Annotated in this window: 55 protein-coding genes, 1 tRNA gene, 2 pseudogenes and 1 riboswitch (1 of these 59 running past the window's edge); of the genes and pseudogenes, 26 read left to right on the top strand and 32 right to left on the bottom strand. The window is 62.6% G+C overall.

The window, feature by feature from the left end; all coding sequences use genetic code 11:
• Window positions 1-474, top strand: partial view of a hypothetical protein gene (locus tag F6X59_RS13030; RefSeq protein ID WP_152956583.1) — the 3' portion only. It extends 30 nt beyond the left edge of the window; 474 of the gene's 504 nt are visible here — the last part of the coding sequence; the start codon falls outside the window, past its left edge; it ends in the stop codon at window positions 472-474.
• 127 nt (window positions 475-601) lie between these two features.
• Window positions 602-991: a hypothetical protein gene (locus F6X59_RS13025; protein ID WP_152956582.1), complete on the top strand. Its 390-nt coding sequence runs from the start codon at window positions 602-604 to the stop codon at window positions 989-991.
• Window positions 992-1,050: 59 nt separating this feature from the next.
• Here the strand turns inward: F6X59_RS13025 and F6X59_RS28955 are convergent.
• A pseudogene (locus F6X59_RS28955) lies at window positions 1,051-1,473 on the bottom strand (methyl-accepting chemotaxis protein); the annotation flags it as partial.
• 171 nt (window positions 1,474-1,644) lie between these two features.
• Window positions 1,645-2,277 (bottom strand): annotated as a pseudogene (locus tag F6X59_RS28950) (PAS domain-containing protein); the annotation flags it as partial.
• Between the two features lie 269 nt (window positions 2,278-2,546).
• Here F6X59_RS28950 and F6X59_RS13015 point away from each other — a divergent pair.
• Window positions 2,547-3,761, top strand: coding sequence for a glycosyltransferase family 1 protein (locus F6X59_RS13015; protein ID WP_152956580.1), 1,215 nt, complete (start codon window positions 2,547-2,549; stop codon window positions 3,759-3,761).
• Here the strand turns inward: F6X59_RS13015 and F6X59_RS13010 are convergent.
• The 3 genes from F6X59_RS13010 to F6X59_RS13000 form a co-directional block, all read right to left on the bottom strand.
• Window positions 3,730-4,833, bottom strand: coding sequence for an NADH:flavin oxidoreductase (locus F6X59_RS13010; RefSeq protein WP_152956579.1), 1,104 nt, complete (start codon window positions 4,831-4,833; stop codon window positions 3,730-3,732). The genes F6X59_RS13015 and F6X59_RS13010 overlap by 32 nt on opposite strands.
• Window positions 4,834-4,958: 125 nt before the next feature.
• On the bottom strand, window positions 4,959-5,441 hold the full coding sequence (locus F6X59_RS13005; protein WP_152956578.1) for a glutathione peroxidase: 483 nt from the start codon (window positions 5,439-5,441) through the stop codon (window positions 4,959-4,961).
• A gap of 146 nt (window positions 5,442-5,587) precedes the next feature.
• Window positions 5,588-6,073 carry a peptidylprolyl isomerase gene (locus tag F6X59_RS13000; protein WP_054887500.1) on the bottom strand — a complete coding sequence of 162 codons (486 nt, stop codon included), beginning with the start codon at window positions 6,071-6,073 and terminating at the stop codon, window positions 5,588-5,590.
• On the opposite strand from F6X59_RS13000, the gene F6X59_RS12995 reads away from it, so the two are divergent.
• The gene (locus F6X59_RS12995) at window positions 6,072-6,374 is read left to right on the top strand and encodes a DUF3565 domain-containing protein (RefSeq protein ID WP_152956577.1); all 303 of its coding nucleotides are present in this window, start codon (window positions 6,072-6,074) and stop codon (window positions 6,372-6,374) included. The two genes, F6X59_RS13000 and F6X59_RS12995, sit on opposite strands and share 2 nt — an antisense overlap.
• 31 nt (window positions 6,375-6,405) lie before the next feature.
• On the top strand, window positions 6,406-8,493 hold the full coding sequence (gene pta / locus F6X59_RS12990; RefSeq protein WP_152956576.1) for a phosphate acetyltransferase: 2,088 nt from the start codon (window positions 6,406-6,408) through the stop codon (window positions 8,491-8,493).
• A 59-nt stretch (window positions 8,494-8,552) separates the two neighbouring features.
• On the opposite strand, the gene F6X59_RS12985 is transcribed toward pta, so the two are convergent.
• The 9 genes from F6X59_RS12985 to F6X59_RS12950 form a co-directional block, all read right to left on the bottom strand.
• Complete coding sequence (locus tag F6X59_RS12985) at window positions 8,553-9,278, bottom strand: OmpA family protein (RefSeq protein ID WP_085673827.1); 726 nt, start codon at window positions 9,276-9,278, stop codon at window positions 8,553-8,555.
• A gap of 109 nt (window positions 9,279-9,387) precedes the next feature.
• Window positions 9,388-10,032: an MBL fold metallo-hydrolase gene (locus tag F6X59_RS12980; RefSeq protein ID WP_152956575.1), complete on the bottom strand. Its 645-nt coding sequence runs from the start codon at window positions 10,030-10,032 to the stop codon at window positions 9,388-9,390.
• A gap of 44 nt (window positions 10,033-10,076) precedes the next feature.
• Window positions 10,077-10,247, bottom strand: a complete 171-nt coding sequence (locus tag F6X59_RS28400) for a hypothetical protein (protein ID WP_178120081.1) — start codon at window positions 10,245-10,247, stop codon at window positions 10,077-10,079.
• A gap of 960 nt (window positions 10,248-11,207) precedes the next feature.
• Window positions 11,208-11,900: a sensor histidine kinase KdpD gene (locus tag F6X59_RS12975; RefSeq protein ID WP_152956574.1), complete on the bottom strand. Its 693-nt coding sequence runs from the start codon at window positions 11,898-11,900 to the stop codon at window positions 11,208-11,210.
• Window positions 11,897-13,504, bottom strand: a complete 1,608-nt coding sequence (locus F6X59_RS12970; RefSeq protein WP_152956573.1) for a tetratricopeptide repeat-containing response regulator — start codon at window positions 13,502-13,504, stop codon at window positions 11,897-11,899. Before F6X59_RS12970 ends, F6X59_RS12975 begins: the two co-directional genes overlap by 4 nt.
• A 175-nt stretch (window positions 13,505-13,679) precedes the next feature.
• Complete coding sequence (locus tag F6X59_RS12965) at window positions 13,680-16,397, bottom strand: LuxR C-terminal-related transcriptional regulator (protein WP_152956572.1); 2,718 nt, start codon at window positions 16,395-16,397, stop codon at window positions 13,680-13,682.
• Window positions 16,398-16,649: 252 nt separating this feature from the next.
• Window positions 16,650-18,014, bottom strand: a complete 1,365-nt coding sequence (locus tag F6X59_RS12960) for a DUF1329 domain-containing protein (RefSeq protein WP_152956571.1) — start codon at window positions 18,012-18,014, stop codon at window positions 16,650-16,652.
• Window positions 18,015-18,039: 25 nt separating this feature from the next.
• The gene (locus F6X59_RS12955; protein ID WP_152956570.1) at window positions 18,040-19,959 is read right to left on the bottom strand and encodes a DUF1302 domain-containing protein; all 1,920 of its coding nucleotides are present in this window, start codon (window positions 19,957-19,959) and stop codon (window positions 18,040-18,042) included.
• Window positions 19,960-20,288: 329 nt separating this feature from the next.
• A complete protein-coding gene (locus tag F6X59_RS12950; RefSeq protein ID WP_152956569.1) occupies window positions 20,289-21,971 on the bottom strand; it encodes a fatty acid--CoA ligase in 1,683 nt (560 codons plus the stop codon).
• Between the two features lie 163 nt (window positions 21,972-22,134).
• On the opposite strand from F6X59_RS12950, the gene F6X59_RS12945 reads away from it, so the two are divergent.
• The 3 genes from F6X59_RS12945 (at window position 22,135) to F6X59_RS12935 (ending at window position 24,995) form a co-directional block, all read left to right on the top strand.
• A complete protein-coding gene (locus F6X59_RS12945; RefSeq protein ID WP_152956568.1) occupies window positions 22,135-23,100 on the top strand; it encodes a 2-hydroxyacid dehydrogenase in 966 nt (321 codons plus the stop codon).
• A 63-nt stretch (window positions 23,101-23,163) separates the two neighbouring features.
• A complete protein-coding gene (locus tag F6X59_RS12940; RefSeq protein ID WP_152956567.1) occupies window positions 23,164-24,162 on the top strand; it encodes a class I SAM-dependent methyltransferase in 999 nt (332 codons plus the stop codon).
• Window positions 24,163-24,201: 39 nt separating this feature from the next.
• Window positions 24,202-24,390, top strand: a riboswitch (yybP-ykoY riboswitch).
• Window positions 24,391-24,413: 23 nt separating this feature from the next.
• Window positions 24,414-24,995: a TMEM165/GDT1 family protein gene (locus F6X59_RS12935; protein ID WP_178120082.1), complete on the top strand. Its 582-nt coding sequence runs from the start codon at window positions 24,414-24,416 to the stop codon at window positions 24,993-24,995.
• A gap of 38 nt (window positions 24,996-25,033) precedes the next feature.
• Here the strand turns inward: F6X59_RS12935 and F6X59_RS12930 are convergent, their stop codons facing one another.
• From F6X59_RS12930 to F6X59_RS12915, 4 genes are all read right to left on the bottom strand, one after another.
• Window positions 25,034-25,849 carry a M48 family metallopeptidase gene (locus tag F6X59_RS12930; protein WP_152956565.1) on the bottom strand — a complete coding sequence of 272 codons (816 nt, stop codon included), beginning with the start codon at window positions 25,847-25,849 and terminating at the stop codon, window positions 25,034-25,036.
• 79 nt (window positions 25,850-25,928) lie between these two features.
• Entirely contained in the window at window positions 25,929-26,549 is a 621-nt protein-coding gene (locus F6X59_RS12925; protein WP_152956564.1) for an SOS response-associated peptidase, read from the bottom strand.
• A 15-nt stretch (window positions 26,550-26,564) separates the two neighbouring features.
• Complete coding sequence (locus F6X59_RS12920; protein ID WP_152956563.1) at window positions 26,565-26,825, bottom strand: putative signal transducing protein; 261 nt, start codon at window positions 26,823-26,825, stop codon at window positions 26,565-26,567.
• Complete coding sequence (locus F6X59_RS12915; RefSeq protein WP_027918329.1) at window positions 26,825-27,007, bottom strand: CPXCG motif-containing cysteine-rich protein; 183 nt, start codon at window positions 27,005-27,007, stop codon at window positions 26,825-26,827. The genes F6X59_RS12920 and F6X59_RS12915 overlap by 1 nt, the downstream gene beginning before the upstream one ends.
• A 123-nt stretch (window positions 27,008-27,130) precedes the next feature.
• Here F6X59_RS12915 and F6X59_RS12910 point away from each other — a divergent pair, with 123 nt between their 5' ends.
• The gene (locus F6X59_RS12910; protein WP_152956562.1) at window positions 27,131-28,300 is read left to right on the top strand and encodes a 1-acyl-sn-glycerol-3-phosphate acyltransferase; all 1,170 of its coding nucleotides are present in this window, start codon (window positions 27,131-27,133) and stop codon (window positions 28,298-28,300) included.
• Window positions 28,301-28,333: 33 nt separating this feature from the next.
• Here the strand turns inward: F6X59_RS12910 and F6X59_RS12905 are convergent, their stop codons facing one another.
• On the bottom strand, window positions 28,334-28,594 hold the full coding sequence (locus tag F6X59_RS12905) for a hypothetical protein (RefSeq protein ID WP_152956561.1): 261 nt from the start codon (window positions 28,592-28,594) through the stop codon (window positions 28,334-28,336).
• Window positions 28,595-28,753: 159 nt separating this feature from the next.
• On the opposite strand from F6X59_RS12905, the gene F6X59_RS12900 reads away from it, so the two are divergent.
• Entirely contained in the window at window positions 28,754-28,960 is a 207-nt protein-coding gene (locus F6X59_RS12900; RefSeq protein ID WP_152956560.1) for a hypothetical protein, read from the top strand.
• A gap of 70 nt (window positions 28,961-29,030) precedes the next feature.
• Here the strand turns inward: F6X59_RS12900 and F6X59_RS12895 are convergent, their stop codons facing one another.
• On the bottom strand, window positions 29,031-29,615 hold the full coding sequence (locus F6X59_RS12895; protein WP_054887481.1) for a YajG family lipoprotein: 585 nt from the start codon (window positions 29,613-29,615) through the stop codon (window positions 29,031-29,033).
• Window positions 29,616-29,760: 145 nt separating this feature from the next.
• On the opposite strand from F6X59_RS12895, the gene F6X59_RS12890 reads away from it, so the two are divergent.
• A complete protein-coding gene (locus F6X59_RS12890) occupies window positions 29,761-29,994 on the top strand; it encodes a hypothetical protein (protein WP_152956559.1) in 234 nt (77 codons plus the stop codon).
• Between the two features lie 605 nt (window positions 29,995-30,599).
• Window positions 30,600-32,105 (top strand): malate dehydrogenase (quinone), encoded by a 1,506-nt coding sequence (gene mqo, locus F6X59_RS12885; protein ID WP_152956558.1) that lies wholly within the window; start codon window positions 30,600-30,602, stop codon window positions 32,103-32,105.
• A 55-nt stretch (window positions 32,106-32,160) separates the two neighbouring features.
• Here the strand turns inward: mqo and F6X59_RS12880 are convergent, their stop codons facing one another.
• From F6X59_RS12880 to F6X59_RS12865, 4 genes are all read right to left on the bottom strand, one after another.
• Window positions 32,161-32,451: a PA4642 family protein gene (locus F6X59_RS12880; RefSeq protein WP_027918322.1), complete on the bottom strand. Its 291-nt coding sequence runs from the start codon at window positions 32,449-32,451 to the stop codon at window positions 32,161-32,163.
• 67 nt (window positions 32,452-32,518) lie between these two features.
• Window positions 32,519-32,989 (bottom strand): hypothetical protein, encoded by a 471-nt coding sequence (locus tag F6X59_RS12875; RefSeq protein ID WP_152956557.1) that lies wholly within the window; start codon window positions 32,987-32,989, stop codon window positions 32,519-32,521.
• A 52-nt stretch (window positions 32,990-33,041) separates the two neighbouring features.
• Window positions 33,042-33,515, bottom strand: a complete 474-nt coding sequence (locus F6X59_RS12870; RefSeq protein ID WP_152956556.1) for a WbuC family cupin fold metalloprotein — start codon at window positions 33,513-33,515, stop codon at window positions 33,042-33,044.
• 2 nt (window positions 33,516-33,517) lie between these two features.
• On the bottom strand, window positions 33,518-34,075 hold the full coding sequence (locus F6X59_RS12865) for a hypoxanthine-guanine phosphoribosyltransferase (protein WP_152956555.1): 558 nt from the start codon (window positions 34,073-34,075) through the stop codon (window positions 33,518-33,520).
• Window positions 34,076-34,235: 160 nt separating this feature from the next.
• Here F6X59_RS12865 and upp point away from each other — a divergent pair, with 160 nt between their 5' ends.
• Together upp and F6X59_RS12855 are read left to right on the top strand one after the other, a co-directional pair.
• A complete protein-coding gene (gene upp, locus F6X59_RS12860) occupies window positions 34,236-34,874 on the top strand; it encodes a uracil phosphoribosyltransferase (protein WP_152956554.1) in 639 nt (212 codons plus the stop codon).
• 2 nt (window positions 34,875-34,876) lie between these two features.
• Window positions 34,877-36,142 (top strand): uracil-xanthine permease family protein, encoded by a 1,266-nt coding sequence (locus F6X59_RS12855; protein ID WP_152956553.1) that lies wholly within the window; start codon window positions 34,877-34,879, stop codon window positions 36,140-36,142.
• Between the two features lie 45 nt (window positions 36,143-36,187).
• On the opposite strand, the gene hemH is transcribed toward F6X59_RS12855, so the two are convergent.
• On the bottom strand, window positions 36,188-37,201 hold the full coding sequence (hemH, locus tag F6X59_RS12850; protein WP_152956552.1) for a ferrochelatase: 1,014 nt from the start codon (window positions 37,199-37,201) through the stop codon (window positions 36,188-36,190).
• Between the two features lie 13 nt (window positions 37,202-37,214).
• On the bottom strand, window positions 37,215-38,120 hold the full coding sequence (locus F6X59_RS12845) for a TIGR01777 family oxidoreductase (RefSeq protein ID WP_152956551.1): 906 nt from the start codon (window positions 38,118-38,120) through the stop codon (window positions 37,215-37,217).
• 187 nt (window positions 38,121-38,307) lie between these two features.
• Here F6X59_RS12845 and F6X59_RS12840 point away from each other — a divergent pair, with 187 nt between their 5' ends.
• The 5 genes from F6X59_RS12840 (at window position 38,308) to F6X59_RS12820 (ending at window position 43,388) form a co-directional block, all read left to right on the top strand.
• Entirely contained in the window at window positions 38,308-39,294 is a 987-nt protein-coding gene (locus F6X59_RS12840) for an NAD(P)/FAD-dependent oxidoreductase (protein ID WP_110638420.1), read from the top strand.
• Between the two features lie 108 nt (window positions 39,295-39,402).
• A complete protein-coding gene (locus tag F6X59_RS12835; protein WP_152956550.1) occupies window positions 39,403-40,371 on the top strand; it encodes a DUF523 and DUF1722 domain-containing protein in 969 nt (322 codons plus the stop codon).
• Window positions 40,361-41,260 carry a MerR family transcriptional regulator gene (locus F6X59_RS12830; RefSeq protein WP_152956549.1) on the top strand — a complete coding sequence of 300 codons (900 nt, stop codon included), beginning with the start codon at window positions 40,361-40,363 and terminating at the stop codon, window positions 41,258-41,260. The genes F6X59_RS12835 and F6X59_RS12830 overlap by 11 nt, the downstream gene beginning before the upstream one ends.
• Window positions 41,251-42,693 (top strand): deoxyribodipyrimidine photo-lyase, encoded by a 1,443-nt coding sequence (phrB, locus tag F6X59_RS12825; protein WP_152956548.1) that lies wholly within the window; start codon window positions 41,251-41,253, stop codon window positions 42,691-42,693. The genes F6X59_RS12830 and phrB overlap by 10 nt, the downstream gene beginning before the upstream one ends.
• Entirely contained in the window at window positions 42,690-43,388 is a 699-nt protein-coding gene (locus tag F6X59_RS12820; RefSeq protein WP_152956547.1) for an SDR family oxidoreductase, read from the top strand. The genes phrB and F6X59_RS12820 overlap by 4 nt, the downstream gene beginning before the upstream one ends.
• A gap of 64 nt (window positions 43,389-43,452) precedes the next feature.
• On the opposite strand, the gene F6X59_RS12815 is transcribed toward F6X59_RS12820, so the two are convergent.
• The 6 genes from F6X59_RS12815 to hemA form a co-directional block, all read right to left on the bottom strand.
• Window positions 43,453-43,971, bottom strand: a complete 519-nt coding sequence (locus tag F6X59_RS12815) for an acyloxyacyl hydrolase (RefSeq protein WP_152956546.1) — start codon at window positions 43,969-43,971, stop codon at window positions 43,453-43,455.
• A 106-nt stretch (window positions 43,972-44,077) separates the two neighbouring features.
• Window positions 44,078-44,875, bottom strand: coding sequence for a glutamate racemase (gene murI, locus F6X59_RS12810; RefSeq protein ID WP_152956545.1), 798 nt, complete (start codon window positions 44,873-44,875; stop codon window positions 44,078-44,080).
• Window positions 44,868-45,623, bottom strand: a complete 756-nt coding sequence (locus F6X59_RS12805; protein ID WP_152956544.1) for a molybdopterin-synthase adenylyltransferase MoeB — start codon at window positions 45,621-45,623, stop codon at window positions 44,868-44,870. Before F6X59_RS12805 ends, murI begins: the two co-directional genes overlap by 8 nt.
• A complete protein-coding gene (gene prmC / locus F6X59_RS12800; protein WP_152956543.1) occupies window positions 45,617-46,447 on the bottom strand; it encodes a peptide chain release factor N(5)-glutamine methyltransferase in 831 nt (276 codons plus the stop codon). The genes F6X59_RS12805 and prmC overlap by 7 nt, the downstream gene beginning before the upstream one ends.
• A complete protein-coding gene (gene prfA, locus F6X59_RS12795; RefSeq protein ID WP_027918306.1) occupies window positions 46,447-47,529 on the bottom strand; it encodes a peptide chain release factor 1 in 1,083 nt (360 codons plus the stop codon). The genes prmC and prfA overlap by 1 nt, the downstream gene beginning before the upstream one ends.
• Complete coding sequence (gene hemA, locus F6X59_RS12790) at window positions 47,526-48,803, bottom strand: glutamyl-tRNA reductase (RefSeq protein WP_152956542.1); 1,278 nt, start codon at window positions 48,801-48,803, stop codon at window positions 47,526-47,528. The genes prfA and hemA overlap by 4 nt, the downstream gene beginning before the upstream one ends.
• A 442-nt stretch (window positions 48,804-49,245) precedes the next feature.
• Between hemA and F6X59_RS12785 the strand changes: the two genes are divergently transcribed.
• From F6X59_RS12785 to F6X59_RS12760, 7 genes are all read left to right on the top strand, one after another.
• Window positions 49,246-49,734: a type VI secretion system tube protein Hcp gene (locus F6X59_RS12785; protein ID WP_152956541.1), complete on the top strand. Its 489-nt coding sequence runs from the start codon at window positions 49,246-49,248 to the stop codon at window positions 49,732-49,734.
• A gap of 11 nt (window positions 49,735-49,745) precedes the next feature.
• Window positions 49,746-50,720 (top strand): hypothetical protein, encoded by a 975-nt coding sequence (locus F6X59_RS12780; RefSeq protein ID WP_152956540.1) that lies wholly within the window; start codon window positions 49,746-49,748, stop codon window positions 50,718-50,720.
• The gene (locus F6X59_RS28505) at window positions 50,717-51,097 is read left to right on the top strand and encodes a hypothetical protein (protein ID WP_218572250.1); all 381 of its coding nucleotides are present in this window, start codon (window positions 50,717-50,719) and stop codon (window positions 51,095-51,097) included. The genes F6X59_RS12780 and F6X59_RS28505 overlap by 4 nt, the downstream gene beginning before the upstream one ends.
• A 694-nt stretch (window positions 51,098-51,791) precedes the next feature.
• Window positions 51,792-53,504, top strand: coding sequence for a tetratricopeptide repeat protein (locus F6X59_RS12775; protein ID WP_152956539.1), 1,713 nt, complete (start codon window positions 51,792-51,794; stop codon window positions 53,502-53,504).
• Between the two features lie 4 nt (window positions 53,505-53,508).
• On the top strand, window positions 53,509-54,126 hold the full coding sequence (lolB, locus tag F6X59_RS12770) for a lipoprotein insertase outer membrane protein LolB (RefSeq protein ID WP_152956538.1): 618 nt from the start codon (window positions 53,509-53,511) through the stop codon (window positions 54,124-54,126).
• A gap of 4 nt (window positions 54,127-54,130) precedes the next feature.
• Window positions 54,131-54,991, top strand: coding sequence for a 4-(cytidine 5'-diphospho)-2-C-methyl-D-erythritol kinase (ispE, locus tag F6X59_RS12765; protein WP_152956537.1), 861 nt, complete (start codon window positions 54,131-54,133; stop codon window positions 54,989-54,991).
• Window positions 54,992-55,011: 20 nt separating this feature from the next.
• Window positions 55,012-55,086, top strand: a tRNA-Gln gene (locus tag F6X59_RS12760).
• Window positions 55,087-55,088 lie beyond the last annotated feature (2 nt).

Below are 55,088 nucleotides of genomic sequence, written 5' to 3'. Positions count from 1 at the left end.
CTGCCGGGCGAGACTGCCGGTGAGGGCGAACCTGTAGAAACTGAGGTTAACGACCCAGAAACAGCCCCCGAGCCGGAAACTGAAGAGCCCGAAGTTCCGGTAGGCCCGATTGATCCACAGGGCCCGCTGGCGCGTCTTTTTCAAGAAGGCAAGGGAGGGCGCGATCTCAATGACGAAGAGTTCGCGGCTTTTGAACAAGTAAAGTTACAAGTTCACGCTACGTTCATAACCACCCTGGCAGAACAGGGTCTTGACGATTATCAAAACATGTCCTGTTACGTTTATGACGCCAATGGCGACAAGTCATCGCTCAGGACCTACCTGATCTGGGCCCTGATAGCGGGAAAACTGGAGAAGTCGGATATCGACAGATATGAGTTCGACGGAACCCTCTTCACTGACGATGAAAGTAATCTCTGGGCTGCCGTGGAAGAAACCTTCCAGCGCATGATGAAAATGGACCCCATCGTCTGAAAACCACAGCTTGCCCTGGCAGGCCTGCTCGCTAATTCATTCGATACATGCAGCTTGCGCAGGGCCTGCTCGGTTACCAATACACTTATGGCCGCAGCTTCGTGGCCTTTATCAGCGGAGATCGAAGATGGAATTCACAGACATCAAATCGAAAGATTTCATTGAACTGGCAGGCATCCCCAAGCATCTTCACAGCACGACCATCGCCGAGCAACGGGTAAAGTGGCGGCTACGCGAGGCTTTGGAAGCCATCGACATCCATGAGCAGATCGAGCGGTTGCACTACACAACCTGGAACGCGGACAACGGAACGGTCAACTACAGCCAACCCCTGGTCGAGTTGCTGGTCGATGCGGTGCTGCACAGTGAGGCGCCCACCATCGGACCGGCCGGAGGCATCTTCAGTGCTCGTGGTGTGAACGGTGAAGAACATCATGTCGCGGTAGACCTGGCGGCGGTTCACGAAGCCGCCTCAATCGTCTATCGGCACATCAAGGAAACCGAACAGGCCGATTGACCAACCACGGCGGAAAGGTCCGGCCTGCGCCCCTTTCCGCCACGCCTGTCAGGTTGCCGTCAGTGGCTCAACTGGCTGGAAAACTGCCCCACTGCATCCACCACCTTCTTCGCCCCTTCCTGAATCTCGACGATCACCCCACCGGTATCCGCCGCCAGCGCCAGCCCTTGTTCGGCCTGGCGCTTGCTGGTGTCGATGATATCCACAGCCGCCTGGGCCAACTGTTCGTTCTGCTGCACCACCTTGGCAATCTCCTCGGTCGCGCTGCTGGTACGCGAGGCCAACTGCCGCACTTCGTCGGCGACCACGGCAAAACCACGGCCCTGCTCGCCGGCACGGGCGGCTTCGATGGCGGCGTTGAGCGCCAGCAGGTTGGTCTGCCCGGCAATGTCGCTGATGGTCTTGATGATTGCGCCGATCACCTTGGACTGCTTGTCCAAAGCCTGGATACCCTCGGCAGCATCCTGCATGGAGCCTTCCAGCCCACGCATCACATCCACGGTCTGGGTCACCACATCGGTGGCTTTGCGGGCGCTGCTGTCGGTCTCCAGGGAAGTGTTGTAGGCAATGTCGGCAGCCTGCGCCACCGCCAACTCCTGATTGACCTGGTCGGTGATCACGGTGGCGAACTTGACCACCTTGTACAGCACGTCATGGGCATCGAAGATCGGGTTGTAGGAAGCCTCCAGCCAGATCGTGCGCCCATGGGCGTCGACCCGCTTGAAACGGTCGGCGACGTACTCGCCACGGCGCAGTTTGTCCCAAAATGCCTGGTAGCCTGCCGAGTTGGCCTCCTCCGGCCCGCAGAACATGCGGTGATGTTTGCCACGCACCTGCTCCAGGCTGTAGCCCACCGTCTGCAGGAAGCGGTCGTTGGCGGTCAATACTTCGCCGTCGAGGTTGAACTCGATCACGGCGGTAGAGCGCATCAGCGCCTTGATCAGGCTTTCGTGTTCACGCGAGGCTTCGATGGTGCGGGTCAGGTCGCTGGAATGCATGGAGAAATGCCTGATCCGCCCGTCAACAGTCTTCACCGGCTGCAGGATAGAACGCAGCCAGGCTTCCTCGCCGTTGCCGCGCAGCAGGCGGAACGCGCCGTTGAGGTGCTCGCCACGGGTGATGGCGTTTTTCATGCGCTGGTAGAAGTCGAGCTTCTTCACATGCGCTGGCACGATGTCTTCGATGTTGCGGCCAATCAATTGCTCGGCACGGTAGAGCATCTCGCTCTCGAAGTTGCCGTTGACCTGCTCGATGCGCCCCTGGGGGTCGAGCTGCAACACCAGCATCTCGCTGTCGAGGCTGCTCTTGACCTGCTCGACGGCCATCAGTTCTTCGCGCAGTTGCTGGATTTCTTTCTTGAGCTTGCTGTTGAACATCACCGCACTCCCGGAGCGCATCAAACCTATTCGGATGCATCTTCATCGGCTGCGCCACGTACTGCTTGAGCACCCTGCAAAGAAATATTCACACAGGAGAAACTGCCGGGAATCGGGCGTCACCTGCACGTCACAAGGCTGTCATGTGAGCGCAACGCAGCAGGTGGACACTTTTTGTCATGAATACACCTGCCCTACGCATTTGCCTTGTCAGCGAAACCTTCCCACCCGAAATAAACGGTGTGGCCAATACCCTTGGCCGCCTCAGCGAAGGTTTGCGACAGCGTGGCCACCAGGTGGAAATCGTTCGCCCACGGCAAGCTAACGAGGCATCGGCGGAGGATGACCAGGGACTGCTGCTCTGCCGTGGCTGGGCACTGCCCGGCTACCCCGGCCTGCAGTGGGGCGAGGTGTCGATGCACAAGCTGCTGCGCCGCTGGCGCCGGCAGCGCCCGGACGTGCTGTATATTGCTACCGAAGGGCCGTTAGGCCTCAGTGCCCTGCGCGCCGCGCGGCGCCTGGGGGTTGCTGTGGTCAGCGGCTTTCACACCAATTTCCCCCAGTACTCCGGGCAATACGGCCTCGGCCTGCTGGCGCGCCTGCTCACCCACTACCTGCGCTGGTTCCATCGGCGCACCGCCGCCACCCTGGTACCCAGTGTCAGCCAACGTCTGGAGCTGGAACGCCGCGGGTTCGAGCGCCTGGCCTTGATGGCCCGAGGCGTTGATGCCGGCCTGTTCAACCCAGCCCGGCGCAGCCAGTCGTTACGTGAAAGCTGGGGGCTCGGCACGGACGACATCGGCGTGCTGCACGTCGGGCGCCTGGCCGCAGAAAAGAACCTGACGCTGTTGCAGCCCTGCCTGCAAGCCTTGCAGAGCGCTTATCCACAGCGGCGCCTGCGCCTGGTGGTGGTGGGTGATGGCCCGCAGCGCGGCGCCCTTCAGCAGCAGATGCCGGATGCGGTGTTCTGCGGCGCCCAACGCGGCGAAGCATTGGCCGAACACTACGCCAGCGGCGACCTGTTCCTGTTCCCGAGCCTGACCGAAACCTTCGGCAACGTGGTGCTCGAAGCCATGGCCTCGGGGCTGGCAGTGGTCGCCTACGACGAAGCCGCCGCCGCCCAGCACATCCGCCATGGCCACAGCGGTGCGCTGGCCATGCCCGGCGACCCGTGCGCATTCATCGATGCCGCCTGCTGGCTGCTGGAAGAAAGCGAAACCCTGCGCCGGGTCCGCCTGAACGCCCGCCAGCACGCCAGCCGCCAAGGCTGGCCGGCGATCGTCGAGCAGTTCGAATCGCACCTGTTCAACGCCTGCCACACGGCACCTGCCGGCAGCCAACCGGCAGGCTCGGCGCTGGCGATCAAGCCAGGGTCGTCAACGCCTCGCGGCTGAACGGCAGCACATCCGCTTCACGCCCTTCACGCACCTTCTGCGCCCATTCGGCGTCCACCAGCAGTGCACGGCCAACCGCCACCAGGTCGAACTCTTCGTCGCCCAGACGGCGCAGCAAGCCTTCCAGGCTGGCCGGCTTGGCCACCTTGTCGGTGGCGACCATGAACTGCAGGAACTCGCCATCGAGCCCCACGCTGCCGACGGTGATGGTCGGTTTGCCGGTGAGCGTGCGGGTCCAGCCGGCCAGGTTCAGCTCGGAACCTTCGAACTCTGGCTCCCAGAAGCGCCGGGTCGAACAGTGGAAGATATCCACACCTGCCGCCGACAGCGGTTCGAGGAATGCCGCCAGCGCTTCCGGCGTTTGCACCAGGCGTGCGCTGTAGTCCTGCTGTTTCCACTGCGAGAAACGGAAGATGATCGGGAAGTCCGGCCCCACGGCAGCGCGCACGGCCTGGATCAGCTCGATGGCGAAGCGCGAACGGCCGGCCAGGTCACCGCCATATTCGTCGCTGCGACGGTTGCTGGCATCCCAGAAGAACTGGTCGATCAGGTAGCCGTGGGCGCCATGGATCTCTACGCCGTCCATGCCGATGGCCTTGGCGTCGCGGGCCGCCTGGGCGAAGGCAGCGATCACGTCGCGGATATCGTCTTGGGTCATGCCATGCACCAGCACCTGGCCGTCCTTGACCTTCTCGCTCGGCCCGTACCCCGGCACGCTGGCGTCCGGTTCGGTACCCAGCCGGCGCACCGTGCCCACATGCCACAGCTGCGGCACGATACGGCCACCTTCGGCATGCACCGCATCGACCACCTGCTTCCAACCGGCCAAGGCATCTTCACCATGGAAGCGCGGCACATTGGGGTAACCGTTGGCGGCCTTGTGCCCGACCGTGGTGCCCTCGGTGATGATCAGCCCCACGCCCGCTGCGGCACGGCGGCGGTAGTACTCGACCACGCCCGCGTGCGGCACGCCACCGGGGCAGAAGGTACGGGTCATGGGCGCCATGACGACGCGGGTCGGCAGCTCGAGCGCGCCGAGGGTGAAGGGTTGGAACAGGGGGTTGCTGGACATGGGGCGCTTCCGTCTGAGGGAGGAAATGCGCCTGAGGTTAGAGGGGGCGGAAGACTGGGCCCAGCATTATTGATCCTGGTGATTCTGGCCTATCGCTGGGGGTGCTTCGCACCCCCTACAGAAGCTCAATTCAGGGCTTTTTCAATGGCCTGCACCACCGTTGGATCATCCGGTGCGGTACGCGGGGCAAAACGCGCCAGCACCCGGCCATCCTTGCCCACCAGGAACTTCTCGAAGTTCCAGCTGATGTCACCCGGGAACTCGGCGCCCTCGCCCGCCAGCAGGCGATACAGCGAGTGACGCTGCGGCCCGTTTACCTCGAGCTTGGCACCCAGCGGGAAGCTCACGCCGTAATTCAGGCTGCAGAACTCCTGGATTTCCTTTTCGCTGCCCGGCTCCTGGCCGGCAAACTGGTTGCAGGGCAGGCCCAGCACATTGAAACCCTTGCCCTTGAACTGCTGCTGGAGTTTTTCCAGCGAAGCGTATTGCGGCGTCAGGCCACACTTGGAGGCGACATTGACCACCAGCACCACCTGGCCCTTGAACGGAGCCAGGGGCAGGTCCTCGCCGTTCAGCGCCTTCAACGTCAGGTCGTGAAATGCACTCATGATGAATCCCCTCTCAGGTTCCCGGTTGCCGCTGGGGGCGAATTGCGCCCACTAAAAAGGCGCTCTTCCAAGCCGCGCACCTCCCGCTGGGGAGGCATGCCGGCTTGTCCGAGCGCCTGGCGACTTTCTGAGCTTAGCGCAGAAAATCAGTGGTGATGGCCACCTTCACCGTGGATGTGACGGTGAGCGATTTCTTCTTCGCTGGCGTCACGCACGTCAACAACCTTGACCTTGAAGTTCAGGCGCTGGCCAGCCAGTGGGTGGTTGCCGTCGACAGTGATGTCGTCGCCGTCGATGTCACGGATGGTGACGATCTGCATCTGGCCGTCCGGCGCCGAAGCGTGGAACTGCATGCCGACTTCCAGTTGGTCGACGCCTTCGAACAGGCTGCGGTTCAGGGTGCTGACCAGCTCGGCCAGGTATTCGCCGTAGGCGTCTTCCGGCTCGATGGCAACGTCCAGCTCGTCACCGGCTTGCTTGCCTTCCAGGGCCTTTTCCAGGCCTGGGATGATGTTGGCGGCACCGTGCAGGTAAACCAGCGGCGCACCACCGGCGGAGCTGTCGATGGTCTCCCCGGCGTCGTTGGTCAGGGTATAGTCGATGGAGACAGCCTTGTTGGCGGCGATCAGCATGGGGCAAGACCTTTTGCAAAAGTATGTAGAGCGGACAAGTGTAACCAAGGCATCGCCCGATTGCGACCGCAGCGCAGACGAGGGGCGACCCATCAGTCGGATCATCGGCTTCCACCCGGACGAAGAAGGCCACTGGGTGGTCGAACTGTCCTGCGGCCATACCCAGCACCTGCGCCATCAGCCACCGTGGCAGGCCCGTCCGTGGGTGCTCGACGCCGCACTGCGCGCCGAGCGCATCGGCCAGCCATTCGCTTGCGGTTGGTGCGCACAAGGGGCCGATAGCGCTACCCTTGGCCGTTGATTCCTTGCACCGCTTATTTCGAGAAGCACGCATGCAGACATTTTTCATTGCGCCGACCGACTTTGGTGTCGGCCTGACTTCCATCAGCCTGGGCCTGGTCCGCACGCTTGAGCGCGCCGGGCTCAAGGTCGGCTTCTTCAAGCCCATCGCCCAGCCTCACCCCGGCGACACGGGCCCGGAGCGCTCAACCGAACTAATCGCCCGCACCCACGGCATCAAGCCACCAGTGCCACTGAGCCTGGCCCATGTCGAGCGCATGCTCGGCGATGGCCAGCTGGACGAGTTGCTCGAAGAAATCATCCGCCTGTACCAGCAAGCCTGCATCGGCAATGACGTGGTGGTGGTCGAGGGCATGGTGCCGACCCGCCACGCCAGTTACGCCGCACGGGTCAATCTGCACCTGGCCAAGAGCCTGGATGCCGAAGTGATCCTGGTTTCCGCCCCGGAAAACGAAGTGCTCAGCGAGCTGTCCGGGCGGGTCGAACTGCAGGCCCAGCTGTTCGGCGGCCCGCGCGACCCGAAAGTGCTGGGGGTAATCCTCAACAAGGTGCGCACCGACGAGGGCATGGCCGACTTCGCCACCCGCCTGCGCGAGCACTCGCCGCTGTTGCGTGGCAACGACTTCCGCCTGCTCGGCTGCATCCCCTACCAGCCCGAGTTGAACGCCCCGCGCACCCGCGACGTGGCCGAACTGCTTGGTGCCCAGGTGCTCAACGCCGGCGACTACGAACAACGGCGGATGAACAAGATCATCATTTGCGCCCGCACCGTGGCCAATACGGTACCGCTGCTGACGCCGGGTACCCTGGTGGTGACCCCAGGTGATCGCGACGACATCATCCTGGCCGTGAGCCTTGCCGCGATCAACGGCGTGCCCCTGGCCGGCCTGCTGCTGACCAGCGACAGCAAGCCCGATGCACGCATCCTTGGCCTGTGCCGTGGCGCCCTGCAGGCCGGCCTGCCGATTCTCTCAGTGAGCACCGGCTCCTACGACACCGCCAACCTGCTCCACTCGCTGAACCGCGAAATCCCGGTGGACGACCGTGACCGGGCCGAATTCATCACCGACTTCGTCGCCAGCCACCTGGACGCCGCCTGGCTCCACCAGCGCTGCGGCACGCCACGGGAAATGCGCCTGTCGCCAGCGGTGTTCCGCTACCAGCTGATCCAGCGGGCGCAACAGGCCAACAAGCGCATCGTCCTGCCAGAAGGGGCCGAGCCGCTGCTGGTGCAGGCCGCGGCAATCTGCCAGGCGCGCGGCATCGCCCGTTGCGTGCTGCTGGCCAAGCCTGAGGAAGTCGAAGCCGTGGCGCGCGCCCAAGGCATCACCCTGCCACCGGACCTGGAGATACTCGACCCCGAGCTGATTCGCGAGCGCTATGTCGAGCCGATGGTCAACCTGCGCAAGAGCAAGAACCTCAATGCGCCCATGGCCGAGCAACAGCTGGAAGACCCGGTGGTGATCGGCACCATGATGCTGGCCCTGGATGAGGTCGACGGCCTGGTCTCGGGCCTGGTGCACTCCACCGCCAACACCATTCGCCCTGCCCTGCAGCTGATCAAGACCGCACCCGGCGCCAGCCTGGTGTCGTCGGTGTTCTTCATGCTGTTCCCGGAACAGGTGCTGGTGTACGGCGACTGTGTGATGAACCCGCATCCCAGCGCCAGCGAACTGGCCGAGATCGCCCGGCAGAGCGCCGAATCGGCACAGGCCTTCGGCATCGCACCGCGGGTGGCGATGATCAGCTATTCGAGTGATTCGGCCAGTGACGAGGAAGTGGAGAAAGTGAGCGAAGCCACGCGCCTGGCACAGGCGGCGGAGCAAGGGCTGCTGATCGATGGGCCGCTGCAGTACGACGCCGCCGCCAATCCGCAAGTCGCTCGCCAGCTGGCCCCTGAGAGCCCGGTGGCGGGACGTGCAACGGTGTTCGTGTTCCCAGACCTGAACACCGGCAACACCACCCACAAGGCCGTGCAGCGCAGCACCGACGGGGTCAGCCTGGGGCCGATGCTGCAGGGGCTGCGCAAGCCGGTGAACGACTTGCCACGCGGGGCGCAGGTGGACGATATCGTTCATACCATCGCCCTGACTGCAATTCAGGCCAGCAGCATCCGCTGAAATGAAAAAGGGCAGGCCGTCACCGGCCTGCCCTTTTTCATTGCGCCGTACTGAACGGCTTACGGGTACTGCTGAACCTGGCCCTGCTGCTGGTCATACTGCTGACCCGGAATCGGCTTCAGGTTGACCTCTACACGGCGGTTCTGGGCACGGCCATTGGCGTCGGCGTTGCTGGCGATCGGCTGGTCCGGGCCCATGCCACGTACGGTCACACGCGAAGCATCCACGCCCTGCGAGGTCAGGTAGGTGCTGACTGCCTGAGCGCGGCGCTGCGACAGGTCCATGTTGTGCTGGCGGCTGCCGGTGCTGTCGGTGAAGCCGACCACTTCGATGGTGTTCTGGTTGAACGACTTGAACGAGTTGGCCAGGTTGTTCAGCGGGTTGTAGAAGCTCGGCGAAATGTTGGCCGAGTCGGTGGCGAAGGTGATGTTGCCCGGCATGATCAGCTTGATCTGGTCGCCCTGGCGCTGAACTTCGACGCCGGTGTTGGCCATTTTCGCGCGCAGCTCGGCTTCCTGCTTGTCGGCGTAGTAGCCGTAACCGGCAGCGGCGGCACCCACTGCGGCGGCGCCGATCAGTGCGCCCTTGCCACGGTTGTTGTGGTCGATGGCGGCACCGGCAATGGCACCGGCCAGCGCGCCCAGGCCACCGTACTTGGCGGTCTTGCTCATCCCCGAGGACTCGCCCTGAGCCTGGCCTTGGCTGTCATAAGGATTCTGCCCGGCACAGCCGGTCATCAGGGCTGCAGCGGTTGCGACGATAATCAGACGACGCATGGTGAACATGGACAAGCTCCTACAAAAATTCGTGTGTTCGGCAGATCGCAGAGGGATCTATGCCAGGCATAGATCGCCAGAATACGGAAAAATTCCATGAAAGGCTTTTCATCCAGGCTCAAGCCCGTACGAACGGGTTCTCGCGCATCTCGTCGCCCAGGCGTGTATCCGGCCCGTGGCCTGTGACCACGATGGCATCTTCGTCCAGGCGATACAGCCGCTCCTTGATCGAACGCACGATAGCGCGCTGGTCACCGCCCCACAGGTCGGTCCTGCCGATACCCCGGCGGAACAGGGTGTCACCGGCGATCAGCAGCTTGGCGTCGGCGAACCAGAAACTCATCGAACCGGGTGTGTGCCCGGGCGTGTGCAGGGCCACACCGCAACCACAGGCGAGTTCTTCGTCATCGCCGAGCCAATGGTCTGGCGACGGGACCGGGGTGTAGGGCACGCCGAACATCTGGCACTGCATTTCCAGGTTGTCCCACAGCGGCTGGTCCTGCTTGTGCAGGTGCAAGGTGGCGCCAGTGAGCGCCTTGAGCGTGCCCGAAGCGAGGAAATGGTCGAAGTGCGCGTGGGTGTGGATGATGCTCACCAGAGTCAGGCCATGGGCTTGCAGGCGGGCGAGGATCCTGTCCGGGTCACCACCCGGGTCGACGACGATGGCCTTCTTGCTGACCGGGTCGCCGATCAGGGTGCAGTTGCATTGCAATGGGCCTACGGGGAAGGTTTCGCGGATGAGAGTGGTGGGGGCAGCGCTCATGGGCTTCTCGATCTGATGACTGCGCCGCCGCAGCTTGAGGCATGTCAGGCTTGCGGGCCGGCCAGCGGGCCCGCCGGCTCCAGTGCCTCACCTCTGCTTTTGGCGACTTGAAGAAAACGCAGCTGATTCACTGAGATCTGGCTTGCCAGTCGTCGTGCCTCAGCCTCGAATTTGGCTACGGCTATCGGCTTTTCACGGCTCTTTTCGGATCGCATGATTTCCTCCATAGCTTCGCTAACACTGTCTGGATGTTATTAAGGTTCAACCCGGATCACAAGCCGACCATCCGCAGTACTGCTGAAGCCCAACGCCTCGTAAAGGGCCCTGGCAGCGGTGACAGGATCCTGTATTTCAATCTCGCGGCAACCTAGCATACGTGCGTAAAAATCTATGGCTGTGAGTGCGAGGGAGGCAACTTCGCCCTTCAACGGGTGACTCTTGTCAGGATTGCTCTCCAACAGAATAACTTTGATACGTAAGCGACTTTTTCGCGGGCTCGCGTAGCAAAGACCACAAAGGTCTGCCCCATACCAGATGGAAAGGTCAAAACCCCTGAGGTCGCTTGCCTTCCAGGTGCAAACCTCTTCCCACGGAAAAGCACTTGCCTCTTCGCCCCAGCCTAAGCAAGTGGCGATCGCCTCAGAGGTAATAGGCTCCATGCGCACCCGATCCGCCTCGAGCCCCTCTCTCAAAAAACCGTTCTGACTAACGCACTCGCAAGTGAGTGTCCTCGCTTGAGAGCGAAATACCTGGTAACGAAGATCATTGTGTCGTCTTCTCATACCTGTCCCCTCGCGAACCGACTCAGATCTCACGGCCGATGGAAGGCATTCGCTCCCAACTCTCATCCTCCTTTGATTGAGGAGCATCAAACTGGCATTGGGCTAAAAGGGAGGCGAGTTCGTAGCGACGGACTTTACGCTTGCCGGAATGGGACTTAACCGGATGAAAGGGAGATAGCCGAAGAGGTGTGAGGCGGATGAATTTGTTCACAAGGCGCTCGCAAAGTGAGTAATGGGGCGTGATTACTATCAGTGCGAAAACCAAGAAAAAAGGGGCCATTGGCCCCGTTTTCGTGTTTCAGACCTATCCCACAAAACACCAGGAATGCTTACCTACTTATCTTCAGCATGGGTTTCAATTCATGACAAAGATCAATGCAGGAATTAAACCGCTCATGGCAAATACAACCTGAACAACCCACCCCCAAGCGCCCCGCCATTGGCAATTTCGATCCGCCCACGCACGCCGTTACGCTCATGCAACGCCGCAATCCGCGCCGCAAAATACAGCCCGAGCCCGGTGCTGCCGCTCTGCGAGTCGATGCCCTGCACGTAATCCTGCTGGCGCTCGAGCATCCGCGCCGGATAACCCGGGCCGTCGTCGTTGACGCTGATGACCAAGTGCTCGTGTTCCTCGCCAATGCTGATCAACAGCGCATGGCCAGCATAGCGGGTGGCGTTGGTGATCACGTTGGCGATCACCGAAGCCACCAGTTCACGGTCGAAAAAGCCCAGCGGGTTGTCGGAGTCGACACGCCAGGTCGCAAGGATGTCGTTGTGCTGCAGCACTTCCTGGTGGGCCGCCAGCTGGGCCTCGATGAAGTCTTCCAGCTCGTGGTAGTCCGGGCATACCGGCAGCTGGTTCACCCCCAGCTTGTACAGCCCCAGCAACTGCACCAACATGCCGTTGAGGTGACGGAACTCATGCTCGATCACGCCCTGCTCGGTACCGCTGCGCCATTCTTCAGGCAGCCGCGCCATCCACTGGTCATGGGACTGGATCAGCGCGGACAGCGAGTTCTTCAGGTCATGCACGGTGGAGGCGATCACCGTGGAAAAATCCAGCCCCTGGTTATCCTGGCTCATGCGCCGAAGACCTTGATGTGCAGTTTGCGGTAGCGGTCAAAGCGGCTGTCGCTGGTCGGGATGCCGGCCACGCGGCTCAGGCAGTCGCGGCATTCCTGCTGGATCGCCGGCGGTGTCACCTCGCCACCTATGCGCAGCAGCGCTTGCGCCGTGTTGAGCGCGATACTGATGTTCTTCGGCTGCAGCGACAGGGCTTTGCGGAACATCTGCAGGGCTTCGTTGAGTTGCCCGGCCTGATAGCTGCGCACGCCCTGGCGATTGAGGTCGACCGCTTCGGTGACCGCACCCAGTACGGCCGGGTCGTCGGTCAGCTTGGCCACGCTCTGCATGACCTTGGGGTCGTCGCCGTAGGTTTCCACGCACCCCTTGAGGATGCTGCCGCCAGCGGCTTCCTGCCCGAGCGCCTGCAATTGCCTGGCCACGGTCAAGGCCGCCTCGACCGAGAAGAACTGGTCCATCTTCTCCAGCCGCTGCATGGCCTGCTCGGTGAGCTTGGCAGCGGTCTCGGGGTCGCCCGCCTGCTGCAGGCTGGCGGCCTTCATCAGCCGGGCACGCACTTGCAGGCCCTGGTCTTCGAGGTTGTCCTTGGCCACTTCGCTGAGCACGGTGTTGATTTCGACCCGCGCGCGGGCATCCAGGCCAAAGCCGGCGTTCTTGCTCATCAACGCCTGGACCAGCCCAAGGTTGCTTTCAGCATCCTTGTAGCGCGAGCTCTGGCCCTGATTCACCGCATGGCGGAAGGCCTTGGAGGCGCTTTCGAAATCTTCGTTGCCCAACGCCAGCTTGCCCAGTGCGGCCTGCCGGCGCACCGCCAGGGGCGACAAGCGTACCGCTTCCTCAAGCATGCCTTGAGCACGCTTGGTTTCACCCTGGGCGACCAGCACTTCGGCCATGCCATCGTACAGCCCGGGCATGATCGGGAATGCCTTGAGCGCCTGCTCGTAGACACCCTGGGCCTGAGCATTCTGCCCGCGCTTGTGCAGCAGGCTGCCGAGTGCCGCATACACCCAGGGTTGCGGGCGGCTGGCGAGGATGCTCTTGAGAAACTTCTCCAGCTCATCGAAGCGGTTGAGGTCACGCAGCGCGTCGGCGCGATAGCGCAGGCACAACGGCGCAAAACGCGGGTCTTTCTTGCACAGCTCGGCGCACGCCGCCAGCACTTCGGCCGGGCGACCACGGTCGAGGGCTTGCAGAATCGGCTTGAGCAACGTCTTGCGCTGGGTCAGCTTGTCCAGGCGCTGGGCCAGGCCCACGCGGTTGAACGGTTTGGTCAGGTAGGCATCGGGCTCGTGCTCGAGGGCACTGAGCACGATGGCCTGGCTGCTCTCGGCAGTGACCATGATGAATACGCACTCATGGCTGATCAGCTTGTCGAGGATCAGGTCCTCGAGGACCTGCTGGCCATTCTTCTTGCCGTCACCAAGGTGGAAGTCCTGGAGGATAAAGTCGTAGCGCTTCTGCCCGCACATGCGCAGGGCCTGCTCACCGCTGTCCGCGGTATCCACATCGCGCACGCCCAGTTCGCGCAGCATGGAACGGGTCGACGTGCGAAAGTCAGTGAAGTCGTCGACGATCAGAAAGCTCTTTTGCCCGTACTGCAGCATCAACACGACCTGTATTGGAAAGATGGGTGGATGGCGCGCGGCGATGCATGGCGCCGAAACTTGTATCGGCAGCCGGTCAGGAAAGATGAGGGTGGAGAATGCAACGCACTGACCACACGATGACGTCATGGACTGGCGCCATTATCTTGAAACGCCATGCCCCTTGCAGCTAGCTTCAGCCCAGCAAGCCCAGCGACTTGGCACGGGCCACTGCCTGGGTGCGACGCTCCACCCCGAGCTTGCTGTTGATATGGCTGGCATGGGTCTTGACGGTGTGCAGCGAGATGAACAGCCGCTCGCTGATCTGCTGGTTGGAGCAGCCTTGGGCGATCAGTTCGAGCACCGCCAGCTCGCGACCGCTCAATGCCTCGGCAGCGATGCCTGAGGGGGCCGCGGGCTCGGGCAGGCGCGCCAGCAGCTCGGCCTGGGCCTGGCAGGCTGGTTGCGCAAGCAATTGCTCACGCAGCCAACCCGGATGCAATTCGATCAGGCGCTGGAAGGGCTGCACCACCCCGCCCCGGGCTGCGCTCAACGCCATGGGTAGCAGCTGCGCTGCCTGTGCTTCACGCCCCTCGCTCAATAACAGGTCGACCCACTGCGACAGTGCGTGCAGGGTGAGCATCATGCCGCCACTGGCCTGCCCGCGCTCGGCCAGGGCGCACAGGCGCGCCACGGCGTCTTCGCTGCGCTGCTGCACACGCTCGAGCAGAGCCTGCTGCAGTTCGATATGCAGTGGCAACAAAGGGTGAAACTCTGGCGCCGCCGCCGGGTGCTGGCCGCCGTAGGTCTGGCCCAGGCGCAGCAACCAGGATTCGGCCAGATCGATACGGCCCTGGGCGAGCCACAGTTCGCACTTCACCAGAGTGATCATCGCCAGGTAGAAGATCGGCGGCACATCCCAGATGTGCATCAACCGCTCCGCCTCGGCCAGCTCGGCGAAAGCCTCGGCAAATTGGCCCTCACGGCCATCGAGCGAGGCAATCACGCAATGGCCGATCAGCACGCTGATGTCACGGCAGGCGCGCGCCTCGCCAAGCCCTGCGCGCAAGCGCGCACGCCCTTGCGCAGGCTGCAGGCGCGCCACCAGCAGGTAGCCCTCGTACAAGGTCAAGCGGGCCCGCACCGCGTACAGCCGCTGTGCCGACAGCCCCTGCAGGCGCTGCAAACCTTGACGCACTTCATCCAGCGCCCGCAACACCTCGCCGCGGGCATGCAGCACCCGCGCACGATCATAATGCGCCAGCGCCTCGAACAACGGGTTGCCGACTCGCTGCGCCAGCTCCAGCGCTTCGCGGTTCCAGCCGCGCGCGCGCCAGAAGTCGCCATCGGCAATGGCCAGGTTGGACAGCGTCGACAGGCACACCAGGCGTTGCCCATAGCGCTTGCTCGGCAGGCTCTGCAGCGCTTCGCCGCAATAGGCCAAGGTCCGTTCGCGGTCACCCCGGCCACGGGCGATGACCCCGCTCAGGGCCAGCCACTGCGCCAGCATCGACCTCTGTGCGGTGGCCGAAGGCGCGGGCAGGAAGCGGCTGAGGTAACTTGCCAGCTCTTCTGCCGCATCCAGCTGGCAGGCCAGGCCCAGTGCCCAGCTGTACAGCACGATCAACCGCGGCGTGCTGATCAGCAGGCTGTCGGGCAGGTCCATCTTCCAGCGCAACAGCATGCCGACGTTCTGCTCGGCCAGCAGTTGTTCTTCGGACAGGCTCTGCACCAGGTCGGCGGCAACGTCGAGGTGGCCAGCGCGTAACGCCTGTTCCACCGCCTCGTCGAGCAACCCCTGGGCCTGGAACCAGCGGCAGGCGCGCAGGTGCAGGCGCGCCAGCGGCTCGCTGGACTGGCGGCTGCGCAGCAGGTCAGAGAACAGGTGATGGTAGCGATACCAGTGGCCATGTTCGTCCAGCGGCACCAGAAACACCTGATGCGCCTGCAGATAACGCAGGATCGCGTCACTGTCGTGACGTTCACGCAGCGCATCACACAGCGCAGCGCAAAAGCGCTCCTGGCAGGCCGTGTCGTCCAGAAACGCCTGCACGTCCGCTGGCAGCATCTCGATGACTTCTTCCAGCAGGTAGTCGCGGATCAGCCCTTCGCCACCGTGCAGGGCCTGGGGCAAGGCATGCTCGTCACCGGCCTCGCTGGCGGCCAACTGCCAAAAGCGCAGTCCGGCCACCCAGCCATCGCTGCGTTGAATCAGGTTGTCCAGTGCCTGACCGCGCAGCCCTGTGGGCTGGCGGCCAATCACTGCCAGCGATTCGTCCGGTGTCAGGCGCAGATCCTGCTCGCCAAGCTCGACCAGCTGGCGTGACAGACGCAGCCGCGCCAGGTGCCAGTCCGGGCGCTGGCGGCTGGTTACCAGCAGTACCAGGCCAGCCGGCAAGTGATTGAGGAAGAACTGCAGGCAGCGATCGAGTACCGGCCCTTGGGCCAGGTGGTAGTCGTCCAGCACCAGCAGCAAAGGCGTATCGGCCTGGAGGTAGAGCGCCAACTCGTCGAGCAAGCTGTCGATCCACTCTTCGAACGCAAAGGGTTGGTGGCGCTGACGCATCTTCAACAGGCCCATGGCCTGCCCGCCCAGTGCCGGGCAGTATTGCTGCAGGCCTTCGAGCAGGCGCTCAAGGAAACGGCCGGGGTCGGCATCCCGCTGGCTCAGGCCGAGCCACAGGCTGCGCCAATGGCTGGGCAGCGACTCGCAGAATTCGATGGCCAGGGAGCTTTTGCCAAAGCCTGCGGGGGCGTTGACCAATAACAGGCGCCCGCCAAGGCCGCCCTGCAAGCGGCGGCACAGACGTGCACGCGGCACGTGGCCGTCCGGCTGTGGTGGCCGGAAGAAACGCCCGTCCAGCAGGCCCAGGGCCTGGCTGGCGAATCCATGCGTACGGGACAGATCTGTCATGGCCGGCTCGTTCTGTTGGGAAAACTACGGCGGTACGGATGCTTGCGAGACTAGCGGGTAATGCAACGCATTTGAAGATGATGGGCGCCATTTGCCTGGAAAAGACTGCGACAAAAAGCAACATGGCTGACAGACAGTGGCTGGGGCGGGGGTTTGGCGAGGTATTCATCGGTCTTATCGGCACGCCCAAACAGAAACGCCCCGGCAAGCCGGGGCGGTCTGGGAGATCACACGGAGTTGCAGGTTTTCAGCTCAACGGATACCCGACTGGCGCAGGGCCGCTGGCTGGAAATCAGCTTTGCTGGCAGTGAAGCCAAAGTCGTACGCTTTTTTCTCTTCGTTCTTCATGCCCAGCGCCAGGTAGCGCCCCGACTGCAGGTCGTAGATGGCTTCCAGGGTGTACCACGGTACCTGGTTGTTGTAGTACGGCTGGGCATGGGCCTCGGAGATGCGCCACAACTGACCACGACCGTCGTACTGGTCGATCACTGCAGCTTGCCAGGTGTCCTCGTCGATGTAGAAGTCACGCTTGGCGTAGATATGGCGCTGGCCAGGCTTGAGCGTCGCGACCACATGCCAGACCCGGCGCAGCTCGTAGCGGGCCAGGTCCTGGTTGATGTGCCCGGCCTTGAGGATGTCGGCGTACTTGAGCTTGGGGTCATCCAGCTTGAAGGCGTTGGAGGCGATGTACATCTCCTTCTTGCCCTCGAGCTTCCAGTCGTAGCGGTCCGGCGCACCGTTGTACATGTCCAGGTTGTCCGAGGTGCGCAGGCCGTCGGCCGCGGTACCCGGGCCGTCGTACGACACCTGCGGTGCCTGGCGCACACGGCGCTGGCCGGCGTTGTAGATCCACGCCTTGCGCGGCTCCTTGACCTGGTCGAGGGTCTCGTGCACCAGCAGCACGGTGCCGGCCAGGCGTGCCGGAGCGGTTACCTCCTGCTTGAAGTAGAACAGGATGTTGCCTGGGTTGTTCGGGTCGTAGTCCTTCATCTTGTCGCGGAAGACGAACTGGTCGGCGAAATACACCAGGCTGTAGGAGCCGTTCTGCTGCGGGGTTGCCTGGGTCACCAGGCGGCTGACGCTGCCGCCGCGGTAGCGCGTGATGTGGTTCCAGATCACTTCCAGGCCGCTTTTCGGAATCGGGAAGGGCACGGCGGTCTGGAAATTGCTCAGGCCGTTGCCGCCTTCGACCAGGGTGGTCGCGGTGGCGTTCTTCTTGATGGCGGCGAACACATCGTCAGGCGCGGTGGCACCGCGGTGGGTCTTGAACACCGGGATCTTGAAGGTGTCCGGGTAGCGCTTGAGCATCGCCAGCTGGCCCGGCGAGAGCTTGTCCTTGTACTGCTCGGCATTCTGCGCGGTGATGGTGAACAGCGGCTTGTCGCTGCCATACGGGTCAGACAGGAAACCCTTGGCATCGACGCTGCCTGCGGTCTTCGACAGTGGCTCCCAAGGGCCGATCGAACCGTCGGCGTTACCGGCCTTTTCCGCACCCATCGGGGTCAGGGTGCTGCCAAGCTTTGCCGCTTCGTCGGCGGAAACCGCAGCCATGACGCTGGTCGCCAGCAGGGACAGGCCCAGTACACCGGCTTGCAACAGACTTCTGGTCTTGTTCATCTCGTGTCGTCCTGGATCAGTGTTCTTAGAAGTTCACGCCGAAGCTGAGGGCGACGAAGTCGCGATCATCCACGGTGCTGTACTTGCCGTCGAAGAAGTTGGTGTACGACAGGCTGGCGGTATAGGTTTGCTGATACTCCGCGTCCAGGCCCAGGCTGATCGCCTTGCGCCCTTCCTCGAAGTTGCCGCCCGGCCCCGGCGAATAGCCATCGACGTCATGCGACCAGGCCACGCTCGGGCGCAGGTTCACCCCGGCAAAGACGTTGTTGTAGTCCCAGATCGCGCGTACGCGGTAACCCCAGGAGTCGGCTGTGGTGTAACCGTCGTTTTCGCAGTAGCGCGACACGTTGTTGGCATTCGAGGTGCCCAGGGTGCTGGTGTTGAGCGCCTCGCACTGGCCATTGGGCAGCGGGCCCGGGCCGAACACCGGGTCACGCCCATAACGCGCCTTGGAGGTGCTTTCCAGGCCACCGACGTGGGTCCAGCCGACTTCGCCGACCATGGTCAGCCGCTCCGCGCCCATCACCTGGTCGAAGAAGTGGGTGAACGTGGTCTGCAGCTGGGTGATTTCCTTGCGGCGGTAGCCTGGCTGATCGGCACCTGGGGTGCCTTTCAGCACGGATACGTTGGGGTTGAGCGGGGTCAGGCCCGAGTAGAGGATATCGGTGGTATTGAGCTGCACCGGGGCATTCGGGCGATAGCTGATTTCACCGCTCCAGGCCGTACCGGTGGGCAGCGTGGTCGAGAAACTCAGGCCATACAGGCGAATGTCTTCCGGGTACTCCACGTAGTAGCTGGAGTTGCCTGCAACCTGCAACGGCATCAGGCTGGGCAGCAGGTTGGCCAACGCACCGGCCGGTACGCCCGCTCTGACCAGCGCGCCGGCCAGGCCAGAGGTGCTGTAGAACTGAGCGTCTGCGCCGCGGCCACTGAAGATGGGTGCACGGCTGTGATAGTTCATGAAGTAGCCACCGAACTCGGTGTTGAGCGGCTCGAACATGTAGCGCATGGCTACACCGAACTGCCCGCTGTCGCGCGCATCGCGATCCGCGCCACGGCGCACGATCACCCCTTCGTCAGGGTTGCCGTAGGTCACGCCCCGGGCGGCCAGGGTGTTGTTAACTGGCGTCGCCAGCGGCCCAAGGCGGCTGGTCAGCGAATTTTTTGTGGCGAGTACAGCCAGGTTGTTGTTGCAACCATCGGCGATCACGTCGGGCTGGGAGAAGAACGTCCCGCAGTTGTCGACAACCGTCTGGTCCCACTCGATCTGGTAGAAGCCTTCGGCCGACAGGTTGTCGGTGAGGCTCTGCGACACGTAGAACATGTTGACCGGGATCAGGCCTTCCTTGATCTCGGCACCTGGGCGACGAAACGCCGAAACGTCGATCGGGTTGATCGCGTTGATGCCGCCGCCGATGAAGGTACTTTCGCCCCAGCTCACCACCTGCTTGCCCAGGCGCACCGAGCCCGGCTGATCGCCGACCGCGTAGTTGTGGTAGACGAAGGCATCGAGCAGTTCCGAACCTGCCGACTTGGCGCCCTCCTTGCGATTGGAGTCGCTGATGTCCTTGAATTCGCGGTGTTCGTCTTTCAGCTCGAAGTCGTACCAGTACTTGCCACGTACGAACACACCGGTGTCGCCGTACTTGAGCTCCAGGTCATGGATGCCTTTGAAGATCTTCGAGAAGGTTTCGCCCTTCTTGAAGTTCAGGTGGCCGTCGTCGGAAGTCTGCGACAGCCCCTTGCCGCCGTTGTTGGCACCGATCAGGTTCTGGTTGGGGTTGGCAGTGGACCAGCTGGCGCCGACGGAGAGCGACGAGTCGAACTGGCCTTCGATTTCACCAATGTTGAAACTGACAGCGAAAGCAGGACTTGCGAGCGTGGAAGCAAGGCTGACGGCCAATGGCAACTTGGCCCGGCGCCAGAACGGATTTGCAGATTTCATCGACGCTACTCCATGTACTTTATTGTTATGGCAGTGAGTCCTTTCAGAAACGGCCCGAGCGACCGGTGTGCAGGTTTCCCCTGCAGCGGCACGTCTTGCGCGTGCCGCCCTCCCCCATTCCTGAAAATCCCCTGGGCCCGACTATAGCCAGCAGGCTCAGGTGCTTGATCCCTCTAAAGTGTGATTTGCGCACCCGCTGCCAAATCGCCCCGGCGTTTCCCGGGCAGCGCAGTGGCCGTGCTGAAGCATGGCCGATATTTTTCGTTTGGCAAGGCCTTAGACCGTCTAGCATGCGGGTCGAGCAGCATCGCGCACGCCCCGCAGCGGGCTTACAAGGTAGACAGGAAGGCGCTGTTACTGGCCTGCCACTGGACGATGTCCTGGCGGATACGCTTCTTGTCGAGCTTGCCGACACTGGTCTTGGGAATTTCAGTAACAACGGCGATCTGGCTCGGAATGGCCCACTTGTTGATGTGCCCTTCCTCGACAAACGGCTTCAGATGCTCCTTCAACGCCTTGGCATCGATCGCCTTGTCGTCACGCACCACCAGCAGGGCAAACGGGCGCTCGCCCCATTGCGGGTCGGCCACCCCGACCACCGCCACTTCGCGCACGGCCGGATGACGGCTGATCAGGTCCTCGAGGTCGAGCGAAGAGATCCATTCGCCGCCGGTCTTGATCACATCCTTGATGCGGTCGCGGATATCGATGTAACCCATGCCGTCGAGGGTGGCGACGTCACCGGTGTGCAGCCAGCCGCCGTGCCACAGCTCCTCGCTCTTTTCCGGCTCCTTGAAGTACCCCATGGTCAGCCACGGCGCACGCAGCACCAGTTCGCCCTGGGTCTCGCCATCGGCTGGCAGGAAGTTGCCCTCGCCATCAACGATCGCGGCTTCCACCAACGGCACCGGCACGCCGGCCTTGATGCGGTAGGTGACACGTTCGTCCTCGCTGCCGGCCTGCAGCTCGTCGTTCAGGTGCGCAGCGGAAATCAGCGGGCAGGTTTCGGACATGCCGTAGGCAGCAGTCAGCTGGATACCGCGCGCCAGCGCGGCCTTGTACAGCGAGCTGTTCAGGGCGCTGCCGCCGATGATGATCTTCCAGCCGCCAAAGTCCTGGCCCTGGGCGTTCGGGCAGTTGAGCAGCATCTGCAGGATGGTCGGCACGCAGTGCGAGAAGGTGACCTTCTCTTCGCGCCACAGTTTGACCAGCATGTCCGGCTCGTAGCGCCCCGGGTAGACCTGCTTCATGCCGAGCATGGTGGCCGCGTAGGGGATGCCCCAGGCATGCACGTGGAACATCGGCGTGATCGGCATGTACACGTCATTGCTGCCGAGCAGGCGCACGCTGTCGATGCTGCCGGTCACCGCAGCTTCGGCCAAGGTATGCAGCACCAGCTGGCGGTGGGTGAAGTAGACGCCCTTGGGGTTGCCCGTGGTGCCGGTGGTGTAGAAGGTGGTGGCCACCGAGTTCTCGTCGAAATCGGGGAAGTCGTAGCGCGGGCTGGCGGCGGCGAGCAGTTGCTCGTATTCGCCGATCAGGTTCGGCAGGTCGGCGCTCTTGTCCGGGCCGTCGGTGATCAGCACGGTCTTGTCGACCGTGGTCAATTGCCCGGCGATGGCCTGATAGAGGCCGACGAAATCGCTGTTGACCAGCACGAAGCGGTCTTCGGCGTGGTTCATGGTGTAGAGGATCTGCTCAGGCGACAGGCGCACGTTGATGGTGTGCACCACTGCACCGATCATCGGGATGGCGAACATGCATTCCAGGTAACGGTGGCTGTCCCAATCCATCACCGCCACGGTGTCACCGGCCTTGACCCCGGCTTCGGTCAGCACGTTGGCGAGGCGGGCGATACGCTCGTTGAGCTGTGGATAAGTCAGGCGCAACTGGTCGCGATAGACGATCTCGCGGGTCTTCTCGTAGCGGCTGCCAGACATCAGCAGGCGCTTGATCAACAGAGGGAAGGTATAGGCGCCCTCGGCGGGCTTGATGATGCGGGTCTGCAACATGGTGATCCCTTTTCTGAAAAGCATGCCGGACAAGTCTGGAACTACTGTAGTAGCTCAATGTGACGGTCAAATCAGCCGAAGGAATGATTTGGCGGCGTAAGGTATGAGTGGCATTGTGCGGGGTGATGGATCAACCCCTGCCCTGCCACCGGAGCTTCCCCTGATGCCCAGCTTGCGCCGCGCCGTGTTTCTCGATCACCAATCCCTGGACCTTGGCGACCTCGACCTGTCGCCGTTGCAGCAACAGTTCGACGAATTCGAGCTGTTTGCCGCCACCCGCCCGGAGCAAGTCGCCGAACGCCTGCAAGGCGCCGTCGCGGTGGTCAGCAACAAGGTCATGCTCGATGCCGCCACGCTGGCCGCCAACCCGCAGCTGAAGCTGATCCTGGTGGCCGCGACCGGCACCAACAATGTCGACCTGGCAGCCGCACGCGCGCAGGGCATCACGGTCTGCAACTGCCAGGGCTATGGCACGCCGTCAGTGGCCCAGCACACCATCGCCCTGCTGCTGGCCCTGGCCACGCGCCTGTGCGACTACAACCAGGCGGTTGCCGACGGCGAGTGGGCCAAGGCCAGCCAGTTCTGCCTGCTGGATTTCCCGATCGTCGAACTGGAGGGCAAGACCCTCGGCCTGCTCGGCCATGGCGAACTGGGTGGCGCGGTGGCACGGCTGGCCGAAGCCTTCGGCATGCGCGTGCTGAGCGGGCAGATCCCTGGCCGCCCGGCACGTGACGATCGCCTGGCGCTGGACGAACTGCTGCCGCAGGTCGACGCGCTGACCCTGCACTGCCCGCTCAACGAGCACACCCGGCACATGATCGGTGCCCGCGAACTGGCGCTGCTGAAAAAGGGCGCACTGGTGGTCAACACCGCCCGCGGCGGCCTGATCGACGAACAGGCCCTGGCCGACGCCTTGCGCAACGGCCATCTGGGCGGCGCGGCCACCGATGTGCTGAGCGTCGAGCCGCCGGTCAATGGCAACCCGCTGCTGGAAAAGGGCATCCCACGCCTGCTGATCACCCCGCACAGCGCCTGGGGCGCGGTAGAGTCGCGCCAGCGCATCGTCGGCCAGCTCAGCGAAAACGCCAAGGCCTTCTTCGAAGGCCAGCCACGCCGCGTGGTCAGCTGAGCACGCGCTCAGCCCCGCGCCCGGCTCTGCTACACTGCGCCACTTTTTCAGGAGGCGTCGTCCATGGACCCGCGCAGTGAAGTATTACTCCGCCAGGCAGAGCTGTTCCAGGGCCCGCTGCTGCTCGCCGGCGCCCCCGCTGACGGCCTGCTCGGGCAGTTGCCTCAAGCCCATGGCTGGACTTGGCATGCCGGCGACCAGGCCATGCTCGACAGCCGCTTCCCCGGGCGCAGCCACTACGGCGTCGACGTGCCGCAGGTCGCCTTCGAGACGGCCGTGCTGTTCCTGCCCAAGTCCCGCGAACTGGCGGCCTACCTGCTCAATGCCCTGGCTTCGCGCCTGGCGGGCCGCGAGCTGTACCTGGTGGGTGAGAAACGTGGCGGCATCGAAGGCGCGGCCAAACAGCTGCAGGCGTTCGGCAAGCCGCGCAAACTGGACAGCGCACGGCATTGCCAGCTGTGGCAGGTGACCGTGGACAATGCCCCGCAAGCCAAACCGCTGGAGAGCCTGGCTGAGCGCTTCACCCTCGACCTCGAGGATGGCCCACTGCAGGTGGTGAGCCTGCCGGGGGTGTTCAGCCACGGCCGCCTCGACCGCGGCACCGCGCTGTTGCTCAAGCACCTGGACAACCTGGCGGTCGGCCATGTGCTCGACTTTGGCTGCGGCGCTGGCGTGCTCGGCGCCACGGTCAAACGTCGTTATCCACAGAGCCGGGTCACCCTGCTGGATGTCGATGCCTTCGCCGTGGCAGCCAGCCGCCTCACCCTGGCGGCCAACAGCCTTGAAGGTGAAGTCATCAGCGGCGATGGCATCGATGCCGCGCCTGCCGACCTGAGCCTGATCCTGAGCAACCCACCGTTCCACACCGGGGTCCACACCAACTACCAGGCCTCGGAAAACCTGCTGAAAAAATCCGGCCAACATCTGCGAAAAGGTGGCGAAATGCGCCTTGTGGCGAACAGCTTCCTGCGCTATCAGCCGCTGATCGAGGGTGCATTGGGTAACTGCCAGACCTGCGCCGAGGCCGATGGCTTCCGCATCTATCGCGCCACACGCGGATAAAAACAGGGCTTGCCGAAATGGTTTCGGCTAGGCAGAATCCGCACCGTCCTAGGGGAGTAGTCTCCCGCGAGCGCCCTGCTCGCCCGGCACGCGTCAACATACTTGGCCCACAGGCCATGGCGCGTGCGACCCAGCGACCTGCTCAGACAGGTCCTCGGTTTGACAAGACCTATGACACGCACACCTTACCCGGGGCGGGGAGGCTGTACGTGTCATAGCCGTGTCGACCCGCCCCCGTAGGAATCCTGATGCTGGAATCTCTGTTGGTCCCCACCGCAATCGTTGCCTTGGCCGAAATCGGCGACAAGACGCAATTACTCGCGCTCATCCTCGCCGCACGTTTCCGCAAGCCTTGGCCGATCATCGCCGGCATCATCGCCGCCACCTTGGCCAACCATGCCGCTGCCGGTGCCGTGGGTGCCTGGGTCGGTGGCTTCTTCAGCGAGTCGGTACTGCACTGGATACTCGCCGCGAGCTTCACCGCCACCGCATTGTGGACCCTGGTGCCGGACAAGATGGACGATGACGAGAACCCGGCCCGCCGCTTCGGCCCGTTCCTGACCACGCTGATCGCGTTCTTCCTGGCCGAGATCGGTGACAAGACCCAGGTCGCCACGGTGATGCTGGCTGCCCAGTATCCGCACCTGATCCTGGTCATCCTCGGGACTACCCTGGGCATGCTGATTGCCAACGTGCCGGTGGTGCTGGCGGGTAACTTCGCCGCGGAGAAACTGCCACTGACACTGATTCGCCGCCTGGCGGCTACGGCGTTCTTCGTGCTGGCGATCGTGGCCGTTTACTCGGCGATGAAGACCAGCGGTTGGGTGGGGTAACGCTAAAAAGCTGGGGGCGCTGTGCGCCCCCTAAGTTTTTACTTCTTGGCCGCTTCGTACAGCGGCATCACCTTGGGAATCGCCGCTTGCAACGAGGCAATCCGGCTGCTGGATGCCGGGTGAGTGCTCATGAACTCAGGTGGCGCCCCTTCCGAAGCCTTGCTCATCTTGTTCCACAAGGTGATTGCGGCATTCGGGTCGTAACCGGCACGCGCCGACAATTCCAGGCCGATCAGGTCGGCCTCGTTCTCGTTGGCGCGACTGTTGGGCAGGGTCATGGAGTAGTTCACCACGGCGTCGGCCAACGCCATGCTGTCCTGGCCCAGGCCAAGCAATGCACCCGCGCCCTGGCGTGCCATCTCCACGCCGTAGGCCTTGGACATCGCTTCACGGCTGTGCTCGCGCAAGGCGTGGGCGATTTCGTGACCGACCACTGCGGCGATTTCCGCATCGGTGAGCTTGAGCTGGTCGATCAGCCCGGTGTACACGATGATCTTGCCGCCCGGCCCGCAGTTGGCATTTAGCTCGTCACTCTTGATGACGTTGACTTCCCATTTCCATTGCGCGGCATCAGGGCGGAATTTGGGCGCCTGGGCGATCAGCCGGTTGGCGATGGTCTGCACGCGCTTGGCATCGGCACTGGACTTGTCCAGCACGCCTTTGCTCGACGCCTCGCCGAGGGTCTGCTGGTACGACTGGGCGTACATCTGGTTGACCTCATCGGTCGAGAGCATGCTGAACATGTACTGCTGGCGCTCGACGCCGACAGCACCGCCGCTGGTGGTATTCACCGCCTGGCAGCCGGCCAGCAGGATGCCAGCACTCAACAGGCTGACGACAAAAGACTTACGCATGAAAACACTCCCTTTTTACATGCGCCGTATCCTAGGCTGAGTCACCCATACCCCGCCATAGCCGCAGGGAAGATTTTACCTAAGCGGGTGTCAGGCACTCCGGTGCGTCCAGTTTCGGGTCATTGACGAAGTTCGCCAGGGCCCGCTCGCGCAGTGTCGCCGGCGGGCTGGCGAGCAGCTCGTGCAAGCGTGGCATCGGTGTGTCCGGGTCCAGCCAGGCAGCCTGGCCGGCAGCATCGAGAATCAGCGGCCGACGCTGATTCATCGCGGCTTGAGTCACCACCGCGCAGCTCAACCACACCTGGTCCTGCACCGGGTAGGCCTCCCACACGGCAGCAAAATACAGCGATGCGCCCTCCCCGGGCGTCAGCCAGTAAGGCCGTTTGCGCACCGTGCCGCGCCACTCGTAAAAACCGTTGGCCGGCATCAGGCAACGGCGCTGGCGAAACGCTTCGCGGAACATCGGCTGCTCGGCCAAGGTCTCGGCCCGGGCGTGTGCGGGGGTGCGGGAGAGGTCGGTGAGCCAGGCAGGGGTCAGCCCCCAGCGGGCCTTGGCCAGTTGCTGCTGGCCGTCGAGCTGGCGCTGGATCAGCACCGAAGCGCCAGGCGAGATATTCCATTGGGCCGGCTGGCCGGCAGGGAAACCCGGCAGGCTGGCCAGCGCCTGGGGCCAGCGAAACAGGGCGTAACGTCCACACATGGGCGATTTCAGAACCTAGCAGATCAAGGTACCGGGATGACTCTCCGGCTCGTCGCCGGCAAGCGGCTCGGCCCCATTGTACGCGTCGATCAGTTGCCGTGCGTATTCGGCCTGTTCGTCGGGCACCGCAAGCCCAAGCAGCCCCTGCAAGGGCAATTCACCCGCGCCGCCCATCAGGTCGCGACCGGCCAGGTGCACTTCGATGCCCTCACTGGCAAGCATGCCCACCAGCATTTCGGCCTCCAGCAGGTTTTCCGGTTCATAGATCCGCCGCATCAGTCGTTCTCACCGTAGACATCCAGCATCCATTCATCGCCATGAACCTGCAGCACGAAGCGGATAGGCTTGCAGCACACCTGGCAGTCCTCGATGTACTCCTGGTCGCCCCCGGACAGGTCCACTGTCGTTTCGACTTCTTCACCACAATAAGGGCAATCGTAGAACGCTTGTTCGAGCATCGCGGCCTCCGGGGTGACTTGTGCGTATAATTGCCGGTCTGTTTACAGGGCTTGCGTGTGCCCGAGCCGTTTTTCGGGCCCGACCCCTTACCTTATTACCCTAGCCGTTTCCAACAAGAGAGCATGATGGGCGAATTCGATGCCATCCGACCGTACGACGATGCTGAGGTCCCTGCCGTTCTGGCGCGCCTGCTCAGCGACCCGGCATTCCTCGATATCCTCACCCACTTCAAATTCCCGCGCGCCGCTGGCGCCCTCGGCTGGCTGCTCAAGCCGCTGATTGCCCGCCGCCTGCGCAAGGAATTCGCCGGCGTCACCTGCGTATCGACCTTGCAGGACAAAGTCGAGTACTACGTCGACCAGACCATCGAACGTGCCACCGACGGCGTCACCTACTCCGGCGTCGAACAGCTCAAGTCGGGCACGGCCTATCTGTTCCTGGCCAACCACCGCGACATCGTCATGGACCCGGCCTTCGTCAACTACGCGGTGTACCACGCCGGCCTGCCAACGCCGCGTATCGCCATCGGCGACAACCTGCTGCAGAAGCCGTTCGTCAGCGACATGATGCGCCTGAACAAGAGCTTCATCGTGCACCGCTCGATCAGTGGCCGCCGCGAAAAGCTTGCGGCCTACCAGTTGCTCTCGGCCTACATCAACCATTCGATCCGCAATGACGGCACGTCGATCTGGATCGCCCAGGCCGAAGGCCGCGCCAAGGACGGTGACGACCGCACCGATTCGGCGATCCTCAAGATGTTCCACATGAGCCGCAAGGACGAGCCGTTCGGCGCGGTAATCCAGAGCCTGAACCTGATCCCGGTGTCGATCAGCTACGAGTACGACCCCTGCGACCAGGCCAAGGCCCGCGAGCTGTACATCCGCGCCACCACCGGCACCTACAAGAAGGCACCGGGCGAGGACGACAACAGCATCGCCAAGGGCATCACCGGCTACAAGGGCCGGGTGCACATCCACTTCGCCGCGCCGGTGACCGAGTACTACGAGGACACCAAGCAGCTGGCACAGGAAACCGACCGGCAGATCCTCGGCGGCTACCGCCTGTTCCCGGTGCATTACCTGGCCTATGCGATGTGGAGCGAGAAGGACGAGGCACTGCAGGTGCCGAGCGCCGAGAAGGTGTTCCCGGCCGAAGAACTGGCCAAGGCCAGGGAAGAATGGCAGCGCCGGCTGGATGCCTGCCCCGAGGAGCAGCGGCCTTACCTGGTGTTGCAGTATGCAACACCGGTGCGCAACCAGTATCAGGTCAAGCAGCAGGCGCCTGTCGCCTGACCGGCTTGGGGCCGCCATGTGGCCCCAAGTATTTCAAATCCAGGTGCTGAACCAGGACAGCAGCAAGGCCATCGCCAGGCAGGAAAACCCGAGGATGTAGTAGTAGCGCGGCACGCGCTGGACGAAGGCATCCGCTGGCCCCTCTTCCACCGCCAGACTCTCGCGGGTGATCGCCTCACGCCGCCGGGCACTCTGCAGCAGCAACCCGCCTGGGCAGGTGAGCAAAAGCGCCAGCAGATTGATCAGCTTGGTAGGGTGGGCAGAAAGAAAGCCCCAGAGCACTTGCAACGACATCACGCAACCTCGGTCATAGCCACAGCGAAGCCCGGCATTCTACCGGAGTCCGCCCCGCCCGCCCGGCCTTGGCGACAAAGTGTCACTTGATTTCATCTGTCACATGCTCGTCATCAGGGCAGGCCACTCTATCGGCCTTTCCCGTACCGGAGCTTGTTGATGCTGCACGCTGAAAACCAGGACCGTCTCTATCTCGTGGCTCAGAGCGATGAGCAGCAGGCATTGATCGATGGTTTCGCCATCAATGTCCAGGACCGCCAGTGGCTGGTCTACTGCGCGCTCGGTGGGCACATGCACGAAGACCTGCCCGAGGTGGATGCAAGTACCGGCGTCAGCTTGCTGGATTTCCACATCGCAGCCGCCTAGGTCTGTCCAGGCAATAAAAAACCCGCTACCTGGCACGCAGGTAGCGGGTTTTTCGTTTGCAGCCTGAGGCTTATTCGCCCAGCACCTGACCGATGGTCGGGTCCTTGAACAGGCGGGTCAGCGCATCGCTCAGCACATCGCCCACCAGCTGGGTGTTGGTGTCCTGGTTCGGCGCCATGCCGAAACGCTGGTCCAGCGAAGCGCCGTAGCGGCCGCTGTAACGGCGGCTGGCATTCTGCACATCGGCACGGAAGGTGGCACCGATGGTGGCTTCGGTCACGTACAGGTTGTCCTTCGGCGACTGGTACTTCAGCTCAGCCAGGGTCACGGTCAGCTGCGGTGCGTTGTAGGCGTTCGGCGTCGGGGTGAAGCCGAGCAGGCGCACAGCGGCTTCGGCCTGGGCCTGCAGCTTGGGCACGACATCATTGCCACTGACGCTGATGGTGCTGGTCTCGGGGTACATGCCACCACGGGTACCCAGGGATTGCGAAGCACGCCCATCGACCACCTTGACCACCACTGGCTGGCCGTGACCGACCGGTGCGAGCTGAGCCTTGAGCGTGGGTTGCGGGCTGAGTTGTTGCGGGCTGTGGGCACAACCGACCAGGCTGAGGCTGGCCACGGCAATCAAACCGAACAACAGACGTTGCAACATGCGCGTTTCTCCAGAAAATACGGCAAAGGCCCACAGTATACCCAGCCAGGCACAGACCAGTCATCGGTCCGGCCCGCTTGTCACAATCGTTTCATGGCTGCGCCCTTATCCTTGCGCCAAGCCCAAACGCACAGGACGCACCGTCATGGCCTCGCTCTGGACACTGCTCTGCCAACGCCCGCGCCACAATGCCTATGCCCGCCTCGACGGCGAAGGCAAATGCCTGGCCTTCAAGCAATGCCGCCAGGCGCCAAGCGGCAGTGGATGGGTGCAGATAAGCGAAATCAAGCTCGCCTGGCTGGGCCGCGAACTGCCCGCCGAAGCCCGAGTTTGCGCACGCGCAAGCCGCCGCTGGCATCAGCGCATCCTCGCGGCCTGACAAACGCTGCAATAAAAACCACGAATTACGACCTTTCTGCCCGCGACATCGTTATAATCTCCCCCCGATTATAAGGACGTCTCCTGATCGGGCCCCGCATTTGCCGATTGACCCCGGCACCTTCACCCGCTTCGCCCACAGAGAGCCTTCCACTCAGGTCTTGCATCGGCTGTCGTGCCTGCTTTTCCGGCCCTTCGCACTGCATGAACCTGTGGGTTGCCATCGCGCAGTCCCCTTTTGAGGTTCACGTCTCCAAAAGAGCGTGAAAAAACGGTTTTTCACAACTTCACGAGAGTGTGGCGAGCAAATGAACAGTCTGGCATGTGCAAAAGCGGCAGATGTGTCCCGAACAGCCCTGAACAGACGGCAAAAGCGCTCATCCCGGATGAGTGTCTGAAGTCGTTCCATAGCGCACGCACGACACCTTGACCATTAGTCGAATTGCCGCACCTGTGGCAAACGGCGTTCAATACCTGAACCCGAAGACTGATTGGCGGTGTCCGCGGAAGTTGCAAGAACTGCGAAGAGTCGGACATGGCGATCCTGGCAACCCCAGTGGTCCTATGCTGTCAATTAGGTAGCTGTAGATTGTGGAGACGCGTTAAATGGCGCAGAACGAATCGGTTGATGTGGTACTGGTAGGCGCGGGCATCATGAGTGCCACCCTGGCCGTACTGCTCAAGGAGCTTGACCCGACCCTGAAGCTTGAGGTCGTCGAGGCAATGGACTCCGGAGCCGCGGAAAGCTCCAACCCCTGGAACAACGCAGGCACCGGCCACGCTGGCCTGTGCGAGCTGAACTACACGCCCCAGGCCGCCGATGGCAGCATCGACATCAAGAAGGCCGTGCACATCAACACCCAGTTCGAGGTCTCGCGCCAGTTCTGGGCTTACCTGAGCAAGAAGAGCACCTTCGGCTCGGCACGTGCATTCATCAACCCGGTCCCGCACCTGAGCTACGTCGAAGGTGACAAGGGTGTGTCCTTCCTCAAGAAGCGCTTCGAGCTGCTCAAGCAGCACCACGCCTTCGCCGAGATGGAATACACCGAAGACAAGGGCGTGATGAAGGAGTGGATGCCGCTGATGATGCCAGGCCGCCCGGCCGACCAGCACATCGCCGCAACCCGCGTGGCCAAAGGCACCGACGTCAACTTCGGGGCACTGACCAACAAGCTGCTCAAGGTACTGGGCGACAGCGCGGACGCGCAGGTCAAGTACAGCAAGAAAGTCGTCGGCCTGCGCCGTAACGGCAGCGGCTGGACCGTGAGCATCAAGGACGTCAACAGCGGCGGCACCCGCGAAGTCGACGCCCGTTTCGTGTTCCTCGGCGCTGGCGGCGCGGCCCTGCCGCTGCTGCAACTGTCCGGCATCCCGGAAAGCAAAGGCTTCGGCGGCTTCCCGGTGAGCGGCCAGTGGCTGCGTTGCGACAACCCGGAAATCGTCAAGCAGCACCAGGCCAAGGTGTACAGCCAGGCTGCGGTCGGCGCACCGCCGATGTCGGTGCCACACCTGGACACCCGCGTGGTGGACGGCAAGACTTCGCTGCTGTTCGGCCCTTATGCCGGCTTTACCACCAAGTTCCTCAAGCACGGCTCGCTCATGGACCTGCCGCTGTCGGTGCGCATGGGCAACATCGGCCCGATGCTGGCTGTCGCCCGCGACAACATGGACCTGACCAAGTACCTGGTCAGTGAAGTGATGCAGTCGATGGAGCAGCGCCTGGAATCCCTGCGCCGCTTCTACCCACAGGCCAAAGCAGAAGACTGGCGCCTGGAAGTGGCCGGCCAGCGCGTGCAGATCATCAAGAAAGACCCGAAGAAAGGCGGCATCCTGCAGTTCGGTACCGAGCTGGTGTCGGCACAGGACGGCAGCCTGGCAGCACTGCTCGGCGCCTCGCCAGGTGCTTCGGTAACCGTCTCGATCATGCTTGAGCTGATCGAGCGCTGCTTCCCCGAGCAGGCCAAAGGAGCCTGGGCTGCCAAGCTCAAGGAAATCTTCCCGGCTCGCGAGAAGGCCCTGGCCACCGACGCCGCACTGTACCGCAAGATCAGTGCCGACAACGATGTGGCGCTGGAACTGGTGGAAGACAGCCCGGCCAAGCATTACGCCTAAGCCGGCCTGAAACGAAAAAACGCCCCTCGGGGCGTTTTTTTGTGCCTGGGCTTTATCAGCCGCGGGCCTTGGCGATGATCTCGACGTACTCCGGCGCGTTACGCTGGTCGGCGATCACTTCGACGAAGGTCTTGCCGTGCTCGTCCTTGCCATCCAGGTCCAGGCCAGCCTCGACGAAGAAGCCCACGAAGCGCTCGAAGTCATCGACACGCAGGCCGCGGTAGCCCTTGATCAGTTTGTGGTGCGAAGGCGAGGTCACGCCATCGGCCGGCTCAAACTGGAGGAACGACTTGATGTAGTCGTCGCTGATTTCGTCACCAATCACCTGCTTCTTGTCTTTGCGCATTGCCGGCTCCAACTGACCATCATGGAATTTCGAAGGCCGGCAGTTTACCCCTCACAGGCCGCGCGCCTCAACGCGAACGTACGGTACCGGTGTGCAGGTCGGCCCAGATGTGGCCGTTGGCGTAGGTCAGGAACTGCACATAGACGGTCTCGTTGCGCAGCAAGTCCATGACTACCCGGTAATCGCTGACCGGGTAATTGAGGCTCAGGGTACGGGTCTTTTCGTCGTACACCGGCTTCTTCAGGCTTTTGCCTGCCTCCGCGTCGAAATTGAGCAGCACCTGGCTGATGGTCGCGCCTTTGCTCAGTGGCTTGCCCTTCAGGCGCATCTGCAGCGAAGCGGTGATCGGGATCGGCTGTTGGTCGGACTGGCGCTGGGCACCCACCACTACCGAGTAGTCGGTCACTTGCAGCAATTGCTGGCCGGTCGGCGCTTCCTGGCGCAGGGCCTGGTCATCGGGCGGGAGGAACTGGCTGTGCAGCGGTGCGGCGGCGAGAGGCAGGCTCACCGCCAGCAGCAGGGGAAGAATCGCACGCATGTGAGGCTCCTTGGCATGAAGGAGCACTCTAGCATGCAGGCAATGGCAGATCTCAATCGAACTGCGCGAGCATCCAGGCCTGGTATTCAGCCACGCCAGGCTCACCTTCACGTGGCGCCCAAGGCGCGTGTTCACCCTCGACCAACTGGCGATAAGGGCCGGCCTTGCATTCGAACATGATGGTGTTGGCTTCAAGCGCCACCAGGCCATGGTAGACGCCCGGCGGCAGGTCTACGCCCATGCACTCGCCGCCTGCTTCGAGGATGCGCGTGCTGGCCAGCGCGCCCTGCTCATCGAACAGCAACAGACCGATGCGGCCTTTCAGCGCCAGCAAGGTTTCCGCCTTGTCGTCGCTCAGGTGCCGGTGCGGGGCGATGTAGGTCGAGGGCTGCAGGCCGATCGCCAGGCGGTGGCAAGGGTCATCCATCTCATGAAAGTTGTGATGGTGCCGCAGACGTGGCGCCTCGGCGGCTTTTTGCGCCAGCCCGGTAAACAACGTTTGGTCGATGAATGCAGGCTGACTCATGATTACAGTCCCTTGACCGCGAAAATGCCGTTTGCGTTACGCCAGTAGCCTTTATAGTCCATTCCGTAACCAAAGATATAGCGATCGATGCACGGCAGGCCGGCATAGCTGGCCTTCAGGCCTGGGCTGGCCTTGCGGTCGTGGTCCTTGTCGATCAGCACGGCGGTGTGCACTGCGCGTGCCCCGGCATGCTTGCAGAACTCGATGATGGCGCTGAGGGTGTGGCCTTCGTCGAGAATGTCATCGACGATCAGCACGTCACGGTCGATGAACGACACTTCCGGCTTGGCCTTCCAGAACAACTCGCCGCCACTGGTCTGGTTGCGGTAACGGGTAGCATGGATGTACGAAACCTCCAGCGGGAACTGCAGGTGGGTCAGCAGTTTGCCGGCAAAGATCAGGCCGCCGTTCATCACGCAGAACACCACGGGGTTGGTGTCGTGCAGGTCCTTGCTGATCTGCTCGCCGACCTTGGCGATGGCCGCTTCGACTTCGGCTTCGTGGTACAGGCAGTCTGCCTCGCGCATGACTTGACGGATGTGCTCGAGATCAGCGGACATGGCGCTCTCCAGGGGTGCATTTTGGAAAAGCGGGCAAAGGTACGCATCCGCTCGTCACAGATCAAGCATTTATGGACTAACGTGCAAAAGGACTACACGACAGCAAAGGCTGAATAGATTAATCTATCGCGGTTTTTTTGCCCGCCTTTCGGAGCCCCCCATGCCTACTCGTGAGATCCGCCATCCGCTGATCCGCCACAAGCTCGGCCTCATGCGCCGTGCCGATATCAGCACCAAGAATTTTCGCGAACTCGCCCAGGAAGTCGGCGCGCTCCTGACCTACGAAGCCACCCAGGACCTGCCCCTCGAAACCTACGAGATCGACGGCTGGTGCGGCAAGGTGCAAGTTGAAAAAATCGCCGGCAAGAAGATCACCGTGGTCCCGATCCTGCGCGCTGGCATCGGCATGCTCGACGGCGTGCTCAGCCTGATCCCGGGCGCCAAGGTCAGCGCCGTCGGCGTTGCCCGCAACGAGGAAACCCTCGAAGCGCACACCTACCTGGAAAAGCTCGCGCCGGACATCAACCAGCGCCTGGCCCTGATCATCGACCCGATGCTCGCCACCGGCGGTTCGATGGTCGCCACCATCGACCTGCTGAAAAAGGCCGGTTGCAAGGAGATCCGCGCCATGGTGCTGGTCGCCGCGCCAGAAGGCATCGCCGTGGTGGAAAAAGCCCACCCGGACGTACAGATCTTCACCGCCTCGATCGACCAGCACCTGAACGAGCATGGTTACATCGTCCCAGGCCTGGGCGATGCCGGTGACAAGATCTTCGGCACCAAGCAGAAGGACGCCTGACCATGCAGGACGGCTTCAACGACCCGCTATGGCGCCAGGTCGTCTCGGGCGCGCAGATGCTCTTCGTGGCATTCGGCGCGCTGGTGCTGATGCCGCTGATCACCGGCCTCGACCCGAACGTGGCGTTGTTCACCGCCGGCATCGGCACCCTGCTGTTCCAGCTGGTCACCGGCCGTCAGGTACCGGTGTTCCTGGCGTCGAGCTTTGCCTTCATCACCCCGATCATCCTCGCCAAGGGCCAGTTCGGCCTGGCCGAAACCATGGGCGGCGTGATGGCCGCAGGTTTCGTGTACACCTTCATGGGCCTGATGGTGAAGATCAAGGGCACCGGTTTCATTGACCGCATGCTGCCGCCAGTGGTGATCGGCCCGGTGATCATTTCCATCGGCCTGGCCATGGCCCCGATCGCCGCCAACATGGCGATGGGCAAGGGCGGTGATGGTGCGGCACTCATGCCGTACAAGACCGCCATGCTGATCTCCATGCCTGCGCTGGTGACGACCTTGGTCGTCGCCGTGTTCGGCAAAGGTATTTTCCGTCTGGTGCCGATCATCTCCGGCGTGCTGGTGGGTTTCGCCTTGTCGTTCGCCTTTGGCGTGGTCGACACCGCCAAGATCGCCGCCGCACCGTGGCTGGAAATTCCCAACTTCACCGCGCCAGCTTTCAACTGGCAGGCCATCCTGTTCATCGTCCCGGTTGCCCTCGCGCCGGCGATCGAGCACATCGGTGGGGTGATTGCAGTCGGTAGCGTGACCGGCCGCGACTACCTGAAGAAGCCCGGCCTGCACCGCACCCTGCTGGGTGACGGCCTGGCCACCACCGCAGCCGGCCTGTTTGGCGGCCCGCCCAACACCACCTACGCCGAAGTGACCGGCGCGGTGATGCTGACCAAAAACTACAACCCGAAGATCATGACCTGGGCGGCCGTGTTTGCCATCACCCTGGCCTTCATCGGCAAGTTCGGCGCGCTGCTGCAGAGCATTCCGGTACCGGTGATGGGCGGCATTCTGTGCCTGCTGTTCGGCTCGATCGCGGCGGTGGGCATGAACACCATGATCCGCCACAAGATCGACCTGGCCGAAGCGCGCAACCTGGTGATCGTTTCGGTGACCCTGGTGTTCGGTATCGGCGGCGTGCTGATCGGCAGCGGCGACGGCCCGGATGACTGGGGCCTGAAAGGTATTGCCCTGTGCGCCATCGTGGCCATCGCCCTGAACCTGATCCTGCCGGGCAATGACGGCTGGAAACACAAGAAGCTGGATGTGTAGGCGCGTTCCTGTGCTGCGAAGGGGCCGCATGGCGGCCCCCTCAATTCAGACCTTTTCGCACATCCCCGCCAACACCCTCACCCAATCCGGGTGATCATTCAGGCACGGCACCAGCACCAACTCGTTGCCGCCCGCCTCGACAAACTGCTCGGCGCCGCGCATGCCGATCTCTTCCAGCGTCTCGATGCAATCGGCAACGAACGCCGGGCACATCACCAGCAGCTTCTTCGCCCCGGCCTTGGCCAGCTCGTCCAGGCGCGTCTCGGTGTAGGGTTCGATCCACTTGTCACGCCCCAACCGCGACTGGAACGACACCGACCACTTGCCATCCGGGATGCCCATCTTCGCCGCAAAGGCCTTGGCCGTGGCCAGGCACTGTCCGCGGTAACAAACGGCACGCACCTCGGCACTGGCATCGCGGCAGCAGTCGGCTGCGCGCAGATCATGCTTGCCGGCCGGGTACAGCTTCTTCAGGTGCCGCTCCGGCAAGCCATGGAAACTCAGCAACAGATGGTCGAAATCCTGCTCAAGGTAAGGGCGGGCACTGGCGACCAGCGCATCAATGTAATCAGGATGGTCATAGAACGGCTGCAGCACGCGCAGCTGCAACGGCAACTGGCGTTCGGCCAGCGTCTGCTTTGCCTGTTCCACCACCGTGGTCACCGTGCTATCGGCGAACTGTGGATAAAGCGGCGCCAGGGTCACCTTGCGCACACCCTGCGCAGCCAGACGCGTCAGTACCTCAGGCAACGCCGGCTCACCGTAGCGCATGGCGACTTCCACCGGCCCATGTGGCCAGTGCTCGACCATCGCCGCCTGCAGGCGCCGCGTCAGTACCACCAGCGGCGAGCCTTCATCCCACCAGATCGAGGCATAGGCGTGCGCCGACTGCTCCGGGCGCTTGACCAGGATCAACGACACCAGCAGGCGTCGCACCGGCCAGGGCAGGTCGATCACATAGGGGTCCATGAGGAACTGGTTGAGGTAGCGGCGCACATCGGCCACCGAGGTGGAGGCCGGCGAACCCAGGTTGACCAGCAGCAGAGCGTGATCGGTCATGCAGCGTCCTATGTCAGAGGCGGCTGGACAAGTTGCCCAGCGCCGATTGCAGATCGTTGAAACGGAAGGTGAAGCCTGCCGCCAGCAAGCGCACCGGGCGCGCTCGCTGGCCGCCCAGCAGCAAGGTCGAGAGCTCGCCGAGGCCGGCCTTGAGCAGCAAGCCGGGCATCGGTATGAACGCAGGCCGATGCAGCGCACGCCCCAGCGCCTTGGCGAAATCGCGGTTGCGTACCGGCTCTGGCGCGCAGGCATTATAAGGACCGCTGGCATCCTTGTGCTGCAAGAGAAAATCAATCAGGGCGATCTGGTCGTCGATGTGCACCCACGGCATCCACTGCCGGCCATCACCCAACGGCCCGCCCAGGCCCAGCTTGAATGGCAGGCGCAGGCGCGACAAGAAGCCGCCGTCACTGGCCAGTACCAGCCCGGTGCGCACCAGTACCACGCGCATGCCAAGCTGCTGCGCGCGCTGGGCGGTTTCTTCCCAGGCAATGCACAGCTGGCTGGCGAAGTCTTCGCGAACTGGCGGCGAGGCTTCGGTCAGTTCGCGCTCGCCGCCATCGCCGTACCAGCCCACGGCGGAACCTGAGATCAACACCTCCGGGCGCTGTTCACGGCTGCCCAGCCAGGCCAGCAATTGCTCGGTGAGGGTGATGCGGCTGGCCCACAGCAGGTTGCGGCGTGCCGCCGACCAAGGCCGATCGGCGATCGGCGCACCGGCCAGGTTGACTACCGCGTCCACCTGTTCATCGGCGCCCAGATCGTCCAGCCGGCCAATGCCGCGCACCCCGCTGCCACACAATCGCGGCACTTGTTCAGGGCGTCGGCTCCACACGGTCAGACGATACCCCTTGCCGAGCCAGTACTGGCAAAGGTGCTGGCCGATCAACCCGGTACCACCTGTCAGCAATATATGCATGGCTGTGTCCTCGCAGCGTGCGCCCATGGTCTATTTTTAAAAACAAGGCACTTTTCCAGACCCATCGCTCTCGGATAACCATAGGCCAACATGCCTATGAAGCGGAATAACCTTATACAAAGATTTTGTATTGTACAGGTTTACCTGACAGCGTAGTCTGCCTACAGCAAGGTTCGAAGAGGCCATCATGACAGTACCTATTGCCATCATCGGTGCCGGTATCGCCGGCCTGTCCGCCGCCCAGGCGCTGCAAAAGGCCGGGCAGTCCGTCCACTTGTTCGATAAAGGCCACGGCAGCGGTGGGCGCATGGCCAGCAAGCGCAGCGAAGCTGGCGCGCTTGACCTGGGCGCGCAGTATTTCACCGCCCGCGACCGGCGCTTCGTCGAGCAGGTGCAACAGTGGGTCGCCGCCGGCTGGGCCGAGCAGTGGAAGCCGCAGCTGTACAACTACCGTGATGGCGAACTCACCCCCTCCCCCGACGAACAGACCCGCTGGGTCGGCGTGCCACGCATGAGCGCCATCACCCGCGGCCTGCTCAAGGACGTCACGGTGAACTTCGGTTGCCGTATCGCCGAAGTATTCCGCGGCAAGCAATTCTGGCACCTGCAGGACACTGAAGGCTGCAGCCATGGCCCGTTCAGCCGCGTGGTGATCGCCGTGCCCGCGCCGCAGGCCACCCAATTGCTGGCCGCTACGCCCAAGCTCGCCGCCGTGGCGGCCGGTGTGCAGATGGAGCCGACCTGGGCCGTCGCCCTGGCCTTCCAGACACCGCTGGATACACCAATGCAAGGCTGCTTCGTGCAGGACAGCGCGCTCGACTGGCTGGCCCGCAACCGCAGCAAACCCGGCCGCGAAGAACACCTCGATACCTGGGTGCTGCACGCCACCTCCGACTGGAGCAAGCAGCACATCGACCTGGCCAAGGAAGAAGTGATCGAACATTTGTGGGGGGAATTCGCCGAACTGGTCGGCTGCGTGGTACCGGCTCCGAGCTTCGCCCTGGCCCATCGCTGGCTCTATGCGCGGCCGACCAGCAATCACGAATGGGGCGCACTGGCCGATGCCGACCAAGGTTTGTATGCCTGCGGCGACTGGTGCCTGTCAGGCCGCGTCGAAGGTGCCTGGCTCAGTGGCCAGGAAGCCGCGCGACGGCTGCTGGAGCACCTCGAATAACATCATTCGGCAAAACTATACAAAAATACTAGTTTGCATAAGTTTCTGGTTGTGCTGGAATGAACTTGTACGAGCTCACTTCCTTGTACAAGTTTTCTGGAGACCGCCATGCACGAACCTGCCCCCGCACATAAGCCCCGCATCGCCATCAGCGCCTGCCTGACCGGCCATAGCGTGCGTTACAACGGCGGGCACAAGGCTTCCGATCTATGCCGTGAACAACTGCAAGCGCATTTCGATTGGTTACCGGTATGCCCTGAGGTCGCCATCGGCCTGGGCGTACCACGCGACCCGATTCGCCTGGTCGGTAACCCCGCGCAGCCTAGCGTGGTCGGCACACGCAACCCAGGCACAGACTTGACCGGCCCATTGCGCAACTATGGCGAGCAGATGGCCAATGAGCTCGATGACATCTGTGGCTACATCTTCATGCAGAAGTCCCCTTCCTGCGGCCTGGAGCGGGTCAAGGTCTATCAGGACAACGGTCATGCTGCGCCGCAAGGTGGCACAGGCGCCTACGCCGCCGCCTTCTGTGCCCGTCGCCCGGACCTGCCGGTGGAGGAAGAAGGACGCCTGCACGATCCCGTGCTGCGCGAAAACTTCATCAGCCGCGTCTATGCCTACGCCGACTGGCAACAGTTGCTGGCGCAAGGGTTGAGCCGAGGCGCCCTGGTGCGCTTCCATTCACGCTACAAGTACCTGCTGATGGCGAACAACCCCCAGGCCTATCGCCAGCTCGGCCGCCTGCTGGGCAGCATGAGCCGTGAGGATGACCCCGAACAGATCGGGCCTCGCTATTTCAGCCAGCTGATGCAGGCCCTGCGGCGTTGCGCCAGCCGGGGCACCCATTGCAATGTCTTGCAGCACCTGAGCGGCTACTTCAAGGACTCGCTGACCCAACAGGACAAAGCCGAACTGCAGCACATCATCGGCCAGTACCAGCAAGGCGAGGTACCGCTGGTGGTGCCACTGACGCTGCTCAAGCATCACTTGCGCAAGCATCCTGATCCTTATCTGCAGCAGCAGACCTACCTGCAGCCGCACCCTGCCAGCCTGGGACTGCGCAATGCTGTCTGAAACGCTCGTGCCGATTGGCGAACTGGCCCGGCGCACCGGCGTCAACCCAGTCACCTTGCGCGCCTGGGAGCGCCGCTATGGCCTGCTCAAGCCGCAACGCACCGCCAAAGGGCATCGTTTGTATGGGCAAGACCAACTCGAGCGGGTGCAAGCGATTCTCAGCTGGCTTGAACGCGGTGCTTCGGTCGGTCAGGTTCGAGAGCTGCTCGACCAGCCGGTAGAGCGTGCACCGATGGGCGACTGGCAACCGCGCCAGCTGCAGTTGATCGAAGCCATTGCCCACCTTTCCCAACGCAGCCTCGACCAGCAACTGAACCAGGTAATGGCCTTGTACCCCGCCGTGACGCTGTGTGAACAGTTGCTGCTGCCGCTACTGGAATCCCTCGCCATGCGCTGGCGCAGCCACTTCAACGCGCGCCTTGAACAGGTGTTTTTCCATACCTGGCTGCGCAGCAAGCTAGGGGCACGGGTGTACCACGACAATCAATCGTTGCAGGGGCCCGCCGTGCTGCTCTGCGAAGACAGCGAGCGCCCGTTCGACGCCAGCCTGTGGCTATGCGCCTGGCTGCTGAGCAGCAACGGCATCCCCGTGGAAGTCTTTGAGCAACCCGTGGGTGGCGCGCAGCTGCAACGCGCCGTGGTCACCCTGCAACCACGGGCAGTTCTGATGCACCTTGGCCCCCGTATCGATGCCAACACCTTGCTGCGCACCTTGCAGGGCATCGCCGGGACCAAGCTGCTGGGCGGCGCCACCCTCGCCTTGCACCAGGCCCAGCTGCACGCTTTCGATCTGCCCGACCTTTTCCTGTTCGATACCCCGCAGGCGGCATTGCGTGTGCTGCAAGGCAATGCCCGCCGGCCTGTAGAGACGAGTGCCCCATGCAACTGATCTGGCTGCGCAGTGACCTGCGCATCGATGACAACTCTGCCCTCAGCGTCGCCTGCGAACGCGGGCCGACCGTGGCCTTGTGGCTGGCCAGCCCCGGCCAATGGCAGGCCCACGACGACGCTGCCTGCAAGGTCGACTTCTGGCTGCGCAACCTGCGCCAGCTGCGCCAGGGGCTGGACCAGCTGAACATCCCGCTGCTGGTGCGCAACATCGACACCTGGGACCAGGCACCGGCCGCCCTGCTCGAAGTCTGCCGCCAGCACAACATCAAGGCAGTGCACTGGAACGATGAATACGGCATCAACGAAACGCGTCGCGATGCGGCCACACGCAAGCTGCTGGAGGATTCCGGTGTCCGCGCCCACAGCTACCTCGACCAACTGTTCTTCCGCCCGGGCACTATCCTGACCCGCAGCGGCGACTACTTCCAGGTGTTCTCCCAGTTCAAGAAGGTCTGCCTGGAACACCTGCACCGCAGCCTGCCATCACTGGCCCGGCGGGTGAAACGCCAGCAGCCTCTGGATATCAGCAGCGACCCGATCCCGCAGCATATCGAGGGCTTCGACAAACCTGCCCGCGCACTGAGCGAACACTGGCCCGCTGGCGAAGACGAAGCGCAGGCGCGGCTTGCCCGCTTTATCGATGAAACGGTCGAGGACTATGGGCATCTGCGCGACCTCCCGGCCAAGCCTGGCACCAGCCAGCTTTCAGCCTACCTGGCCGCAGGCGTGATTTCGCCCCGCCAATGCCTGCATGCCGCCCTCGCCCACAACCGCGGCGAGTTCGACAGTGGCAGCAGCGGCGTCCAGACGTGGATCAACGAGCTGCTCTGGCGCGAGTTCTACAAACACATCCTGACGGGTTATCCACAGGTCTCCAGGCATCGTGCCTTCCGCGCCCAGACCGAAGCCCTGCCTTGGCGTAATGCGCCTGACGACTTCAAGGCCTGGCAGGAGGGACGTACCGGGTTCCCCATCATCGACGCAGCCATGCGCCAACTGCTGCACACCGGTTGGATGCACAACCGCCTGCGCATGATCGTCGCCATGTTCCTCAGCAAGAACCTGCTGATCGACTGGCGCCTGGGCGAACGCCATTTCATGCGCCATCTGATAGACGGTGATCTGGCCGCCAACAATGGTGGCTGGCAGTGGAGTGCCTCCACCGGCACCGACGCAGTACCCTATTTCCGTATCTTCAACCCGGTTTCCCAGTCGCAGCGGTTCGACCCCGAAGGTCGCTTCATCCGCCACTGGCTACCCGAATTGCGGGGGCTGGATGAAACGTCCATCCACCAACCCGTGAAGTCTGCGGATCTTTTCGCTAATAATTCCTACCACAGTCCAATTGTCGATCTCGGCAGCAGTCGCCAGCGTGCATTGGAAGCCTTCAAGGGGCTACCACGCCGGCAGGATCAGAGGGCAATATCTTGAACAACTCGCGTAGTTTCTGGGTTACGGGGGCCAGCAACGGACTGGGTCTGGCCCTGGTGGAGCGATTGCTCGAACAAGGGCATCGGGTTGCCGCAAGTGGCAAGGGCAGCGAGGCGCTGCAGGCCTTGGCCGTGCGCCATGGTAGCCGGCTGTTGAGCCTGCCTTGGCAATTGCATGAAGAAGGCAAGGCCGCCAACGCGGCAGAGCAGATATGCCATGCCTGGTGCTCGCTGGACGTGCTGATCATCAACGCCGGGACCAGTGACTACCTGGCCAATGGCGTGGCCGACAGCGATGTGTTCGAGGCCATCGTCAATGACAACCAACTGGCTGGCGAGCATTGCCTGACCAGCGCGCAACCGTTGTTGGCACAGGGGCATCAGCCGCAGGTCATGGCGATTTTCAACCGTTATTCGGCCTTGCAGCTCTACTCGCCGACGCAAGTGTCGGCGGGCTGGAACAATGTGCCGCAGTGGGCGCGTGAGCAGCGCCAGGCGTTGAAGGACCAGGGGATTGACCTGACCGTGGTGGCACCGCAGTCGCTGAAGACGCCGGTGACTTCCGTGCAGGCTGTTCCGGATGCCTGGACGCCGCAGAGTGCTGCGGATGAACTGCTGTCTCGCTTGGCGTTGCGCGAACCGGAGTTGGTGCTGGAAGTACTGGATATCACCAGCTTATGGCCATTGCCTCGTTGAGACAGGCGATTTCAGGCCCGGCCTGTTCGCGGGCAAGCCCGCGAACAGGCCGGTACAGGAATCATCAGAGGGCCATGCGGTAATGCAGGCTGTAGCTCTCGACACCGTCGTTCGGGGTCTGGAGGCCGGCATTGGAATAGTGAATCGCCCTCACCCCGATCTCATGCCCACCGGCAAAACGCAGGCCGAAACCAATCCGGTCTTCGAACTGGAACGCCGAGCCTAGCTTGTTGCTCTCGACCTCGGTATTGGCAAACGCCGCCACACCAATCCCCGCTTCGATATAGGGCTTCACCGAATCGCCGGCGAACTCATAGACGAACACCGGCGCAAACGACAGGCTGTGGTTACTCGAGGTCTCATCACCCTCCCAGTAGGTATAGGCGCCGTCCCAATAGCCAGTCAGCCGGCCGACGCTGGACTGCCACCAGCTCGCATCCCAGTTGGACTGCAGGCCCAGTCGGTAAACCATGGTGGAATCACCGGTCTGCCCCACCGAAAACGATACATCGGCCGCTTGCGCTGCCATCACGTGCCCTAGGGTAAAAGCGGCAACTGCCGCCAAACCGAGCAGTTTCTTCATGGGAAACTTCCTTATTCCTGATGCTGTTATTAGTCTTCGCCTTCTATCAGGCAAATCGGTAGAAATCGGCGATGCAACGATAGTTCAGCTGTATTTCACGTTTTTTTTACAACTGAAAGCTTTGCACACTGCCCGACTTATGCCACAGCACTGGCAGGATTTTTCTCAGGGACTGCGGTTCGGCGCTGGTCCAGAATGCCGCGTCGGCTGCTGGCCCATCGGCCAGCAGGTTGCGCTCGGCCAGCAGGCGTTGCAGTTGGCGCGCCACGGCGGCACCGGTATCGATGATGGCCACATCGGCAGGCACCCTCTCTGCCAGCAGCGGACGCAGGAACGGGTAATGGGTGCAGCCGAGGATCAGCGTGTCGCAGCCCGCGGCCAGCAGCGGCTGCACATAACCCTGCAGCAACTGGCGCAACTGCGGGCTGCCGAGGTCACCGGCTTCGATCAACTCGACCAGCCCTGGGCAAGGCTGGGTGATCACTTGCACGTCGTTGGCGAAACGGTCGAGCAAGGCCGCAAACTTGGCACTCTGCAAGGTGCCCGTGGTGGCCAGCACACCGACCACGCCCGAGCGGGTGGCGGCAGCGGCGGGCTTGACCGCCGGCTCCATGCCAACCAAGGGCCAGTCGGGGTACAACTCGCGCAGGTCGGCAACCGCAGCCACAGTCGCGGTATTGCAGGCCAGGACCATTGCCTTGGCACCTTGTGCCTGGAAGAACTCGGCGATGCGCCGGCAGCGCTGGCGGATGTAGTCCGGGGACTTCTCGCCATAGGGCACATGACCGCAATCGCCCACATAGAGCAGCGACTCGTTGGGCAACAGGCGCTGGATCTCGGCGAGTACCGACAAACCGCCAACCCCCGAGTCCATCACGCCGACCGGCGCCGAACGCTCAGCCATCGCGCTTGCCACACACGGCACAGGCCGGGTCACGCTTGACCCGCAGTTCACGCAGGCGCGTGCCGAGGGCATCGATCAACAGCAGGCGGCCTATCAACGGTTCGCCAAAGCCGGCCAGCAGCTTCATCGCCTCCAGCGCCTGCAGGCTACCCACCAGGCCCACCAGCGGGCCGATCACGCCGGCTTCGCTGCAGGTCAGCTCGTCTTCGCTGCCGTGGCCGTACAGGCAGTGGTAGCAAGGGCTGGAGTCACGGCGCGGGTCGAACACTGACAACTGCCCTTCCAGGCGGATCGCCGCGCCACTCACCAGCGGTTTGCCAGCCGCGAAACAGGCCGCATTGACCGCCTCGCGGGTAGCGAAGTTGTCGGAGCAGTCCAGCACCAGGTCGACCGCGGCAACCGCCGCCGCCAGGGAGTCTTCGTCCAGTGCATGGCGGTGGGCGACCAAGGTGATCTCGGGGTTTATCGCCTGCAGCCGCTGCAGCGCCGAATCTACCTTGCTCATGCCGACACTGTCGCTGTCATGGATGACCTGGCGTTGCAGGTTGGTCAGGTCGACGGTGTCGAAGTCGGCCAGGTGCAGCTCACCTACGCCTGCGGCCGCCAGGTACAGCGCCACTGGCGAGCCGAGGCCACCGAGGCCGACGATCAATGCCTTGCTGTGCTTGAGCCGCAGCTGGCCGTCGATGTCTACCTGGGCCAGCAGGATCTGCCGGCTGTAACGCAACAGTTCCTGATCGCTCAGCATGGCAGGCGCCCCAATGAAATACGCTCATGGCCGCCCAGGTCGTTGCGGCTGGCCACCTCGGTGAAGCCTTGCGCGCTCAGCAGGGCACGCACGTCCGCCGCCTGGTCGTAACCGTGCTCGAGCAGCAGCCAGCCACCTGGCACCAGGTGTTCAGGCGCCTGCGCGACAATCACCCGCAGGTCATCGAGGCCATCGGCCCCGGCCACCAGCGCACTGCTGGGCTCGAAACGCACGTCGCCTTCGACCAGGTGCGGGTCTTCGGCGCGGATGTACGGCGGGTTGCTGAGAATCAGGTCGAAACGCTGCCCGGTCAGGCTGCCAAACCAGTGGCTGGCCAGCACCTGGACGTTGCCCAGGCCCAGGCGCTGGCGATTGCGCTCGGCCAGGGCCACGGCCTCTTCGACGCGGTCAACGGCTGTCACCTGCCAGGCCGGGCAGTCGCTGGCCAGGGCCAGGGCGATGGCACCCGTGCCGGTGCCCAGGTCGAGGACTTTGGCTGGCGATGCGGGCTGCAGCTGCAACGCAGTTTCGACCAGCAGTTCGGTATCCGGGCGCGGAATCAGCGTATGCGGCGCCACTTCCAGATCAAGCTTCCAGAAGCCCTGCTGCCCCAGGATGTAGGCCACCGGCTCGCCGGCACGGCGGCGCTGCAGGTAGCTCGCGTAGGTCTCGGCATCTTCGCTGCTGACGATGCGCTCGGGCCAGGTGTGCAGGAAGCTGCGCGACTTGCCAATGGCAGCGGCGAGCAGCAGTTCGGCGTCCAGGCGTTCGCTGGGCGAGTCTGGCAACTGCGCGTTGCGCAGGAGGCTGGCAATGATGGTCATCAGTCCCCCAGGGCAGCCAGTTGGTCGGCCTGGTATTCGGCCAGCAACGGTTCGATCACGGCCTCCACGCCACCGGCAAGGATGTCGTCGAGCGAGTACAGGGTCAGGTTGATGCGGTGATCGGTCACCCGCCCCTGTGGATAATTGTAGGTACGGATACGTTCGGAGCGGTCACCGGAGCCGACCAGCAGCTTGCGCTCGCTGGCGATGGCGTTCTGCGCGGCGCTGGTCTGCATGTCGTTGAGCTTGGCCGACAACCAGGACATGGCGCGGGCGCGGTTCTTGTGCTGCGAACGCTCTTCCTGGCACTCGACCACGATGCCGGTGGGCAAGTGGGTGATGCGGATCGCCGAGTCGGTCTTGTTCACGTGCTGACCACCGGCGCCCGAGGCGCGGTAGGTGTCGACGCGCAGGTCGGCCGGGTTGATCTCGATTGCCGCTTGCTCGTCGGGCTCGGGCAGCACGGCCACGGTGCAGGCCGAGGTGTGGATACGGCCCTGGGATTCGGTTTCCGGCACACGCTGAACACGGTGCGCGCCGGACTCGAACTTGAGCTTGCCGTACACGTTGTCGCCTTCGACACGGGCAATGATCTCTTTGTAGCCGCCGTGCTCGCCCTCGTTCTCGGAGAGGATTTCCAAGCGCCAGCCGCGCTTCTCGGCGTAGCGCGAGTACATGCGGAACAGGTCGCCAGAGAAGATCGCCGCCTCGTCACCGCCCGTGCCGGCACGGATCTCGAGGAACACGTTACGGCCATCGTTGGGGTCCTTGGGCAGCAGCATGCGCTGCAGGTTGGATTCCAGCTCGACCAGCTGTTCCTTGGCTTCGCGTACTTCTTCGACGGCCATCTCGCGCAGGTCGGGGTCGGCGTCCTTGAGCAGCGCCTGGGCGCCTTCGAGGTCGTCCTGCACCTTGCGCCACTCTTTATAGGCGGCGTACACCGGCTCGACTTCGGCATATTCGCGGGAATAGGCGCGGAAGCGGGTCTGGTCGGATATGACTTCGGCGTCACCCAGCAGCGCGGTGAGTTCCTCGAAGCGGTCCTGGAGAATCTCCAGTTTGTTCAGCAGCGACGCTTTCATTGCGGGGATTTGTCCGTCGAGCCCTCGTTGAGGGCAAAGAGTTCCTGGGCCATGGCCAGCGCATCGAGGCGGCCCTCGGCCGAGAGCTTTTTCAGCTGCACGCTTGGGGCATGCAGGAGTTTGTTGGTCAGGCCCCGGGCCAGTTGCGCCAGTACATCTTCGGGGTTGCCGCCATTGGCCAGCAGGCGCTGGGCCTTTTGCAGTTCTTCGTCACGCAGGCGCTCGCTTTGCTGGCGGTAGGCGCGCAGCACATCGACAGCAGCCAGTTCGCGCAGGCGCAGCATGAAGTCTTCGGCGCCCACCGAAACCAGCTCTTCGGCCGCCTGGGCTGCGCCCTGGCGGCTCTTGAGGTTTTCCGCGACCACTTCATGCAGGTCATCGACGGTGTACAGGTAGACGTCGTCGAGTTCGCCCACTTGCGGCTCGATGTCGCGCGGCACGGCGATGTCGACCATGAAGATCGGCTTGTGCCGGCGCTGCTTCAGCGCGCTTTCCACCGCGCCCTTGCCGAGGATCGGCAGCTGGCTGGCGGTGGAACTGATGACGATATCGCTGTTGGCCAGTTCCTGCGGGATGTCGGCCAGCAGCACGGCATGGGCACCGAACTGCTCGGCAAGAATGCTCGCCCGCTCCAGGGTACGGTTGGCGACGACGATACGGCGCACACCTTGTTCATGCAGATGGCGGGCGACCAGGGTGATGGTTTCGCCCGCGCCGATCAGCAGGGCCTGGCTGCGGCCCAGGTCGCTGAAGATCTGCTTGGCCAGGCTGACCGCGGCGAACGCCACGGAAACCGGGTTCTCGCCGATCGCGGTATCGGTGCGCACCTGCTTGGCGGCGCTGAAGGTGGCCTGGAACAGGCGCCCGAGCAGCGGGCCGATGGTGCCGGCCTCGCGCGCCACCGCATAGGCAGACTTCATCTGGCCGAGGATCTGCGGTTCGCCGAGCACCAGCGAGTCGAGCCCGGAGGCCACCCGCATCATGTGCTTCACCGCGTCGTGCTCTTCGTGGACGTAGGCGCTGGCGCGCAGTTCGTCCAGGCTCAGCCGGTGATACTCGGCCAGCCATCGCAGAACGGCGTCGGCGGACAGGTGGTCCTGCTCTATATAAAGCTCGCTACGGTTGCAGGTCGACAGGATCGCCGCCTCACGGCTGGCGGTCAGTCGGCAGAGCTGCTGCAGGGCGTCTACCAGCTGCTCGGGGGTAAACGCCACGCGCTCGCGTACGTCTACCGAGGCAGTCTTATGGTTGATACCAAGTGCAAGAAAGGCCATGCAAGGTCGCTGGTTGTGACGAGAAGCCGATAATTGTCCTCTTTCGCAGGTTTTAGAACAACCACCGTTCGCTATTGTCGTGATAGGCCCGACCGGACCGGCCCCGGTGAGGCCCTCTCCACGGGCGAGGCAAGCACGAAACCGTTGGGAGCGGGCATGCCCGCGAAGAGGCCGGAGCTGGCAAAGCCAATTTCTCATGCCCCTCACCAGGCTGCTCACCCCGAGCGACTGCACAGCCGACGGGTAATAATTCCTACAAAAAACACCTGTCAATGAAACTTCTCGACACATTCAGACCGAAGTTATCCACAATCTTGTAGTCCATTTCCCAAATAGATGTCCCTCTGTTGCCTTCCCCGATATTGCTGCCTAGCCTTGCCAATCACTGGGCCAAGTTCCCAGCCAGTCATTCATTCCGACTGATTGCCAAGGAGAGGTAAGCATGGCATTTGACGCATATATACAAATCGACGAAATCCCAGGTGAAGCCCTGGATGAAAAATACAACAAATGGATTGAAGTCACTGGCTACGATTTTGGCGTCAGCCAAAGTACCTCAGCCACTGCAAGTTCCGCCGGAGGCGCCACCTCGGGCCGCACCGCCGTCAGCAACTTCAGATTCACCAAGTTGCTCGACAGTGCCAGCTGCAAACTCATGGAAGCCAGTTGTGCAGGCTTACATCTCAAGGAAGTGAAACTCGCACTGTGTCGCGCGGGCGGTGACAAGCTCAAGTATTACGAGGTCATTCTCGAAGAAGTGATCATTGCCGATTACACACAGAGCGCGGCCGACGGTGTGCCGGTCGAGGTAGTACAACTCGATTACGGCCGAATCAAGACCACCTATACCCAGCAGAAACGCATCGACGGCTCCGGCGGCGGCAACATTGCTGGCGGGTGGGACCGCATCGGCAACAAGAAATACGCGTAAGGAGCCTCCCCATGACCGAAGCCCGCGCGTTCATCAACCCCAAAATGCAGAACTACCACACACTCAAGGCAGACCTTGCGCTTGGCGGGCATTCGGCAAGCAAGTTCGACGTTCTGAATGCTCACATCTACAACAATGTGGTCAGGAGCGGCGAGCTGGTCATTGTTGGTGATTGGTCCACGCCCTCGTGTACCAGCCAGGAGGCGTATCTGATGGCGAAGGCTGCCCAAGCGCATATGGGACTGATGCGCAGCGGGCAAGGTGCCGATGAGTTTTTTCTGGATAATTTCGAGTTGCTGAAAAGCCTGCTTGCCCATGCATCCGTGGGCGCAGGCGTGGTCAGCGATGGTTGGAGCAGGCACCTGAAGGCCATCCACGACACGTTGCTGGAAATTGAAAAGCTGTATCAGGGGCACATGAGTTCAGGAACGCTCAGGGCTCACGAACAATTCTATGCCAGACGTGCGGCGCTGTTCGCCAAGCTGGATGGGCAGTTGAGCAAAATAGCGGCGCTTGGTGCTAGCTTGCGAAACAAAGGGTCAATCAAGAAAACGCTTGGCCTTTCTACCAAAAGCTATTTGCATACAGGGGAAGTTGCGGGATATGCGAATAAGGTTGCCGGGGTTGCCAAAGCTGCCAACCTAGTAAAAAAAGGGACCTACATAGGCATTGCACTAGAAGTTGCAGCTACCGGCCTGGAAATTCAAAGAGCATGCACATTGGGACGCGAAGACGCCTGCAGAGAAGCAAGTTATATTGAAAGTACTTCTTTGGCCGGCAGCCTTGGCGGCTCGACCGGCGGAGCAGCGCTAGGCGGCTACGCGCTTGCCCAATTATGTCTTGCTATTGGCGTACCAACAGGCGGCGTTGGAGCGTTTTCTTGCGGTGTTATTGGAGGAGCAGCAGGAGGAATGATAGGTGGCGAGCTCGGAAAAATTCTGGGAAAAAAGACAGGCGAGTTTCTATATGAGGCATTGGAGAAATGACAAACCCACTATGGGCAATAGCAGGTCTACTCACAATAACCTCACTGCTGATCAACACTTTCGCACTGACCTACATAGCCCATAAAAAAATTGAAGAAATAGAATTACTCTTAAATAATTGCGACTTCGTCAAAGGCAATACTGCCATTTACTCACACGCAGGATTACCTGGAAAGGCAATACGACTCTGCATGATAGCCGGCATGTTATCAACTCCAATCTTCTACATCCGCCGAAAACTGGCAAACCCCAGTGATATAAAAAACTTCCCACGCAGGACGAGACAAATACTATTATTCTTTTGGTACTACCTCTTAACATCAACCCTTTCACTGATAATACTCGGCAGCATTGTGAAATACCTCGACCCACAGTAGAGAATCATTACTAACCCATCCACTTATCTGTTCTTCAACATCGCATACAGGTTCAGAGAACAATGACAAAACCAAGGTACGAAGGGTACCGAACCTTGACCTCACTCCGCCGCCCCTGTCAGCACGCCCAAGCGGTAAACCAAGATCCTTGCAAGTGGAAATGAACGCCACCATGGAACCGAGGATAATAGGAGCTTTAATAATCATCCCCATTCCACTCATACTCTTAGCACAATGCTACGTTGCTCATAAGCACACCGAGTTTTTTGAGTCGCTTCTACCAAACTGCAAGTACATCATAGACAACAGAAACATCTACAAGCACGCTGGGCTACCAGGAAAGTTAATACGCACTGGCTCCATATCGGTAGTATTGGCAATCCCCAAATTGTTCATATGGCGAGGGCTCGCTAACGCGGAGGAGGTCAAGGCTTTCCCCGCAAAGCATCGATGCATTCTTCTTTGTCTGCTGACTTTGCATCTGACGCTGCTATCAGCGCTCGTGCTTTCCCACTTCCTGTTTCCAACTCAATAACCGAATCAACGGGGCGATCTATACCGCCGAACCTATCGCCCCACACCGTTGTCCGACGCTTGCACCACCATGCTGTAAACCACGACCTTCGCAGGTGGGTTTGCCCCCGCGCTTGTGTCATCATGCTCCGACCGCCGGTTAGTCTTTTTAAGCCTCTCTATGAACAGACCCTACGCATTGCTGCTTGCCTTCGCCCTGCTCCAGGGCTGCCAGAGCCTGGCCCCGCAAAAGGCCGAGCCCCCCGCCGCCGAGGCCGAGGCGAAGAAGCCCGTGGTGTATGGGTCGTTCACGCAAGACACCCTTTATAGCCTGCTCGTGGCCGAGCTGGCCGGCCAGCGCAACCGCTTCGACATCGCCCTGGCCAACTACACCGACCAGGCCGAGAAGACCCAGGACCCAGGCGTCTCCGAACGCGCCTACCGGATTGCCGAATACCTGGGCGCCGACGAGCCGGCCTTGGACAACGCGCTGATCTGGGCCAAGAACGACCCGGAGAACCTCGACGCTCAACGTGCCGCTGCCATCCAGCTGGCCCGCGCCGGCCGCTACGACGACTCCATGACCTATATGGAGAAGGTGCTGCAGGGCCAGGGTGACACCCACTTCGACTTCCTCGCCCTGTCCGCCGCCGAAACCGACCAGAGCACCCGCGACGGCCTGATGCAGAGCTTCGACCGCCTGCTGGTCAAATACCCGAACAACAGCCAACTGGTGTTCGGCAAGGCGCTGCTGCTTAACCAGGACGGCAAGTCCCAGGAAGCCCTCGACCTACTCGAAGCGCACCCGGCACAGAATGGCGAAATCGCCCCGATCCTGTTGCGCGCCCGCCTGCTCCAGGCCCTGGACCGCGGCCCGGAAGCGCTGCCGTTGCTGCGCGGGGCGATCCGGGACAACCCGGACGACAAGCGCCTGCGCCTGACCTACGCGCGTACCCTGGTCGAACAGGACCGCATGGCCGACGCCAAGGCCGAATTCCTCAGCCTGGTCCAGCAGTACCCGGATGACGACGAATCGCGTTACTCCCTGGCCCTGGTGTGCCTGGAGATGAAGGACTGGGAGGAAGCCGAGGTCTACCTGCGCGAGCTGATCGAGCGCGACAGCAACGTCGACGCCGCCCACCTCAACCTGGGCCGCATCGCCGAGGAGCGCCACGACCCGGCCGGCGCCCTGCGCGAATACGCCCTGGTCGGCAACGGCCCGGACTACCTGCCGGCGCAACTGCGCCAGGCCGACATCCTCATCGCCAACGGCCGCGGCACCGAGGCTTCGCGCCTGCTCGCCGAGGCCCGCGAGGCGCAGCCAGACTACGCCGTGCAGCTGTACCTGATCGAATCGGAAAGCTACAGCAACAACAACAAGGACGCCCAGGCCGACCAGGTGCTGCAGCAAGCCCTCAACCGCTACCCGGACGACCTCAACCTGCTTTATACCCGCGCCATGCTCGCCGAAAAACGCGATGACCTGCCGCTGATGGAAAAAGACCTGCGCGCCATCATCGCCCGCGAGCCAGACAACGCCATGGCGCTGAACGCCCTCGGCTACACCCTGGCCGACCGCACCTCCCGCTACGACGAAGCCAAGGCACTGATCGACAAAGCCCACCAGCTGACCCCGGACGACCCGGCCGTGCTCGACAGCATGGGCTGGATCAACTACCGCCTGGGCCACCTCGACGAGGCTGAAACCTACCTGCGCCAGGCCTTTGCCCGCTTCCCCGACCACGAAGTGGCCGCCCATCTGGGCGAAGTGCTGTGGGCCAACGGCAAGCGCCGCGAAGCCCGCCAGGTCTGGGCCAAGGGCTTCGAAGCCCAGGCCGACAGCCCCATCCTGCGCAAGACCATCCTGCGCCTGACCGGATCCGAGACTCTTTAACGCCATGTTTCTGCGCCATTGCATCACCTTCACCCTGATCGCCCTGCTGGCCGGCTGTGCCGGCTTCGGGAGCCGCGAGGCCCTGCAGGGCCACGGCGACCCACAGCAGTGGCGCGCCCATAAAGAGCAGTTGAGCAGCCTCGATGGCTGGCAGATCAACGGCAAGGTCGGCATCCGCGCCCCGCGCGACTCCGGCAGCGGCACGCTGTTCTGGCTGCAACGCCAGGACTACTACGACATCCGCCTGGCCGGCCCGCTCGGCCGCGGCGCGGCTCGCCTGACCGGCCGCCCTGGTGGCGTGGTACTGGAAGTGGCCAACCAGGGCCGCTATGAAGCCACCAGCCCCGAAGCCCTGCTGGCAGAACAGCTTGGCTGGCAGCTGCCGGTCTCGCACCTGGTCTGGTGGGTTCGCGGCCTGCCCGCCCCCGACAGCAAGAGCAAGCTGACCCTGGATGGCGACAGCCGCCTGGCCAGCCTCGACCAGGATGGCTGGCAGGTGCAGTACCTGAGCTACACCGAGCAGAACGGTTACTGGCTGCCCGAGCGCATGAAGCTGCATGGCAAAGACCTCGACGTGACGCTGGTGGTCAAGGACTGGCAGCCACGCCAGCTGGGGCACTGATCGTATGCATACGCTTACCCTGCCCGCCCCGGCCAAGCTCAACCTGTGGCTGCACATCATCGGTCGCCGCCCCGATGGCTACCACGAGCTGGAAACCGTGTTCCAGTTTCTCGACCATGGCGACGAGTTGAGCTTCGCCGTGCGCGAAGACGGCGTGATCCGCCTGAATACCGAAATCGAAGCCGTGCCCCACGACAGCAACCTGATCGTGCGCGCCGCGCGTAAATTGCAGGAGCAATCCGGCACCCGCCTGGGCGCCGACATCTGGCTGACCAAGGTGCTGCCCATGGGCGGCGGCATCGGCGGTGGCAGCTCGGATGCGGCGACCACGCTGCTGGCGCTGGCACACCTGTGGCAGCTGGACTGGGACGAAGACCGCCTGGCCGCGCTGGGCCTGAGCCTGGGCGCCGACGTACCGGTGTTCGTCCGTGGCCATGCCGCTTTTGCCCAGGGCGTTGGCGAGCAACTGACTCCGGTCGACCCCGAAGAGCCGTGGTATGTCGTACTGGTGCCGCAAGTATCTGTCAGCACAGTAGAAATTTTTTCACATCCACAGTTGACACGTGATTCCCTCCCCCTTAAGATGCGCCCCGTTCCCAAGGGAAACAGTCGAAATGACTGCCAACCGGTGGTAGAGCAGAGTTACCCAGAAGTTCGCAACGCGCTGAATTCACTGGGGAAATTCACAGAGGCTCGACTTACCGGCACTGGAAGTTGTGTGTTTGGGGCCTTCCCAAGCAAAGCCGAAGCTGATAAAGTTCTGGCCCTTCTTTCAGCGACCCAAACAGGGTTTGTGGCGAAAGGAAGCAATATTTCGATGTTGCATCGCAAGCTGCAAAGTCTGGTCAAGAAGTCGAGCGCATAAGCGTTCGCAGCAACAGATACAGGGGCGTCGCCAAGCGGTAAGGCAGCAGGTTTTGATCCTGCCATGCGTTGGTTCGAATCCAGCCGCCCCTGCCATT

This window comes from Pseudomonas sp. MN1F (assembly GCF_009391885.1).
GTDB lineage: Bacteria > Pseudomonadota > Gammaproteobacteria > Pseudomonadales > Pseudomonadaceae > Aquipseudomonas.
This window is presented reverse-complemented; position numbering and strand designations above follow the sequence as displayed.

Coding starts and splice junctions, on each gene's coding strand:
- F6X59_RS12895 (WP_054887481.1), bottom strand. CDS start 29,615: ATGTTGCAACGTCTGTTGTTCGGTTTGATTGCCGTGGCCAGCCTCAGC.
- F6X59_RS12915 (WP_027918329.1), bottom strand. CDS start 27,007: ATGCTCGAACAAGCGTTCTACGATTGCCCTTATTGTGGTGAAGAAGTC.
- F6X59_RS13025 (WP_152956582.1), top strand. CDS start 602: ATGGAATTCACAGACATCAAATCGAAAGATTTCATTGAACTGGCAGGC.
- F6X59_RS12930 (WP_152956565.1), bottom strand. CDS start 25,849: ATGCGTAAGTCTTTTGTCGTCAGCCTGTTGAGTGCTGGCATCCTGCTG.
- F6X59_RS12875 (WP_152956557.1), bottom strand. CDS start 32,989: ATGCGTGCGATTCTTCCCCTGCTGCTGGCGGTGAGCCTGCCTCTCGCC.
- prfA (WP_027918306.1), bottom strand. CDS start 47,529: ATGAAAGCGTCGCTGCTGAACAAACTGGAGATTCTCCAGGACCGCTTC.
- F6X59_RS12995 (WP_152956577.1), top strand. CDS start 6,072: ATGGGGCAAGACCTTTTGCAAAAGTATGTAGAGCGGACAAGTGTAACC.
- F6X59_RS12830 (WP_152956549.1), top strand. CDS start 40,361: ATGCTGTCTGAAACGCTCGTGCCGATTGGCGAACTGGCCCGGCGCACC.
- prmC (WP_152956543.1), bottom strand. CDS start 46,447: ATGACCATCATTGCCAGCCTCCTGCGCAACGCGCAGTTGCCAGACTCG.
- upp (WP_152956554.1), top strand. CDS start 34,236: ATGCCTACTCGTGAGATCCGCCATCCGCTGATCCGCCACAAGCTCGGC.
- F6X59_RS12985 (WP_085673827.1), bottom strand. CDS start 9,278: ATGTTCACCATGCGTCGTCTGATTATCGTCGCAACCGCTGCAGCCCTG.
- F6X59_RS12950 (WP_152956569.1), bottom strand. CDS start 21,971: ATGTTGCAGACCCGCATCATCAAGCCCGCCGAGGGCGCCTATACCTTC.
- F6X59_RS12905 (WP_152956561.1), bottom strand. CDS start 28,594: ATGTCGTTGCAAGTGCTCTGGGGCTTTCTTTCTGCCCACCCTACCAAG.
- F6X59_RS12945 (WP_152956568.1), top strand. CDS start 22,135: ATGCCCAGCTTGCGCCGCGCCGTGTTTCTCGATCACCAATCCCTGGAC.
- F6X59_RS12835 (WP_152956550.1), top strand. CDS start 39,403: ATGCACGAACCTGCCCCCGCACATAAGCCCCGCATCGCCATCAGCGCC.
- phrB (WP_152956548.1), top strand. CDS start 41,251: ATGCAACTGATCTGGCTGCGCAGTGACCTGCGCATCGATGACAACTCT.
- F6X59_RS12980 (WP_152956575.1), bottom strand. CDS start 10,032: ATGAGCGCTGCCCCCACCACTCTCATCCGCGAAACCTTCCCCGTAGGC.
- hemH (WP_152956552.1), bottom strand. CDS start 37,201: ATGACCGATCACGCTCTGCTGCTGGTCAACCTGGGTTCGCCGGCCTCC.
- F6X59_RS12880 (WP_027918322.1), bottom strand. CDS start 32,451: ATGCGCAAAGACAAGAAGCAGGTGATTGGTGACGAAATCAGCGACGAC.
- F6X59_RS13010 (WP_152956579.1), bottom strand. CDS start 4,833: ATGTCCAGCAACCCCCTGTTCCAACCCTTCACCCTCGGCGCGCTCGAG.
- lolB (WP_152956538.1), top strand. CDS start 53,509: ATGTTTCTGCGCCATTGCATCACCTTCACCCTGATCGCCCTGCTGGCC.
- F6X59_RS12890 (WP_152956559.1), top strand. CDS start 29,761: ATGGCCTCGCTCTGGACACTGCTCTGCCAACGCCCGCGCCACAATGCC.
- F6X59_RS12955 (WP_152956570.1), bottom strand. CDS start 19,959: ATGAAATCTGCAAATCCGTTCTGGCGCCGGGCCAAGTTGCCATTGGCC.
- F6X59_RS12965 (WP_152956572.1), bottom strand. CDS start 16,397: ATGACAGATCTGTCCCGTACGCATGGATTCGCCAGCCAGGCCCTGGGC.
- mqo (WP_152956558.1), top strand. CDS start 30,600: ATGGCGCAGAACGAATCGGTTGATGTGGTACTGGTAGGCGCGGGCATC.
- F6X59_RS28400 (WP_178120081.1), bottom strand. CDS start 10,247: ATGCGATCCGAAAAGAGCCGTGAAAAGCCGATAGCCGTAGCCAAATTC.
- F6X59_RS12840 (WP_110638420.1), top strand. CDS start 38,308: ATGACAGTACCTATTGCCATCATCGGTGCCGGTATCGCCGGCCTGTCC.
- F6X59_RS12785 (WP_152956541.1), top strand. CDS start 49,246: ATGGCATTTGACGCATATATACAAATCGACGAAATCCCAGGTGAAGCC.
- F6X59_RS12845 (WP_152956551.1), bottom strand. CDS start 38,120: ATGCATATATTGCTGACAGGTGGTACCGGGTTGATCGGCCAGCACCTT.
- F6X59_RS13005 (WP_152956578.1), bottom strand. CDS start 5,441: ATGAGTGCATTTCACGACCTGACGTTGAAGGCGCTGAACGGCGAGGAC.
- F6X59_RS12805 (WP_152956544.1), bottom strand. CDS start 45,623: ATGCTGAGCGATCAGGAACTGTTGCGTTACAGCCGGCAGATCCTGCTG.
- F6X59_RS12775 (WP_152956539.1), top strand. CDS start 51,792: ATGAACAGACCCTACGCATTGCTGCTTGCCTTCGCCCTGCTCCAGGGC.
- F6X59_RS13000 (WP_054887500.1), bottom strand. CDS start 6,073: ATGCTGATCGCCGCCAACAAGGCTGTCTCCATCGACTATACCCTGACC.
- murI (WP_152956545.1), bottom strand. CDS start 44,875: ATGGCTGAGCGTTCGGCGCCGGTCGGCGTGATGGACTCGGGGGTTGGC.
- F6X59_RS12815 (WP_152956546.1), bottom strand. CDS start 43,971: ATGAAGAAACTGCTCGGTTTGGCGGCAGTTGCCGCTTTTACCCTAGGG.
- F6X59_RS12975 (WP_152956574.1), bottom strand. CDS start 11,900: ATGAGCCAGGATAACCAGGGGCTGGATTTTTCCACGGTGATCGCCTCC.
- F6X59_RS12940 (WP_152956567.1), top strand. CDS start 23,164: ATGGACCCGCGCAGTGAAGTATTACTCCGCCAGGCAGAGCTGTTCCAG.
- F6X59_RS12870 (WP_152956556.1), bottom strand. CDS start 33,515: ATGAGTCAGCCTGCATTCATCGACCAAACGTTGTTTACCGGGCTGGCG.
- F6X59_RS12970 (WP_152956573.1), bottom strand. CDS start 13,504: ATGCTGCAGTACGGGCAAAAGAGCTTTCTGATCGTCGACGACTTCACT.
- F6X59_RS12855 (WP_152956553.1), top strand. CDS start 34,877: ATGCAGGACGGCTTCAACGACCCGCTATGGCGCCAGGTCGTCTCGGGC.
- F6X59_RS12865 (WP_152956555.1), bottom strand. CDS start 34,075: ATGTCCGCTGATCTCGAGCACATCCGTCAAGTCATGCGCGAGGCAGAC.
- F6X59_RS12910 (WP_152956562.1), top strand. CDS start 27,131: ATGATGGGCGAATTCGATGCCATCCGACCGTACGACGATGCTGAGGTC.
- F6X59_RS12960 (WP_152956571.1), bottom strand. CDS start 18,014: ATGAACAAGACCAGAAGTCTGTTGCAAGCCGGTGTACTGGGCCTGTCC.
- F6X59_RS12780 (WP_152956540.1), top strand. CDS start 49,746: ATGACCGAAGCCCGCGCGTTCATCAACCCCAAAATGCAGAACTACCAC.
- hemA (WP_152956542.1), bottom strand. CDS start 48,803: ATGGCCTTTCTTGCACTTGGTATCAACCATAAGACTGCCTCGGTAGAC.
- F6X59_RS12920 (WP_152956563.1), bottom strand. CDS start 26,825: ATGCGGCGGATCTATGAACCGGAAAACCTGCTGGAGGCCGAAATGCTG.
- F6X59_RS12900 (WP_152956560.1), top strand. CDS start 28,754: ATGCTGCACGCTGAAAACCAGGACCGTCTCTATCTCGTGGCTCAGAGC.
- pta (WP_152956576.1), top strand. CDS start 6,406: ATGCAGACATTTTTCATTGCGCCGACCGACTTTGGTGTCGGCCTGACT.
- F6X59_RS28505 (WP_218572250.1), top strand. CDS start 50,717: ATGACAAACCCACTATGGGCAATAGCAGGTCTACTCACAATAACCTCA.
- F6X59_RS12925 (WP_152956564.1), bottom strand. CDS start 26,549: ATGTGTGGACGTTACGCCCTGTTTCGCTGGCCCCAGGCGCTGGCCAGC.
- ispE (WP_152956537.1), top strand. CDS start 54,131: ATGCATACGCTTACCCTGCCCGCCCCGGCCAAGCTCAACCTGTGGCTG.
- F6X59_RS13015 (WP_152956580.1), top strand. CDS start 2,547: ATGAATACACCTGCCCTACGCATTTGCCTTGTCAGCGAAACCTTCCCA.